Below are 57,671 nucleotides of genomic sequence, written 5' to 3'. Positions count from 1 at the left end.
GAGCACAACAGGCACAGAAGACACCTCCGGCCTCACCACCCTCTCGGTGGGGATCATGCCGATCGTTGATACTGCCCCCATCTGGCTGGGCAGGGAGCAGGGATTCTTTGAGGCCGAAGGGCTGGACCTGGACATCCAGACCACCACGGGCGGCGCTGCTGCCGTGCCGGGCGTGGTAAGCGGCGACTTCGACTTTGCCTTCGGCAACGTCGTTTCCGTGATGGTCGCCAATGACAAAGGGCTGGATATCGAGCTGGTCTCGAACGGCAATTCGACTACCGGAGACACGTCTTCGGATTTCGGCGCCGTAGTCGTTCCCGCCGGATCGGATATCCAGACCGCGGCAGACCTGGCCGGGAAGACAGTCTCCGTCAACAACCTTTCGAACATCGGTGACACCACTATCCGCAAGCTCGTGGAGAACGCCGGCGGGGACCATGAGAGCATCAAGTTCGTCGAGGTTGCTTTCCCCGACGCACCCGCCGCCGTCGAGTCAGGCCAGGTCGACGCCGCCTGGATCCTTGATCCCTTCCTGACCCAGACCGTTGAAGACGGTGCCCGGGTTATCGCCTACAACTTCGCCGAAACGCACCCGAGCCTGGACATCAGCGGCTACTTCACCACCTCCGCCTACATCGAGGAGAACCCCGAGACCGTCGAGAAGTTCACCCGGGCCATGAAGAAGTCACTGGAATATGCACAGGAAAACCCCGACGCTGTCCGGGACATCGTAGGTACCTACACGAAGATCGACGAAGAAATGCGCGCCAAGATGGTCCTGCCTGCCTTCCACGCAGATTTCGACCGTGAAGGCCTGGCGATCCTCGGTGAAGCAGCAGCCAGCTACGGCACGCTGTCCAAGGCTCCGGACCTGGACGCCATGCTTCCGGCACAGGACTAGCAGCGCGCCCCCTCCGTCCGGTTCGAGAAGAACGAGAGCATATGAAATCCGCTAAACGTCTCCCCACGGGGCCGTTGCTGGGGCTGGCTGGAATCCTCGGGTTCCTGCTGACCTGGGAACTGATTCCCCGGCTTGGAGTGGTCAATCCCCGATTCCTGCCTCCGGCCAGTGAGGTGCTGGGAGTCTTCATCAACAACCTGGGCCTGGGTGCGTTCTGGGCCGCCGTCGTGGACACCATGACGGGCTGGTTCCTCGGCCTCCTGATCGCCACCGTCGCGGCCGTGGTCCTGGGACTGGTTATCGGCTCCAGCAGCTTCCTGCGCAAGGCAACCAACTCCACCATCGAGTTCCTCCGCCCCATCCCGTCGGTGGCGCTGATTCCGCTGGCCGTCCTGCTGTTCGGCTTCCGCATTGAATCGACGCTCCTGCTGGTGGTCTACGCCTCCTTCTGGCAGGTCCTGATCCAGGTCCTCTACGGGGTAGCGGACGTGGACCCGGTGGCCAACAATACGGCCAAGAGTTTCGGCCTGGGCCGCCTGGCAAGAATCCGCTACGTCGTGTGGCCAACCACGCTTCCGTACCTGATGACCGGCGTGCGGCTTGCCGCTGCCGTGGCCCTCATCCTGGCAATCACCGCGAGCCTGATCATAGGTTCGCCCGGCCTGGGCAAGGAGATTGCGAACGCCCAGTCCGGCGGTGCCATCGCCCAGATGTACGCACTGGTGCTGACCACCGGTGTGCTGGGCATCCTGATCAATATGGGCATGCGCGTTGTTGAACGCCGCACCTTGTCCTGGCACAGCTCGGTCCGCGGGGAGGTAGTGGTATGAACACGCTCAAGAAAGCGGGCTACCTCGTAGGACTGCCGGCACTGCTGATCTTCATCTGGTGGATCAGCACCCAGGGCAGCACGAACTTCTTTGTCCCGAAGCCCGGCACCCTGGTGGAGAAGTTCGTGACGGTCTGGACCTGGGACCGCATCATGACGGACGTCATGCCCAGCCTCATCCGCCTCGTAACGGGCATCGCGCTGGCCATTGTGCTTGGCACCGCCCTGGGAATCCTGGTGGGTACCACCCGCTGGCTGCGGAGCCTGATGGAACCCGTGCTGGAATTCTTCCGGGCGATCCCGCCGCCGGTGCTCATTCCGGTCCTGATGCTGCTGATCGGCATCAATGACCAGATGAAGATCGCCGTCATTGTCTCCGGCTGCATCTGGCCGGTGCTCCTGAACACCATTGAAGGCGTCCGCGCCGTTGACGGTGTGCTCAGCGACTCCGCGCGGACGTTCCGCATCAGCGGGTTTGCCCGCCTGCGCTACCTGGTGCTTCCCAGCGCCAGCCCGCAGATCATGGCCGGCGTCCGCCAGTGCCTGTCAATCGGCCTGATCTTGATGGTCATCTCGGAAATGTTCGCGTCCTCCGAAGGCCTCGGTTTCACCATCGTCCAGTTCCAGCGCTCCTTCGCCATTCCCGAAATGTGGAGCGGCATCGTGGTCCTTGGCCTGATCGGCGTGGCCATGTCATTTTTGTTCCAGTGGTCCGAACGCCGCATCCTCGGCTGGTACCACGGTTTGAGAGAGGTAGAACATGCAGAGTAATCCCACGGAAGGTTCCGTCCAGCCGCTGCTGTCGGTCCGGGGCGTCCAGAAGATCTACAAGGTCGATGCCGGGGAGATCGAAGCTGTCCGCAACCTGACCTTCGACCTTCGCCCGGGTGAGCTCGTCTGCCTGGTTGGCCCTTCGGGCAGCGGCAAGACCACGCTGCTGAAGATCATCGCCGGCCTGATGGCTCCTACCTCCGGCGAGGTGGTCCTGGCGGGGAAGAAGGTCACCGAGCCGCCGAAGGACATGGCAGTCGTCTTCCAGGAATACGGGCGGAGCCTCTTCCCCTGGATGACGGTGCGCGGAAACGTAGAGCTTCCGCTTAAGAACGCGGGGATCGCCAAGGTCGAGCGCAACCAGCTGGTGGACAATGCCCTGGAAGCCGTGGGCCTGGCACACGTGCCCACCAGCTATCCGTGGCAGCTCTCCGGCGGCATGCAGCAGCGCGTGGCCATCGCGCGCGCCGTCGCGTACCAGCCCAAGGTGCTGCTCATGGATGAGCCGTTTGCCGCCGTCGATGCCCAGACCCGGGCGGACCTCGAAGACCTGGTGCGGAGCGTGTGGGAGAAGCTCGGCGTCACGATCCTGTTCGTCACCCACGACATCGACGAGTCCGTCTACCTGGGGGAGCGGGTCGTGGTCCTCTCCAGCTCGCCGACCGTAGTGCAGGAGGACATCGTGATCGACCTTCCGGAGAAACGGGACCAGCTCACCACCCGGTCGCTTCCCCGCTTCGTGGAGCTTCGCAACCATGTGTACGAGCAGATCCAGGTTGCCAAGCAGAACAAGGGCCAGTCCTCTTCCCTTGCTGCCGCGGCCCCGCGGACCACGGTCCCTCACGTTCCGGCAGCCACGCACGGAGTGCTGGCTGACGGAAGCGGTGCCGGAGACGGCTCCTAGCCTGCAGTCGAAGCGGCTGCAGGACAGGGCCGGTGGTTCCCTCCATGGGGGAGGAAATCACCGGCCCTGTCCTGTGCGCGGCCGGAGGCCTAGTATCGGAAGTCAGGCGCCTGCCTGCCGGTTTGGCGGGCAGGTCACCCAGGAGAGGAAAACATGACTGATGCAGGCAAGGGAATACCCGAGGAGCAGGACAAGAACGGCGGAGCAGGTCCGGAGGGCACCATCCCCGAGTCAGGTGACGGGGTAGCCGCGTCCAGCACTGATGAGGCATCCAGCTTCGAACCCGAAGAGGACGCAGACGCCGGTTCCTGATCCGGGCTGACCCGGTCTGGCTGGGCCGGAGGCCTAGCCCAGGCTCGGGGCGTGCGAGGGGGGCAGCGGGATATAGATGTTTCCCGTTGTCACTCCGCCCGTGCAGACTTCCTCGGCATCGGGTTCGTCAACGTCGGAATGCGGGACGGCTGTCTCCGGCTCCACGGCGAGGGCGCGAAGGGCCGACGCTGCTTCGTGCGCAGCCGGCCGGGCATCCGGGAGACGGTTGGTCATCGCGCGGAGCAGCTCCACCCACTCCGGACCGAGGGAATCGGGTATCTCCGGATCGCGCAGCAGCCGCGCGACGGCGGCTTCAACAATGGGACCGGGGAAGGCTTTCTCGCCGGTCAGGGACTCCAGCAGCACCAGGCCCAGTGAATAGATGTCGGTGGACGGCGCCACTGTACCGCCCTGTGCCTGTTCAGGGCTGAGGTAGTTGGCCGTACCGATCGTAGCTCCGTGCGCCGTTGCGACGGTGGCTTCGACGAGGCGCGCGATGCCAAAGTCGGTGAGCTTGGGGTACAGGCGGGAGTCGTGCTCCTGGGGATAGAGCAGGATATTCGCCGGCTTGACGTCCCGGTGGATCACGCCCTTGGAATGCACGTAGGCGAGGGCGTCAGCCAGGTCTGCTCCGAGCGAAGCCACCGAAACTGCCGGGAGCGGCCCGGACTTGAGGGTGCGGCGCAGGTCGGGCCCGTCCACCAGTTCCATGACCAGGTAGTTCAGGACCTGGCTGTCGTCCTCGTGATGCTGGCCCGCGTCCAGCAGCGTGACGAGCCCGGGATGGTTCAGTGTCGCCAGGAGCAGCGTTTCGGTGTGCTGGCGGCGGTAGTCGTCGTCTTCCTGGACCGAGGAGCGGAAGACCTTGACGGCTACTTCGCGGCCCAGGTTCTCATCCATCGCCCGGTGCACGGAAGCAGCGCCACCGGTGCCGATCAGGTCGGTGGTGCGGTAACGCTGCCCCAGGAATAAGTCCACGGGCGTCCTCACTTAGGGGTTGAACTGCGGGGATGGAACATGGATGGATGCTGCACCTAATGGTCGGGAGTAAATCGAAAGCACACTTAGTAATTCAATTTCAGTGTACTGACTATTCGATCCTATCCTGCGAAGACACCCTTACAGTTCCGTTTTGGACCGCTGTAACCAAGTCTTGACCTAAGTCAGGGGGCGGACGTTCAGGAATTCCACAGCCGCGTTCTTGAAAGCCCGCGATGTCACGGCGTTGGCGTGCCGGCGGCCGGGGAGCATGAGCAGGTCCGCGTGCCCGTTAAGTGCCGCGAGCTCGGGCGCCGTCACGGCCAGCTCGTCCTGTTCACCGGCTACCAGCAACAGCGGCATGGCAGGTACGGCTGATGCCGGGCGGAAAGGTTCTTCCTTGATTGCCTCGATGAGGGTTAAAAGGGCATCCAGGTTATTGCCGGGCACAAGCTGGGCCATCCGCAGCAGATCGGCGCTCACGGGATCCGCAAGCGGGGTCCCGTGGGCAAGGAACTGCCGTGCACCTTCCAGGTCGAAGTCCGCCAGCGGGTCCCCGGCTCCCGGTCCGCCCAGAACCATGCGGTGGACCAGCCCGGGAGCGGCTGCACCCAGTTCCCATGCCAGCCGCGAACCCAGCGAATATCCGACCACGTCCACGCCGGAGGAGGGGTCGTCTTCGGCGAGCGGGCGCACTCCAGCCTCTGCCAGCAGGTCCAGCAGGCGGGCCCGGATCCGGCTCGGACAATAGTGCTCCCGTTCCCGGGGCGCCTCGCTGCGCCCGTGTCCGGGCAGGTCAACGGTGATAACCCGCCGCCCGGCCCCGGTCAATGCGGCGATCCAGCCCGTGGACTCCCAGTTCAGCTCCGTCGAGGAGGCAAACCCGTGCAGCACCAGCACGGGACGCAGCGAATCACCGCCGCCGGGTTCGTGGACTTCGCTGTACAGGGCAGGAGCAGTTTCGACGCCCGTACCCACGCTTAGTCCTCGTCCAGGACGGCGGAGAGCCGGACCCGGCGCCGTGCCGGTGCTTCCTGCGGGACGGTGCCGACAATCCCGGCAGTGTCATCCGGGACCTCGAAGACCACCAGGGGCTCGCCCACGTTGATCTTCTCGCCGGCTTCTCCGTAGATCCGGGCAACGACGCCGGCCTGGGGGGACGGCAGCTCGACGGCGGACTTGGACGTTTCAACCTCCACCAGCGGCTGGTTGCGCTCCACCTGGTCGCCGGGGGCGACCAGCCACTCCAGGACGGTTGCTTCGATCAGGCCTTCGCCAAGGTCGGGCAGGGGAAATGAAATTTCAGCCACGCCGGTACTCCAATACTCGCTGGATCCCAAAGAGGATGCGGTCAATGTTCGGGATGTATTCGTCTTCCAGGTCACCCGAGGGATACGGTACGTCGAATCCGGTGACCCGTTCCACCGGAGCCTTGAGTGTGTCGAAACAGTGCTGGGTAATGAGCGCGGCAACTTCCGCGCCCAGCCCGGCAGTGAGCGGGGCCTCATGCACGACGACGGCGCGCCGGGTCTTGGAGACCGAGGCCGCCAGTCCTTCGGCGTCGACGGGCTTCAGCCAGCGCAGGTCCAGGACCTCGATGTCGATTCCGTCCTCGGCGGCGAGCTCGGCGACCTGCAGGCAGCGGGCAACCATGGCGCCCCAGGCCACCAGGGTCAGGTGCCTGCCCTCGCGAACCACGTGCGAACCGTGCAGGTTGCCGGGGGTGCCCGGGTCCACGGTGTCCTTCTGCCAGTAGCGGGACTTCGGTTCCATGAAGATGACGGGGTCCGGCTGCGCTGCGGCGTGCTTGAGCAGATGGTAGGCCTGGTGCGGGTTCGAGGGTGAGACTACCTTCAGCCCCGGAACGTGCGCGAAGAGCGCTTCGAGTGATTCGCCGTGATGTTCCGGTGCCCGGATTCCGCCAAAGCTCGGTACACGAAGGGTCACCGGCATCGGCATGGTGCCGCGGCTGCGGTAGTTCATCCGGGCCAGCTGGGTGATGATCTGGTTGACCGCCGGGTAGGCGAATCCGTCGAACTGGACCTCGGGGATGGGATGGAAGCCGGCCATGGCCAGGCCTACGGACATCCCCAGGATGCCGGATTCCGCGAGGGGCGTATCGAAGACCCGGTCAGCGCCGAAGCGCTTCTGCAGTCCGTCCGTAATACGGAACACCCCACCGAGCCGTCCGACGTCTTCCCCAAGCACGATGGCTTTGGGGTCATCGGCGAGGATCTCGGCCAGCGCCCGGTTCAGGGCAGCCTGCATGGACAGGGTTTCGGTGGAGTCCGAAGCGGAGCCGGAATCCATGGGGCGTACTTCTTCGGTCAGCTGGCTAGACATGTTCGGATTCCTCCCGCCAGGCGCGGGCCTGGGCCTTGAGTGCGTCAGTGGGTTCGGCAAAGACGAAGTCGAACATTTCCTGTCCTGGGCGCGGCTGGAGCGCCTGGATGCCATCCCGGACGGTGTCAGTGTGCGTCTTGGCCTCTGCGGCCGCGGCGTCCAGGAACGCCTGGTCGGCTGCGCCGGTTGCCAGCAGCAGGGCTGCCAGGCGGGCTACGGGATCCTCGCCGCCGTCGCGCCGCTCTTCGTCGAGCGTGCGATAGCGCCCCGGATCATCGCTGGTGGAATGCGGTCCGCGGCGGTAGGTCATTGCTTCGATGAGCACCGGCCCGTTTCCGGCCCGGGCATGTTCGAGGGCGGCGCGGGTGGCACGGACGACGGCGGGAGCATCGTTGCCGTCAACGGTAACCGAGGCCATGCCGTACCCGGCGGCGCGGGGTGCAACGGTGCCGCCGGCAACCTGCTCCTCGGTCGGCAGGGAGATGGCCCAGCCGTTGTTCTGGACGAAGAACACCACCGGAGCCTTGAGCACGCCGGCAAAGTTCATGGCTTCATGCACGTCGCCCTGTGAGCTGGCGCCGTCGCCGAAGTAGGTGATGGCGGCGGGCATCCCGCCCTCGGGACTGCCGGCGGCAAGCCGCTGGCCGTGGGCCCAGCCGACGGCGTGCAGTACCGAGCCGCCAACCACGGCCTGGATCGGCGCGAGCCGCGTGCTGACCGGGTTGTAGAGACCTCCGTGCCAGCTGGCCTTGTGAGTGGACATGTATTCGACCATGTCCACTCCCAGGGACAGGGCAACGCCCATCTCCCGGTATGTGGGGAAAGCGAAGTCTCGGGAGGCGTCGAGGGCGAAGGCACTGCCTACCTGGGCGGCTTCCTGCCCAAGCTCCGGGGCGTAGCCCGGGAGGATACCCTGGCGCTGCCAGGCCACGGCTGCCACGTCAAGGTCACGGGTTGCGATGAGCAGTTTGTACAGCTGGCGCAGTTCCTCGGCTGTGAGCTCCGGGATGCTCGTTGTGTCTAGGTCCATATGGAGAACGTAACCGGCATCACGTCACCATGCAAACAGCTATCAATGGTGTGTGCATACTGTACATATAGTGCACCTTGAGTGCTAAGTACCTATACAAAGTGTCCGTCCAAAACCCGCGATGCTCGGGCCGCACAGTTCCATCCGGCAGGGGATTCGGCCGCTTCCACCAAGCTGGCCGGCGGCCGGCCGCGCTACGTGCCCGTCCAGGACTGGCATTTATTTTATTACCGGGTATGGTCTGGATTGTCGGTTCTTCAGCAAATGCGAAAAACCGCAGTGGATAAAAGCAAGGCGGCACCGGATCATTCCGGAAAGTCGCTGGCCAGACGTCAAGGAGAACAAATTGTCCGGAAACGCCAAAAAGCCAGGTAAGTCCATCAAGGAGAAGCGCGCGGAGAAGCGCGCCAAGTCTGCGGGCGCCGAGCCGGCTCCGCGGAAGCGCAAGGGCCAGTAGTCGCAGCACCCGGTGCTGCCCTGCCGGCCGCCGGGCATCGGGCAGGACGGGAGCGCCGGCCGGTGGCCGGGGCTCCCGTTGCCGAAGCCGTCAGGTCCGGGTGCCGCTGGAATGTGCATTTATCTGCCCGTTTCCCGGGGAACCCGTTTCGCCGGGATTTTCGGGGTTTCGCGGAAAGCCTTCGGAAATTATAAAAGCGCCCAGCCGTGGTCTAACCCCGGGCAATTAATTTGCCTGGGGAAAATCCGTGGATTACGTTCTGGAAAGGCCTGCATTTTTCTGCCCTGCACCTCGAGGTTCAGGGGTGCGCCCTGACCTGCATGCGTGGCGCGGTGCGGTGCGGTACAGCGTCATCTGCCGCTAAAGTTCCCTGAGGGGCGGCACAGTACGCCCCTGTCCGGGCGGATGTCCGGTTCCGCCCGGATCTCCAGCAGGGAAAGGTCGCCATGGCAACAGATCAGCTCGACGCGCGGATTGTGTCCCTTTTTACGGACGATCCGCGGATGTCGGTCCTGGAGGCATCACGGACACTCAAGGTGGCCCGCGCTACTGTGCAGGCACGGTTGGACCGGATGCAGCGCAGCGGCGTCATAGCAGGATGGGGGCCAAGGCTCGACCCGGCGGCCCTCGGGTATGTTGTTACAGCCTATTGCTCACTGACGATCCGGCAGGACATGGGGCACGACGCCGTCGTTGCCGCCCTTGCCGAGATCCCGGAGGTCCAGGAGGCCCATACCGTGTCCGGGGAAAGTGACCTCATTGCCCGGGTGGCTGCCCGGTCCAACTCCGACCTGCAGCGCGTCATCGACTCCATGGTCGCTACCGGTGCGGTGCTGAGGTCATCGTCCGTGATTGTCCTCAACACCCACTTCGAGGGCCGTATGCTGCCCTTGCTGCATGCGGCTGCTGAATCGGGCGCCGGGGAACCGGAAAAGCGCGCGTAACGTGCCGGAGGAAGGCGCTTTCTGCCGCAGTTTCAGTTACAGTCAATATGACTCTTACTAATCACGCCGATCGCCGAGGGCCTTTGGCCGGAAAGGCAGACAAGGGATGAGCCCCAGGTACGCCAACGTCTCCGAACGGGAACAGGAGCCCCCGTCGCTGGCGATTTCAACGGTGATCTTTGCCCTGCGCCCGGACCCGGACACCGGAAACCTGACACTGTGGCTGCCGCTGGTGCGCCGGATCAGGCAGCCCTACCTGGACCTGTGGGCGCTGCCCGGCGGTCCGCTGCGTCCCAGCGAATCACTCCAGGACGCCGCTGCGCGGAACCTGCAGGAGACCACGGCGCTGACGCCGCGGTACCTCGAACAGCTCTACGCCTTTGGCGGCCCGGACCGGTCACCGACCCCCCGGGTAGTCTCGATCGTCTACTGGGCGCTGGTCCAGCCGGACGAGGCCGCGCTGGCCAGGCAGGATGAAAACGTCGCCTGGTTCCGGGCAGACAAGGTGGGGACCCTGGCCTTCGACCACAACCGGATCGTTGACTATGCACTCTGGCGGCTGCGCAACAAACTCGAGTACGGCACCGTGGCCTACGCCTTCCTCGGGTCCACCTTCACCCTTGCCCAGGTCCGCGAGGTCTACGAAGCCGTCCTGGGACGCGATCTGGACCCGGCAAACTTCCGCCGCCAGCTGCAGGCATCGGTGCACATCGAGCCCACCGAGCACTACCTTCAGGGCGGACGTCACCGGCCGCCCCGGCTGTACCGCTACAGCGGCCCGGATCCCCGTGACGAATCCTTTCCCAGTCCGCGACGAGCAGCAACGGAGCAACGACATGACTGACACTATTCCGGCGCCGGAGGGCAGCGTAGCCACCAGGATCGCGCTGCTGTCCGGGCCGAAAGAGGCGCAGGCCCTGGCAGCCGCCACCTGCACCCCGGGCCTCGCCGCCGACCCCTGGTCCTTCGACGGTGACCCGGGATACGGCCCCGGTGCGTCCCTTGCCGATGCTGTCCCTGCCGGAACACCCCGCCAGGGCGAACTTCCGGCTGAATACCGGGAAGCGGACGCAGCCGAGCTGGACGAACGGATCCACCGAGCCAAGGAAGCGCTGGGAAGCCGCGTTGTAATCCTCGGGCACTTCTACCAGCGGGACGAAGTGGTGCGGCATGCAGACTTTGTGGGGGACTCGTTCCAGCTCGCCCGTGCCGCCAAGAGCCGTCCGGAGGCTGAGGCGATCGTGTTCTGCGGCGTCCACTTCATGGCGGAAACAGCGGACCTGCTCTCCGCACCGAACCAGGCGGTTGTGCTGCCGAACCTCGCCGCAGGATGCTCCATGGCAGATATGGCCGACGCCGATTCGGTCGCCGAATGCTGGGAGCAGCTCACCGCACTTTACGGCCGGTCCCCGGCAACCGGCGGCATGCAGCCGGTCATCCCCGTGACCTACATGAACTCCTCCGCCGCGCTGAAAGCGTTCTGCGGGGAAAACGGCGGAATCGTCTGCACGTCCTCTAACGCCGCGTCCGTGCTGGAATGGGCATTCGAACGGGGCCAGCGGGTCCTTTTCTTCCCGGACCAGCACCTGGGCCGCAACACGGCCAAAGCCATGGGTATTCCCCTGGATGCCATGCCCATGTGGAACCCGCGCCTCCCGCTGGGCGGCAACTCCGCAGAGCGCCTGCTGGACGCGAAGGTCCTGCTCTGGAACGGCTTCTGCTCCGTGCATAAGCGCTTTACGGAAGGGCAGATAGAGCGGGCCCGGGCCGAATATCCGAATGTCCGGGTGATTGTGCATCCCGAATGCCCCATGCCGGTCGTGGACGCGGCGGATGAATCCGGGTCCACGACTACATTCGGAAAGCGGTTGCTGCTGCGCCCGCCGGGAGCACCTTCGCAATCGGTACCGAAATCAACATGGTGAACCGGCTTGCCGCGCAGCACCCGGAACACACCATCTTCTGCCTCGATCCGGTTATCTGTCCGTGCTCCACCATGTACCGTATCCACCCGGGCTACCTCGCCTGGGTGCTCGAGGGACTCGTGTCCGGAGAAGTCCGCAACCGGATCACCGTCCCGGCTGACACCGCGGCCGCGGCCCGCACCGCCCTGGAACGGATGCTGGCGGTCCGGCCTTGAGCATCGCCGTCGTCGGCAGCGGGATCGCAGGCCTGTACACCGCACTTTGCGCGGCAGCGCAGGGCACTGAGGTGCTGCTGGTGACCAAGTCAGTGCTGCAGCACAGCAACACCTGGCACGCGCAGGGCGGCATCGCGGCAGTAACGGAGTCTTCCGGCGCTGACTCCGCGGCATCCCACTGCGAGGACACCCTGGCAGCAGGGGCATGGACGGGAAACCGTGCCGCTGCGGAAGTGCTCTGCCGGGAAGCCGGCTCCCATATCCTGCGGCTGCAGGACCTGGGTGCCGTTTTCGATGCCAACCCTGACGGGTCCGTGGCGCTCGCGCGGGAAGCAGCCCACGCCGCCCGGCGGATCCTGCACATAGGCGGGGACGCAACCGGCGCCGGCATAGCCGCGGCATTGATTCGGGCCGCGCGCTCGCATCCCGGGATCACCGTCCTCGAGAACACGTTCGCGGTCCGCCTGGTCCTCACGGGCGGTGCCGTCTCGGGGCTTGATGTCCTGGCCGCCGGGCGGGAGCAGCGGATTGACGCGCATACTGTTCTCCTGGCCACGGGCGGTGCGGGCGAACTCTACCGGCACACTACCAACCCTTCCGGCGCCACCGGAGACGGCGTCGCCCTGGCAGCGCGGGCGGGCGCGGAAACCAGGGATGAGGAGTTCTTCCAGTTCCATCCCACGGCACTTGCGGTACCCGGCACACCGCTCATCTCCGAAGCCGTCCGCGGCGAAGGGGCGGTGCTCCGCGATGCCCGGGGCCGCAGGTTCATGCACCGGTACCATGACGACGCCGAACTGGCGCCGCGCGACGTCGTCTCCCGCTCGATCGTCCGGGACCTGGCGGCCACGGGGGAGGGAACCGTCTGGCTGGATGCCACCGGAATCGTGCGGCGCAGGGGCGCTGGATTCCTGGCCCGCCGGTTCCCTGGCCTGGCCGCCGTTACTGCCGCGCACGGGTTCGACTGGGAACGCGATCTGCTGCCGGTAGTGCCCGCCGCCCACTACTGGATGGGCGGCATTGCCACGGATCTGTCCGGGCGGACCTCGGTTCCCGGACTCTACGCGGCAGGAGAGGCCGCCTGCACCGGTGTCCATGGCGCCAACCGGCTTGCCTCGAACTCCCTGCTGGAAGGCCTGGTCTTCGGAGCCCGGGCTGCTGCTGCCTGCACCGCCGAGGATGCCGGACGGGCCTGGGAAACAGGGACACCCGCGGGGCTGTGGAAAGGAATCCGGCCCGGCCCGGAGGCACCCGGCGCCTCCTGTTCCGGGACGGCGTCCTTCCAGTCCTCCCGCGAAGACCCGACCAGAAGGCGGCCCTTCCAACGCGCCGCCCTGCAGTCCCTGATGTGGGAGCATGCGGGCGTGCTGCGCAGCGGCAGCGGCCTGCGTGAGGCCGCAGGGCTGCTCGACGGCGCCGCGGCCGCTCCGGTTCACTCCGAAAGAGAGCCGGTCAAGGCACTGGAAGACGCCAACCTGCTCACCTGCGCCCGGCTGGTCGTTGCAGCGGCGCTGCGCCGCAGTTCCCCGATCGGAGCGCACTTCCGCACCGATGACCCGCAGCGGGCGCCGGCCCCGCAGGCCGCCACGGCCGACCATTGCCCGGGCACGCTCCCGCTCACCGAACCTGTTTGACCCGAGAACGGAATACCCCATGACGAAGACCCCGCAAGCCGAAACCGGTTCCCCGAAACCGCTGCCCCGGGACGCCGGGGCGTTGCCGCTGCCCCTTCCCGGCCACGCAGTGGATCAGGTGGTCACCGCCGCGCTCGCGGAGGACTCACCGTGGGGAGACCTCACCTCCCAGGCCCTGATCCCGGCGGAAACCGCAGCGACCGCGTTCCTGACTGCCCGGGAAGAGGGCGTCTTCTGCGGCGAGCAGGTTCTTGAGGCGGCCTTTCGGCTCGCCGGACCCGGCGCGGCGGTGATCGGCCTGGTTCGCGACGGAGAGCGGTTCGACGCCGGCGGGATCCTCGCCGAAATCACCGGGCCCGCGAGGACCATCCTTGCCGCCGAACGGGTGGCCCTGAACCTTGCGCAGCGGCTCTCCGGGATCGCCACCCTCACCGCCCGGTTCGTTGCCGAAGCCGAGGGGACCCGGGCACGCATCGCCGATACCCGCAAGACCACCCCCGGGCTGCGGGCGCTCGAACGCTACGCCGTGCGGTGCGGAGGCGGGTCCAACCACCGCCATTCCCTCTCCGACGCGGTCATGGCCAAGGACAATCACCTGGCAATCCTTGCCTCAATGGGTGCCGACCTTGCGTCGGCGCTCCGCCAGGCCAGGGACAGGCTCTCCCACACCGTGCATTTCGAGGTGGAAGTGGATTCCCTGGACCAGATTGAAGCCGTGCTGGCCGGAGGAGCGGACACCGTGCTGCTGGACAACTTCAGCGTCGAAGACCTGCGCCGCGGAGTGGAAACCATCAACGGACGGGCCTTGACGGAGGCCAGCGGCAATGTCCGGCTGGACACCGTGGCCGCCATTGCGGCCACGGGAGTGGACATCATCTCTGCCGGTGCCCTGACGCACAGCGTCCGCGCGTTGGACCTCGGCCTGGACATCCGCGCATGATCTACTTCGATGCCGCTGCCACCACCCCGGTCCGGCCCGAAGTCCTGGCTGCGCTGGCACCCCTGTATACCAGCGATTTCGGGAACCCCTCCAGCACACACTCGGCGGGTGAGGCGGCAGCCCGTGCCCTGGACTATGCCCGGCGCACTGCCGCGGAGGTGCTCGGCTGCCGGCCAGGGGACATTGTCTTCACCTCCGGCGGCACCGAAGCGGACAACCTCGCCGTCAAGGGCCTGGCCCTCGCCTCACCGCAGGGACGCCACATCGTCTCCACCGCCGTCGAACATCCGGCGGTGCTGGAGTCCCTGGCTTACCTGCAGCGCCTCCACGGCTTCCGCATCACCCTGGTTCCTGTGGACGGGACAGGGCGGGTGGATGCAGCCGCAGTTGAAGCTGCGCTGACACACGACACCACCCTCTGCACCGTCATGACGGCCAACAACGAGGTGGGAACCCTCCAGCCGGTCGCGGAGATCGCCGATGCGTGCCGAACCCGCGGGATACCGTTCCATACCGACGCGGTGCAGGCCGCCGGCTGGCTGCCGGTGTCCGTAACGGGTACGGGAATCGACGCCATGAGCCTCTCCGGCCACAAACTCGGCGCACCGAAGGGCTGCGGCCTGCTCTACGTCCGCGGGGTCCTGCCCCTCGAACCGCTTCTTCACGGCGGCGGCCAGGAACGAGGCCGCCGGTCAGGAACCGAAAATGTTGCCGGTGCTGTGGCCATGGCCACAGCGCTGGAACTCGCAGACCGGGAACGCCAGGCTGCAGCACCCCGTGCCGTGAAACTGCGCGACTACCTGATTGAGACCGTCCTGCAGTCGGTGCCTGGTGCCCTGCTGACCGGACACCGGACGGAAAGGCTGCCCGGCCACGCCTCGTTCTGCTTCCCCGGAACCAGCGGCGAGTCGGTCCTGCTGGAAGCCGAACGGACAGGGGTGCTGTGCTCCTCCGGCTCGGCGTGCGCAGCAGGCTCGGACGAGCCGTCCGCAGTGCTGACCGCCATGGGGATGGACAGGGAAACTGCCCAGACCGCCGTCCGGCTCACTTTCCCCCCGTCAGTGCGGGAGAACGAGGTTGCATTGGCGGCACGCGCCCTCACCGGTGCCGTGGAACGCGTTCGGGGGTTGGCGGGCTCCGCCGGGCCGCGTTCATAAGCCCGGGCCTGCGGGACGGCCGGCACGTAGCATCGCGTCGTAAAACCCGCCGGTAACATAGCGGCCCTACACTGCTTCCATGTCTACGAGCACACCGGCAGAAGCACTGCCCCGGGACAGGGGAGAGACCGCGGCCCCTAAGCTGGCCCGGCTCATTACCTGCCGCACCGTTTCCTCCCGCGTTCCCGAGGAGGTGGACGACGCCGAGTTCGCCCGTTTCCAGGATGAGCTCGCCGTCCTCTTTCCGCTGGTCCACGAGCACCTGGCCCGCGAGGAAGTCGGCGGCGGGCTCCTGTTCCGCTGGCAGGGCACGGAAGCCGGGCTCGAACCGGTGGTACTGATGGCGCACTATGACGTGGTGCCGGTCCAGGACGAGGCGGCCTGGGAACACCCGCCCTTTGCCGGTGTCCTGGCGGATGGCTGCATCCACGGACGCGGAGCCCTCGATGACAAGGGGTCGCTGGCAGCCATCCTGGAAGCCGTCGAAACCCTGCTCGAAGAAGGGTTCGCTCCTTCCCGCACCGTCTGGCTGTCCTTTGGAGACAACGAGGAAACCGCCGGTGACACGGCGGCCCGGGCTGCTGCCCTGCTGCAGGACCGCGGCGTGCGGCCCTGGCTGGTGCTGGATGAAGGCGGGGCAGTCGCCGGCCAGGCATTTCCGTTCGTCAACGCACCGGTCGCCGTCATCGGTGTCTCGGAAAAGGGCATCCTGGATGTCGAGCTGTCGGTGGAAGATCCCGGAGGCCATGCCTCCACGCCCAACCGCCTCGGTGCCGCTGCCCGGCTGGCTCGCGCCGTCGTGCGCCTGGACCGCAGGCCCTTCCCGGCGTCCCTGCACCCGGTCACCATTGAAATGCTGGGCCGGCTGGCTGCCGGGGCTTCCCCGCTGCCGGCGGCACTGTTTGCCCGTGCCGGTTCGCTGCGTCTACCGCTGACGAGGATCTTTGGTGCCCTGGGCGGAGAGCCCAATGCCCTGACCCGAACCACTGTCGCCCTCACGCAGCTGGCCGGATCCAAGGCCTCCAACGTCCTGCCCACCCGGGCAACCGCCAACGCAAATGTCCGAATCGCACCGGGGGAGAGCATCGAATCCGTGCTGACGCGGATGCGCCGCACGGTTCGGGACCGGAAAGTCTCCCTGCGGGTCGTGGAAGGCAGCGAACCATCGCCGGTTTCCCCGACGTCGAACGCCCAGTTCGCCGCGCTGGAGGCGGCGATCCGTGAAGTGTTCCCGGATGCCATCGCCGCGCCGTACATCATGCTCGGCGGCACGGACTCGCGCCGTTTCACCGCGATCAGCGACGCCGTCTACCGTTTCGCCCCATTCCGGATGGACAAGGCAGCACGGGCATCGATCCATGCGGACAACGAGAAGCTTTCGGTTCGCACCTTCGGCGAGGGCATTGCGTTCTACCGCCGCCTGCTGCAGAACCTGGTGCCCTGATGCGTGCCCTGGGCCCGGTGGTGCTCTTCCTGGTGCTTGTCGAGATCACCAGCGGGATCCTACAGGGGTACTACACACCGATCCTCACCGACATTGCCCGCAACCTGGGAATTGCCGACGGCGACGTGAACTGGTTCGAGGCGGCACAGCTGATGTTCAGTGCCCTGGCCGTGCCCGTCCTTGCCCGGCTGGGGGACATGTACGGGCATAAACGCATCCTGCTGGTCTCTACCGTGCTCACGGCGGCCGCCTCCTGGGGCGTGGCGTTCGCACCCGACTTCTGGACCTTCCTCGTGGCCTGGTCACTCCAGGGGTTCTACGTGGTGTGGCTGCCCCTGGAGGTCGCCCTCATCTTCGCGCGGGCGGCGTCGGCCCCGAACCGGGCAGCGCTGACCCGCAAGGCAGCCGGCGTGCTGGTGGGCGGCCTGCAGTTCGGCGTCATTGCCGGGGCGCTCGCCGCCGGAGCACTCGTGGACGTCTTCGGAGGGGACCTGAGGCTGACCCTGATGGTGCCTGCGGCGGCGGCCACCCTGTGCATCCTCGCCATTTGGTTCGGGGTGCCGGAGTCCGGGCTCAGGGCGCGCGGCACCCTGGACGTGCGGGGATTCGCGATGCTGGCCGTTGGACTGGTGCTGCTGACGTCCGGACTGACCTTCCTGCGCATCAACGGACCCGGAACCTGGTGGGTCTGGGCCGTCCTGGCCGCGGGCCTGGCGGCCTTCGTTCCCTTCGTGCGCTGCCAGCTGCGCCTCGATGAGCCCCTGGTGGATATCCGCATGCTGTGTGCGCCAACCATGTGGCCGGTCCAGCTGACCGCCGGCCTGTTCGGCATCTCGGTGCTGGGTGCCCAGGCGCCCATGTCCACCTTCGCCCGGACAGACCGGGAAGTACACGGTTACGGACTGGGGCTGGAAGCCGGCTCCGTATCACTGATCATCGGAGCGTATATCCTGTCCGTCCTGGCGGGTGCGCTGCTGTTCCCGCTGGCTGCGAGGCTGAGCACCCCGCGGATCACCCTGTCCGGGGCAGCGGCGGTGGTAGGCATCGGGTACGGACTGTTCCTGCCGTTCCACGATTCCCTGACCCAGACGCTGACCAACATGGTGATCGCCGGCCTGGGCTCGGGTGCGCTGGTTGCAGCGCTGCCTTCGGCCGCGGCCGCTGCTGCTCCGCTGAACCGGACGGGCATGGCGACGGGGCTCACCAACACCACCAAGACCATTGGCGGGTCCTTCGCCTCGGCTGTGTTCGGGATAGCGCTGCTCAGCGCGGCGGGCCAGTCCCTGGGGGACGTTGCAGGGGCGGCGACGGCGGCACCGCTGTCCGGCTACCTGACGGTGTGGGCTGTCTGCTCCGTCACAGCGTTTGCTGCGTCGGCTGCGCTGCTGCTGGTTCCCCGCCTGGCCTTCGCCGACCCGCCGATTCTTCCGGAGAGCGGCATAAGCGGAAACAGCGATACCGGGGCCGGGGACACCGCTGCAAGGTAGCCCGGGCTGAAGCCGGGGCTACTGGTCAGCGGAGGCCTTCCGTGTCCGCCGCCCGGACGGCGGTGCTGCCCGGACCCTCGGAGTTCAGGCCGATGAGGAGCTTGTCCATTAGTTCCTTGACCTGGGCCAGCTCCTGGCCGGTCAGTGCCGGAGCCAGCAGGTCATGGATGCCGCGGACATGGATCCGGCCGAGGCGCTTCTGCACCGCCCGCCCTTCTGCCGTCAGGGACAGCTCAACACCACGCTGGTCATTCTGTGCGGGCCGGCGCTGGACCAGGCCCTTGTTCTCCAGCCGCTCCACCATCCGGGAGAGGCTGGGCTGGCTGATCAGCAGGTGTTCATTGAGCTCATTGAGGCGGGTCCAGCCGGTGGGGCAGCGGCTGAGGTTGAAGAGCACGTCATACTCGCGCATGGTGAGTTCCTTGAACTCCGGGTCGCGCTGCAGCCGGCGCATGACGCCCACCTGCGCCCGGAACAGCGATTCCCACGCCTCGGCGGTCTCTTTGACGGTGGTGGAGTGGCTGGTCTCGGAACTCATGCCATTAGCCTACTGAAGTTACCGGGGCGGAAGCGGACACCGACGCCTCGCGAGCCGCTGCGCGTCGGGCGTGGGTGGGACCGTCCGGCACGTGTGCCGGACGGCGGGAGTCCAGTTCCCTGCGGAGCTCCGGCAGCACGTACTCGCCGAAGAGATCCAGCTGCTCAAGCACGGTCTTCAGCGGCAGGCCGGCATGGTCGATGAGGAAGAGCTGGCGCTGGTAGTCCCCGAAGTACTCCTGGAATGTGAGCGTTTTCTCCAGGACTTCCTGCGGGCTTCCCACCGTGAGCGGGGTCTGCGCCGTGAAGTCCTCCATCGAGGGGCCGTGGCCGTAGACCGGAGCGTTGTCGAAGTACGGACGGAATTCGTTGACGGCGTCCTGCGAGTTCTTCCGCATGAAGAACTGGCCGCCCAGGCCCACGATCGCCTGGTCTGCGGAGCCGTGGCCGTAGTGCTCGTAGCGCTCGCGGTACAGGCCGATCAGCTGCATGTAGTGCTCCTTGGGCCAGAAGATGTTGTTGGCGAAGAAGCCGTCGCCGAAGTAGGCGGCGATTTCCGCGACCTGCGGCGTGCGGATCGAACCGTGCCAGACGAAGGGGGCGACGCCGTCGAGCGGCCGGGGAGTGGAGGTGAAGTTCTGCAGCGGGGTGCGGAACTTGCCCTGCCAGTTGACGGTTTCGTTGTCCCACAGCTGGCGCAGCAGGTTGTAGTTCTCCACCGTAAGATCAACTGAATCCTGTGGATTCTTGCCGAACCAGGGATAGACGGGAGCTGTGTTGCCCCGGCCCAGCACCAGATCGGTGCGGCCGCCGGAGAGGTGTTGAAGCATCGCGAAGTCTTCGGCGATCTTTACCGGGTCATTGGTGGTGATCAGCGTGGTGGCGGTGGAGAGGATGATCCTCTCGGTCTGGGCGGCGATGTAGCCGAGAAGGGTAGTGGGGGAGGAAGCGTAGAACGGCGGGTTGTGGTGCTCGCCGGTGGCGTAGACATCCATGCCGATCTCTTCGACCTTGCGGGCAATGGCAACCGCCGCCTTGATGCGCTCACCTTCTGTTGGCATCCGGCCGGTAACCGGGTCCCGGGTGATGTCGCTGACGCTGAATACGCCGATCTGCATGGTGTCCTCCTGTTGCAGCGCTTTCCCTGCGGCAGCCGCCGCCCGAAAGGTAGATGCATTTGCATCTACTGTGAGTCTACAACAGGCAGCCGCCGCATTTCATTCCCTCCGGCTCCGTCGGCTTAACGCTGCAGTGCCGGCGCCTGGCGGGGCCGGCACTGCAGCGTCTTCCACGCTGAGGGATCAGCCCGCAGATTCCGCCTGGCGCCGTTCGCGCTCGGCTTCCTCCCGTGCCAGGGCCCGTCGTTCCCGGGGGCCTTCGACCAGCTGGTACAGCACGGGCACCAGAACCAGGGTGAGCGCCGTGGAGGAGATCAGGCCTCCAATGACGACGATCGCCAGCGGCCGGGAAATAAATCCGCCTTCGCCGGTAACGCCCAGTGCCATCGGCGTTAGCGCCAGGATGGTGGCCAGGGCAGTCATGAGGATGGGACGCAGGCGCTGCCGGGCACCGCGGACGATCGCCTCCCGCACGTTCATGCCGGGTTCGCGCCCATGCGGCCTGCGGTACTGGTTGATGAGGTCCATCAGCACAATCGCGTTGGTCACCACAATGCCCACCAGCATGAGGAGGCCAACGAGGGACGGCAGGCCCAGCGGAACGTCGGCAATGAGAAGGGCGATGATGGCGCCGGTGGCAGCGAAGGGCACCGAGACCAGCAGGATCAGCGGCTGGATGAGGGACTTGAACGTGGCGACCATAATGACGTACACAATCGCGATAGCTGCCAGCAGTGCCAGGCCCAGCTGGGTGAAGGACTCATTTTGCTGGGTGGCAGCGCCGCTGAGCGTCGCGGTCACCGACGTGGGCAGCTCCACGTTGTCCAGCTCGGCCTGGACCTCGGCAATTGCACCGCCAAGGTTTTCGCCGGACGGAGTTACCGAAACGACTGCCGTGCGTTCGCCGCCGGAGGAGGAGACCGACGTCGGTACCTCCACTTCTTCGACGACAGCCAGGTCGCTCAGCGGCACGGGTCCTCCCGCGGTCGGCACCACAATCCCGAAGAGCTGGTCCAGGGTGGTTACTTCGGTCCCTTCGCCGATGAGCACGGGAAAATCGTCCGTCCCAAGCTGGACGGTTCCCGCCGGAAGCGGACTGAGCGTGGAGGCCAGGATTCCGGCAACCTGCTGTTCGTCCAGTCCCGCCGCCACGGCCTTGGCGCGGTCGATGGTCACCTGGACTACCGGTTCGGCGCTGGAGAGGTTGGACGTGGCCTCTGCTACGCCGGGCAGGGCGGACATGGCCGCAACCAGGGCGTCCGAGGCGGGCTGGAGTTCGGCGGGGTCCCCGGCAGAGACCTCGATGTCCACGGTGTTGGAGGTGCCGAAGCCGCCGCCCTGGGTTCCGAGGGAAACGGTGCCGGCATCCTCGCCCAGGCCCTCGAACTCCCGCCGGACCGTCTCACGCAGCTCCACCTGCTCCACGTCCTGTTCCGTGATGACCGTGAAGTTGGCTACCGAAGCGCCTCCGGCAGTGAACGCGGCGATCCCCGACGTCGAGGTTCCCATGGTGACCTGGACATCCTTGACGCCTTCAGTGCCGGAGAGCACCTCCTCCACCGTCTCGGCGGCTGCGGACGTCGTCTGGAGCGAGCTGCCGGCCGGCAGTTCCTGGCGTACGCTGAACGTGTTCTGGCCGGTATCGCCCAGCAGGTTGGTCTGCAGGAGCGGGGTCAGCGCTGCCGTTCCGCCCAGGATCAGGACGCCGGCAAGGAGCGTGAAGACGGGGCGCCGCTGCGTGCCGCGGAGGATCGGCAGGTATCCGCGCTGCAGGAACGTCTTCTGTTCCCGTGCTTCGACCCCTGCCCGGTATGCTTCCGGATCGCGAACCGGCTTGGAGGACTTCAGGAACCAGTAGGCCAGCACCGGGACAATCGTCAGCGACACCAGCAGCGAGGCGAGCAGGGCCAGGGACGTGGTGACGGCAAACGGACGGAACAGTTCGCCGGCAAGCCCGCCCACAAAGACGATGGGGGCGAACACGGCGACGGTGGTCAGGGTGGAGGCGGTGACGGCTCCGGCTACTTCGCGGATGGCGGTGAGGATGGCGGTGCGCTTCTCTTCGCCGTAGCCCAGGTGCCGCTTGATGTTTTCAATGACCACAATCGAGTCGTCCACCACCCGGCCGATCGCGATGGTCAGAGCACCGAGCGTCAGGATGTTCAGCGAGTAACCGAACGCCAGCAGGCCAATGAAGGTCACCAGCAGTGAGAGGGGAATCGAAACCGCGGTCACCAGCGTGGAACGGACGGACAGCAGGAAGACCAGGATCACCAGGACAGCAAAGCCCAGGCCCAGCAGGCCTTCGGTGGTGAGGTCGGAGATCGACTTCTCGATGAACGGAGCCTGGTCGAAGATCACGGTGAACTTCGCTCCGTTGCCCAGCTCATCCTGCAGGGAGGGAATGAGATCCAGGACTTCGTGGGAGATGCCCACGGTGTCTCCGGCCGGGGTCTTGGTAATCGAGATCGCCAGAGTGGCTTCGCCGTTGGTGCGCGTGATGGAAGTCTGCTCGTCATCGATGATTTCGACCGTCGCGACGTCCCCGATTGTTGGCGGGGCGGAACCCGGGGATGCGCCCTCGGTTTCAATGGGCAGCGCTGAAATCTTCTCGAGCGAATCCAGGGGGCTGCCCACCTGGATGGAGAGCGAGCGGCTTTCCTCCTGGACCGTGCCGGCGGGGATCAGGGCACCGCTGTTCTCCAGTGCCGCGGCAATGGCCGACGGCGATGCCCCCAGCGCAGCGAGGGCCGCCTGGTCCGGGGTAATCGCGACGTGCCGCTGGGAACCGCCGGTCACCTCCGCCGTACGGACGCCCTCGATTTTCTGCAGCCGGGGAACCGTTAGGCGCTGCAGCTCGGAATTCAGCTCGCTGAGCGATGAGTCGCTGGAGACGGCCAGGTACACGATGGGGAAGTCGCTGATGCTGCCGGCCAGGGACTGCGGGTTGGCGTCTTCCGGGAGTGACTGCCGCGCGTTGGAAATGGCCCGGTCAACCTGGCCGCGGGCACGGTCAAGGTCGGTGCCGTAGGCGAACGTGAGGTTGATGGCGGAGATTGATGACCGCGACGTCGCGGACGATGATTCCAGCCCTTCGACAGCAGTGAGAGCGGCCTCGAGCGGCTCGCTGATCTGTGCGTCCACGACTTCGGGAGAAGCGCCCGGCAGGGCGGTAATCACGGTGATCTGGGGGAATTCAAGTGCGGGGATGAGCTCCTGCTTGAGGGAATTCAGCGAGATCACGCCGAAGACCGCTACAAAGACTGTGATGAGTGCAATGAGCGCCCGGTTGGAGAGCGAGAGTTTGGCCAGACGATCCATGAACCTGCCTTTATTCGTAGACGGATTCATCATACGTGCGCAGCTGCGTCTTCCCGTCCGCCCGCGTGCGGCCCGAGACGCCGCCAGGTTTGCCGGACCGGCTTAAAAGACGGGTGTCCCGGACTGCATCGGCAGTCCGGGACACCCGTGGAGTGCTGCGGCGCCTAGGCCAGCTTCAGCACGCGGTTGGTTTCGGCAATGATCTCGTCGGCCAGGGACTCATTCTCGTTGAGCTTGACGCCGTAGCCGGGAATCATTTCCTTGATCTTGGCTTCCCAGCCCGGGAACTCCGCCGGGAAGCAGCGCTTCATCAGGTTAATCATGATGGGCGGGGCGGTGGAAGCTCCGGGGGAGGCACCCAGCAGTGCGCCAACGGTGCCGTCTGCCGAGGTAATGAGTTCGGTGCCGAACTGCAGCACGCCTCCGCTCTTCGGATCTTTCTTGATGACCTGGACACGCTGGCCGGCCGTAATGAGGTCCCAGCCCTCGGTGGCGGCATCGGGGAAGAACTCGCGCAACGCCTTGGTCTTGCCTTCGCGGGACTTCAGTACCTCCGTGACGAGGTACTTCACCAGGGACATGTTGTCCTTGGCCACGGCGAGCATGGGCACGAGGTTGTGCGGGCGCACGGAGAACGGTAGGTCCGTAAGTGAGCCGTTTTTGAGGAACTTAGGGGAGAATCCCCCGTAGGGGCCGAACAGCAGGGATTTTTTCCCGTCCACGAACCGGGTATCGAGGTGCGGAACGGACATGGGCGGCGCGCCCACCGATGCCTGGCCGTAGACCTTGGCGTTGTGCGCGGAGATGATCGACTCGTCGGTGGAGCGCAGGAACTGGCCCGAGACGGGGAAACCGCCGAAGCCCTTGCCCTCGGGGATGCCGGAGCGCTGCAGCAGGTGCAGGGCGCCGCCGCCACCGCCGATGAAGACGAAGCGGGCCGAGACAGTCTTGGAAGCCTTGGTGGCGCGGTTGCGGACCGTTACGTCCCAGCCGCCGCCCGAATTGCGGGTGAGGTTGGTGACTTCGTGGCCAAAGTTGAGGTCAGCGCCGTTGGCGCCGAGGAAGTTCACCAGTTCGCGGGTGAGGGCGCCGAAGTCAACGTCGGTGCCGCCGGCGACGCGGGACGCAGCCACGCGCTGGCCGGAGTCGCGGCCCTGCATCAGCAGGGGAGCCCACTCGGCAATCTTGCCGTGGTCTTCCGAGAATTCCATCGTCTTGAACAGCGGCTGGGCGCTGAGGGACTCGTAGCGCTTGCGCAGGTACTCCGAGTGCGCGTTCCCCCAAACAAAGCTCATGTGGGGCAGCGGGTTGATGAAGCTGCCGGAGATGTGCCCCTTCTCCACCAGGTGGGACCAGAACTGGCGGGAGACCTGGAACTGCTCGTTGATGCCGATCGCCTTCGCCGGGTCAACGGTGCCGTCCGGGCCGGCCGGGCTGTAATTCAGCTCGCACAGTGCCGCGTGGCCGGTGCCGGCGTTGTTCCAGGGATCTGAGCTCTCGGTCCCGGCACGATCCATCCGCTCATAGAGGGAAATGTCCCAGTCCGGTGCCAGCTGCTTCAGGAACGCCCCGAGGGTCGCGCTCATGATGCCGCCGCCGATCAGCAGTACATCAGTTCTGTTTGCGGACTTCTCCGCCGGGCTCTCAGCAGTCAACTTCATATCTCCAAGTCACGTGGACGCTAGCCTAAGAAGACTATCCCTCCCGGTGGCGCTTACTAAAATTCCCGCCGTGATGTCCCCTGGGACTTCTCCCCGGGACTTCCACGCTAGTCCGTGAGGCGGATGTTGTTGAAGACCTCATTGAGCAAAGGGGATGTCGGGTACTGGGAGACCCGGGGCGAGACGGTCAGCGTTGAGATGGGGAACGCCAGCGGAACTGCGGGTACCCGGGTGGAAATCCGGTCCGAAATCGAACGGTAGGCATCGGCGCGTTCATCGGAGTCGGCCAGCGTGCGGGCACGGTCAACCTTCGTAAAGAGCTGGGCGTCGTCGTACCCGAATTCCTCCGTGTAGGAACCGAAGAGCGTGCCGACGAAGTTATCCGCATCCATGTAGCTGCCCGAGAGGCCGGACAGGTGCAGCGCCCGGTCGCCGTTCCTGGAGACTGTTTCCAGGTATCCCTCAGACCATTCCATCGGCACCGGGCGGATATTGAACCCAGCTGCCGTCAGCTGCCGGCTAAGTTCCGCGTAGACCTTCTCCGGGTTGGGCAGGTAGGCGCGGGTAACGCGGCGGGGGTAGTAGAAGGGCAGTTCTTCGCCGCCATAACCGGCCTCGTCGAGTAGCTCTTTGGCACGCTCCGGGTTGTGGCCGTAGTTGGTCACGTTCTCCGAGCGCAGTCCGAGCTTTTCGGGAAGGAACTGGTTAGCAGACTTGGTGCCGTTCAGGAACAGGCCGTCCAGCAGGGCAGGCTTGTCGATGGCGTGGGCAATAGCCTGGCGCATTTTCGGTTCGTCCAGCCCGGGGAAGTTCTGGTTGATGCCCAGGTACAGGATCGAATACGGGTCCCGCTGCAGGATCTGCATGCCTGCACGCGCCAGCTCGCCGACGTCGGAGACTGTCACCAGGTCGTAGCCGTCCACCTCGCCGTTCTTCAGGGCACGGAGCCGCGACTCGGGGCTGGTGATCGTGCGGAATACGAGGTCGCTGATCTGGCCATGATCTCCCCAGTAGCCGGGATAGGACACGAGGGCGAGCTCGTCCTCTTCCCAGCTGGAGAACATGAAGGGGCCGGTGCCCACCGGGTGCTGGGCGTAGGCAGAGAGCCGCGTTCCGTTGCGCTCTTCGCTGAGCTCGTCGGCGGTCCCTTCGGCCAGGGCCTTTGGGGAGGAGATGGCGAATTCGGGGGATGCCAAGGCGGCGATGAGGCCGGGCAGGCGGGTATTGAGTTCCAGCCGGACGGTGAATTCGCCGGAAGGGACACATGATTTGTAGGCCGAAAGATCCGGCGTGTCGGCAAATCCCTTAAAGACGGAGCTGAACATCAGCGCCTCCGGCCCCCGTGCGGAGGCAGGCAGGTTGTACCAGCGGTCAAAGTTCGCGCACACCGCCTCGGCGTTGAACGCGGTGCCGTCATGGAAGGTGACGCCGCGGCGCAGCGTGAACTCGTAGGTGCGCCCGTCATCGGATTCGTCCCATTCCTCGGCGAGTGCAGGCACCGGCGCGGAGGTCAGGGAGTCCACACCAACCAGCGTTTCAAGGATCTGCCTGGTCACCCGGTGGGATTCAGTATCCACTGCCAGGAACGGATCCAGCCCGGACGGACGTGCGGCAGTGGCGAACGCGAAGGCGGCAGCAGGGCCGCCCGTCGCAGAGGCAGAAGGTGAACTGCTCGGGGAGTCTTCCTCCGGCCGCGCAGCGGTGCACCCGGTCAGGGCAAGGGCTGCGGCAACGGCTGAAGCTTTGATCACGGAGCGCCGCGTGGCGGATTTAGTCACAGCTGCTGGGTTCTCCTCGAGGCAGGCACCATCCCGGCCTGGGCGGTGGATTTCTTAGTCTAAATGATAAAAAACCGGTAAAGCCGGGTGAGAGTTGCCTCACAACCGGGCTTTGGTAAGGCAGGATATGGAAATGACTCAAACCAGCCCTGAATCTCCGCTGCTCGAAGTGACCGATCTCGCTGTTGGCTTCCAAACCATGGATGGCCCGGTGCAGGCGGTCCGCAACGCCGGATTCAGCCTCGCTGCCGGGAAAACCCTGGCGATCGTGGGCGAATCCGGGTCCGGCAAGTCCACGACGGCGATGGCGGTGATTGGACTGCTGCCGGGCAACGGCAAGGTCTCCTCCGGCAGTATCCGGTTTGACGGGCAGGAACTGGTGGGATTGTCAGAGTCCAAGATGCGTGCCATCCGCGGCCGGTCGATTGGCCTGGTGCCCCAGGACCCCATGTCCAACCTCAACCCGGTGACCAAGATCGGCACACAGGTTGCCGAGACGCTCCTCGTGCATGGTATGGCGACGTCCAGGGACGTTGACCGCAAGGTTATCGAGGTGCTGACCGCGGCCGGACTGCCCGACGCCGCGGAGCGGGCCAAGCAGTACCCCCATGAATTCTCGGGCGGCATGCGCCAGCGGGCACTGATTGCCATTGGCCTCGCGTGCCGCCCCCGCCTGCTGATCGCCGATGAACCCACCAGCGCACTGGACGTCACGGTGCAGCGCACCATCCTGGACCAGATTGGCCGGATGACGGATGAGCTTGGCACATCCGTGCTGCTCATCACGCACGACCTTGGGCTGGCTGCCGAACGCGCATCGGACCTGGTGGTGATGCACCGCGGCGAGGTGGTCGAAACAGGCCCGGCGCGTCAGCTCCTTGAAGATCCCCAGCACCCGTACACCAAGTCGCTGGTCAGCGCCGCCCCCAGCGTCGCCGCCGTCCGACTGCGTCCCGGAGCGTTCGCGGCTCCCGCCGAGGAACGCCTCGCAGTTGTGGAGGAGCCGCCGGCGCCGCATGACGGGGCGCCGGAAGCTGAAGCGGCTCCGGACAACATCGTTGAAATCCGGGACCTCAGCAAGGTCTACAAGACCCGCGGCTCATCCGGGGACTTTCACGCGGTCAAGAACGTAAGCCTGGAGATTCCGCGCGGAAGCACCGTGGCGATCGTCGGCGAGTCCGGCTCAGGCAAAACCACCACGGCCCGGATGCTGCTCAAGCTGATCGAACCGACCAGCGGTTCAATGACGTTCGACGGCGTGGACATCGCGTCCCTGGCGAAGGGCAAGCTGAGCGACTTCCGCCAGCGGGTCCAGCCGATCTTCCAGGACCCGTATTCCTCCCTGGACCCTATGTTCACCATCGAACGGATCCTCGACGAGCCGCTGAGGACGTACAAGCGCGGCAACCGCCAGGAACGCGCCGCACGGGTCCGCGAGCTCATGGAACAGGTTGCGCTCCCGGTCTCCATGCTGCGCCGCTACCCGGCTGAACTTTCGGGCGGGCAGCGTCAGCGTGTGGCGATTGCCCGTGCGCTGGCCTTGAACCCGGAACTGATTGTCTGTGACGAGCCAGTCTCTGCCTTGGACGTGCTGGTGCAGGCCCAGATCCTCAAACTGCTCGGAGACCTGCAGCGGGACCTGGGACTGAGCTACCTCTTCATCAGCCACGACCTGGCTGTGGTGCGGCTGATCTCGGATTACGTGTGCGTGATGAAGGACGGTGAACTCGTGGAGGCGGCGACGTCGGAGGAAGTCTTCCAGAATCCGCGCCACCCCTATACACGCAAGCTGCTCGCCTCCATTCCGGGCAACGAACTGAACATCCAGGACGAAATGGCGTCCTAACCGCCGGCGAAAGGGCCCGCATCCTCAGGCAGAGGATGCGGGCCCTTCGGTGTTCCCGGGTTGTTCGAAGACCAGGCTTATTTGCGCCGGGTCTTCGGGTCCAGGGCTTCCCGCAGGGACTCGCCCAGCAGGGTGAAGCCAAGGGCCGTGACGGCGATGCAGATGCCGGGCAGGAACGCGAGCTGCGGTGCTACGGCCAGTTCATTCTGCGCATAGGTGAGCATGCGGCCCCACTCCGCGCTTTCCGGACGGCCGCCGCCGAGGCCCAGGAAGGACAGTGCAGCGGCGTCGATAACGGCGGTGGCGAGCGTCAGGGTCGCCTGGACAATCACCGGGCCCACGCTGTTGGGCAGCAGATGGCTCATGGTGATGGTCCGGGTGCTCAGGCCCAGTGCCTGCGCGGAGAGGATATAGTCTGCCCCGCGCTGGCTGATCATTGAGGAGCGCAGGAGCCTGGCGAATATGGGCACCTGGGAAACCCCGATGGCGATCATCACCGCCGTCGGCGTCTGGCCGAGGACCGCCGCGATGCTCACGGCCAGCAGCAGGTTCGGAACGGAGAGCAGGATATCCACGAACCGCATAATCACGTTGTCCACCCAGCCGCCGAAGCCGCCGGCAATGACGCCGAGCAGCATTCCGCCGGCCAGGCCGAGTGCAGTCGATATGACGCCGATCAGCAGCGACGCCCGGGCACCCCAGATGAGCTTGGAGAGCACATCTCCGCCGAAGCGGTCCAGGCCCAGCGGAAATCCGTCGATGTCGCCGGGACCGGGGATCGACGTCGGAGTGATCTCGGTGCGGCCGGGCAGATCCTCGCCGCCGTACGGTGCAAGGATCGGGGCGAAGATGGCCACGAGCAGGAACAGGCCCACAATGACGGCACCGGCGATGGCTGCCGGGTTGCGGCGGAGCCTGCGGAAGGCATCGCGCCACATGCCGCTGCCGCGGGTATCGGGGGCGGCTGGTTCGTCGGGCCGGACGGCTCCGCCGGCCGGCGGTGGAAGAACTGTACTCATTGCACCCTCACCCTCGGGTCGATGAAGCCGTACGAAACGTCAACCAGCAGGTTGATCAGGGAGTACGCAACGGCAATAAAGATGATGAATCCCTGCAGCACCGGATAGTCAAGGTTGAAGATTGCATCGCGCAGGAACCTGCCGACGCCGCTGAACGCAAAGACTGTCTCTGTCAGCACGGCGCCGGAAATCAGCAGGCCCGTCTGCAGGCCGACTGTCGTCGTCACCGGGAGCATGGCGTTGCGCAGGACGAAACGGTTCCGGATAGTGCGCTCCATGAGGCCCTTGGCCCGGGCCGTCCGGACGTAGTCGGCGCCCTGGACCTCCAGGACGGAGGCACGGGTGATCCGCACAATGATGGCCAGCGGAATGGTGCCCAGCGCAATGCCGGGGAGCACCAGGTGCATCAGGGCATCCCACGAGGCGTCCCATTCCCTGGTCAGCAAGCCGTCCAGGACGTAGAAGTCCGTGACATGCGTGGCGTTGATCCGTGGATCCTGCCGCCCGTCCGTGGGGAAGAGGGGAATCTGGATGGCGAACATCCATTTGAGGATGAAGGCCAGGAAGAAGACCGGCACGGTGATGCCTAGCAGTGACAGCACCACTGAGGAGTGGTCCCAGAATCGGCCGTAGTGCCGCGCGGCGAGGTAGCCGAGGGGAATGCCGATGCCGATCGCGAAAATGAGGGCGACCGCGGCAAGCTCCAGGGTGGCAGGGAAACGCGTGGCGAACTCTTCGAGCACCGGACGTCCGGTGACGGTCGACACGCCGAAGTCGCCCTGGAGGAGCTTTCCAACGTAGGTGAAGTACTGCTCGAGGAGCGGACGGTCGAAGCCGTAGGCCTCATTGATCCGGGCTATGGCTTCGGGTGTGGCCTTGTCTCCCAGAAGGGCGGTCGCAGGACCGCCGGGGAGGCTGCGGACCCAGATGAACAGAAGGATGGACAAGCCGATCAGGGTCGGGATCAGCATTAACAGGCGCTTGCCTATAACTCGCAGCACGAGTGTCCTTTCTCAGCCGGTTGTGCGGCTGCGGAAAAGGTAAGGACAGAACGGACCGGGACCCAGCGCCAGCTGGATCCCGGTCCGTTTCGCCGCTACTTGTTGAGCTTGATCTGGTTGAACACTTCGTCGTTCACGGGGGAGGCGGGGTATGAATCCACGCGGTCCGAGAAAGCGAGCGACGGCGCCGGGTGTGCCAGCGGAACAGCCGGGACAAACTTGGCGATGTCGTCGTTGATCTTCTCGTACATCGGGGTCTGCTCCTCCAGGCTGCTTACCTGCCGGGCGGCCTCGAGCTGGTCGAAGATCTCCTGGTTGGTGAAGCCGAATTCAGGCTTCTCCTGGCCGAAGAACACGCCTACGAAGTTGTCCGTGTCGTTGTAGTCGCCGGTCCAGCCGAGCAGGTGGATGCCGTGGTCTTCAGTGGCCTGGACGCGGTCGAGGTAGTCCGGGGACCACTTGCTCGGCTGCGGGTTGACCTTGATGCCCACTTCCTCCAGCTGTGCGGAGATGTTGGAGAAGACCTGCTCAGGGGTTGGCATGTACGGGCGCGAGACGCCGGTGGGGTAGTTGAAGTCCACGGTGAAGCCGTCCGGGTAGCCGGCTTCCGCCAGCAGTTCCTTGGCCTTCTCCGGATCGTACTCGTACTCGGTGACGTCTTCGTTGTAGCCGTTGACGACGTCGGGGATGAACTGCGTGGCAACCTTGGTGCCCTCGGGCAGGGTCTGGCTGACCAGTGCCTCCTTGTCGATCGCGTGTGCGATCGCCTGGCGCACCAGCGGATCGGCAAGCTGCTCGACCTTCTGGTTCATGCCCAGGTACAGGATGGTGAAGGGGTCGCGCGGAATGACCTTGAACCCGGCGTCGGCCAGGGCCTGGGTGTCGGCCGGAGCCACCAGGTCATAGCCGTCAATGTCGCCGGACTGCAGGGACTGGCGGCGGGAGTTCGGATCATCAATGACACGGAAGATGATGTCCGTGACTTGGCCCTGGTCGCCCCAGTAGTCCCCGTAGGCGGAAAGCGTGATCTGGTTGCCGACCTCCCAGCCTTCGAACTTGAACGGGCCGGTTCCGGTGGGGTGTTCCTTGGCGTAGCTGGTCAGGGTGGGAGCCTCGGCCGTCCCGGAAGCTTCGTTGGCTGCGTATTCGTCCATCGCCGTCGGGCTCTGCATGGAGAACGCGGGCAGGGAGAGTGCGGCGATGAACCCGGCGAAGGGCTTGGCCAGCGTAATGACGGCCTGGTTTTCGGCCGGAGCCTCACAGGACTCGTAGGTGGCGCTCTCCGGGGTGTCGGCGAAGCCCTTGAAGAGCTTGCTGTAGTAGTAGGCCTGGCTTTCGGCCTGCTGGATACCCGTGAAGTTGTACCACCGGTCGAAGTTGGCGCATACGGCTTCGGCGTTGAACGGAGTTCCGTCGTGGAAGGTGACGCCTTCCTCGAGGTCGAAGGTATAGGTCAGGGCATCCTCGGAAGTCTCCCAGGACTTGGCCAGCAGCGGTGCGGGATCGGCCGTGCCGGGCTCCACGCCCACGAGGCCTTCGAAGATCTGGCGGCTTACCCTGAAGGACTCGCCGTCCGAGGCGAAGGCAGGGTCCAGTGTCTTGGGATCGGAGGAAGCGGCGAAGACGAAGGTGCCGTCAACCTCGGAGGCTGTCGCGCCGTCGTCCGCTGCGTCCCGGTTGCTTTCGGCGCAGCCGGAGAGCACCAGGGCGCTCATTGCCAGCCCGGCAGTCAGGGCGGCAGCCCGTCGCCGGGCCTGCCGGCTGAGAGTGAATCTGCCAGCAAGGGTCATTTTTCTATCTCCTCTGGGCGTGAGGTGCGTTCCTGCCGGTTGGCCGGACGCATCGCTGTGTTGTGGAACACATGTGTAGTCCCAGAGCCTAGCGGCACCGGCGGGATGGTTTGGGACGCTAAGCGTGTTGAGCGCGGTCACAATTCGGTTACACACCCGTCGCGGGATTTGCCGGCATTGTGTGGACAGCCGCGCGGGCCGGCCGTAGCGTCGAAGCGTGGGCACCTCTTCCGCGGGAATCGGACGGTCCGGACTGGCAGCGCTCGCAGCCGGAGCCGTGCTTGGGCTGGCAGCTGCCGCAGCGGGAGCGCTCCTGGAGCGGCTGCGCAGGATTCCTCTTCAGCCTGAACGTTCCGCGCCAGCCCCCGGCCCTGCCACAGCGGGGTCCGTTCCCATCAGTGCCCGCAAGGACCCGAACCTGCCGGACTGGAGGCAGGGCATGCCGGGCACGCCGGAGACCGTGACCGTTGAAGTTGGATCGCTGGAAGCGGGACCCGGCAGCCCGCGCCGTACCTGGGTTGTCCACAACGGCCCGGAATGGCAGTCCCGACCGGGGGAGCTCATGGTGCAGCCGGAGCGCGCCGGGGAGCAGCACGGCACTTCGTTGTGAATCAGCTCTCACTTGGCGGATTCGGTTTTCGCCCCGCATAAAGTGCTGGTAGAGTTTCATGTCGTTGCCGAGCAGGAACAGCTGGTTTGACCAGCCGAAACAAGCACGGCATCTGCCACGCACCTCTAGCTCAATTGGCAGAGCAATTGACTCTTAATCAATGGGTTCCGGGTTCAAGTCCCGGGGGGTGCACAGGATAAATCCGCCGCTTCGGTCACCGGGGCGGCGGATTTTTTTGTGCCGGCGCCGCCGCCCGCCTAGGAGGGATGTGCCGCCGACCGCGGCCGCGGGGCCGTCCGGACGGCCGTTTAGGCAGGACGCGGAAAGGATGGTAGAGTATCTTCCCGGTGCTGATCGCCGGGGAAGTATATTCCGCAGGATCACCGCCACGCACCTCTAGCTCAATTGGCAGAGCAATTGACTCTTAATCAATGGGTTCCGGGTTCAAGTCCCGGGGGGTGCACAGTTGAGGAAAGCCCCGCAGGTTCCGGCAGCAGCCGGGACCTGCGGGGCTTTTCGTTTGTCCGGTCCCGGCGCTGCCCCGCTCCGGGAGCCTTTCGGCGGCAGAGCTGTCTCCCGCGGCATCCGGAACGGATCTTGCGTCGGAGGAAAATGTCGAATTCCACCTGCACCGTCACGGCGGCTACCATCTGCCGGCGAGCATGCATGTTCGGTGTCGGGGCGGACCGGAATGGGTGGACGTGCCCGTCGCCGGCAGCTGACGGCGAAGGCTTAAATGCCGGAAGGGCGCACCTTTGCGGTGCGCCCTTCCGGCATCTAAGCCCTTTGCCCGGCTGCTAGGCGGTCCGGGAAGCCGTATCCATCGGGACGTCCAGCGGTGCGTCCAGGGGCACCGGGAGGCCCGGGACATCCACGGCCATGTGCCAGCGTGGATTGCCCAGTTCGCGGATGACGGTGCGCAGCTGGCTGCGGAGGTCTTCGGAAAGCAGCTCTCCGCCGTCGAGCAGCGTGCGCTCGATGTCCTGCGCCTCATGCAGGGCCTCGACGCCTGCGGGAGTGATGGACACCATGTGGCTGCGCTTATCCAGGTCATTGCGGACGCGCGTAACGTGACCGTGTGCTTCGAGGCGCGCCAGGGTCTTTCCCATTGTCTGTGCCTGTACGCGGACCAGCTGGGCGAGGTGCGCCTGGGTCATGGGGCCCTGTGAATCCAGGACTCCAAGGGCGATGACGCCCGCGTGGGTCACCCCTATGCGTACAAGCCGCTCATTCCAGGCATGTTCAACCAGGCGGGCGGCTGTCGACAAGAGGCGACCGGTGGGCCAATGCTCCATATCCGGCATAAAACTGAACTCTTCCTTTCGAGTGCGGATTCACGCGGCCTGATCGGATAGCCTACAAATCCAGTGTCTAGGATAGCCAACCGCAAGCCTGCTGTCCTCCTGTGACACAGCCTTTGCCTAATTGATACCTAAGGAGCCCAGTCTCTCATGTCGAAACTCACCCCCGGTGACCAGGCGCCCGACTTCGCCCTGACGGCGTCGGACTCCTCCGTTGTATCCCTGGCGGACCTGCGCGGCCGCAGTGTCATTGTCTACTTTTACCCGGCAGCTGCAACGCCCGGCTGCACCAAGGAAGCGTGCGACTTCCGGGACAACCTGAACTCGCTGGCTGCTTCGGGATACGCCGTCCTCGGGGTCTCGCCGGACAAGGTGGAGAAACTGGCGAAATTCGCCGCGGACGAGTCCCTCAATTTCCCGCTGCTCTCCGACCCGGACCACGCCGTAGCCGAGGCCTGGGGTGCCTGGGGCGAGAAGAAGAACTACGGAAAGACCTACGAAGGGCTCATCCGGTCCACAGTAGTCGTCGATCCCGAGGGCAGGGTCTCCCTCGCCCAGTACAACGTCCGCGCTACCGGCCATGTTGCCAAGCTGCGCCGTGATCTCGGTCTCGACTGAACCTCGGGTACACTGGAGGCTGGCTTTGGCAGGGAAACCGGCCTGGCCGGCGCGCGAGTGGCGAAATTGGCAGACGCGCTGGATTTAGGTTCCAGTGTCTTCGGACGTGTGGGTTCAAGTCCCTCCTCGCGCACCACGGCAAAACACCCCGGTCACTTGGCCGGGGTGTTTTTCTATGCCCGCGGAAGAGCGCGGCTAGGCTATGGAAGCATGTCAGCCGAACCCAAAGTGCGCACCATTACCGTGCCCACCCGCCAGCTCCTTGCTTCGCTCTTACCGCTTCCGGACGGGATGCGCGCAGCGCTCTGGGATTTCGATTCAGACCCGGAAGGCGTCGGCTACGCGGAGATCGACGCCGTCGTCGCACCGTATGCGGGCGGGGACGGATGGCAGCAGGGCCTGCAGCGGGTGCCGAACCTGCTGCTCCTCCAGGCGCAGACCACCGGCTATGACGGGCTGCCCGAGGTTGCGGGCGAGGCGGCCGTGGCCAGCGCCGCCGGAGTCCATGCCGCTGCCACCGCGGAGCTTGCGGTCGGCCTGATGCTCGCCTCGCTGCGGGGCATCGATGCGGCCGTCCGGGACCAGCGCGACGGGCACTGGAACCCGCACCGGTACCCCGGTCTGGCAGACCGGCATGTCACGCTGGTGGGAGTCGGCGGAATCGGCCGGGAAATCGCCGCCCGCCTGGCACCGTTCGACGTCCGGCTCACCCGGGTGGGGAGCACTGCACGGAACGACGACGGCGGCCGCGTCCACGGCACGGATGAACTGGTGCACCTGGCCGCGGACACCGAGGTCCTCGTTGTCATTACGCCGCTGAACGAGACGACCCGCGGCCTCGTCGGGGAACAGGTCCTGGCCGCGCTGCCGGACGGGGCGCTGGTGGTCAACGTTGCCCGCGGTCCCGTGGTCGATACGGACGCCCTCACCCGCGAGGTGGTATCCGGCAGGCTGCGAGCGGCCCTCGACGTGGTGGACCCGGAGCCGCTGCCGGCCGGCCATCCGCTCTGGAGCTGCACCAACGCGATCATCACCCCGCACGTCGGCGGCAACTCCGATGCGTTTACCCCGCGGATCGAGGGCTTCCTGCGCCGGCAGGTACAACGGCTGGCGGCCGGCGAAGAGCCGCTGAACCTGGTCCGGTCCGGACCCTGGAAGCAGGGCTGAGCCTAGGCCAGGTCCAGGAAGACATCCAGGAAAGAGTTGAAGTCGGACCGGTCTCCGTCCTGGCGGAGGATCCGGCGGGCGCCGCCCGCAGCGTCGGGCAGTGCTGCCTCGGCTTCAACGCCGAAGCGGAACACCCGTCCGGTGCTGGTGCCTACCTCATAGCTTCCAGGTGCCAGCTCATCGGCATGGGACAGGTTGGTGGTGTTGACTGCGGTGGGCGGTTCCAGGCCCTGCAGCGAGCCGGTTTCGAACGGCGCAAACACCAGCTCAGGCGGGCTCCAGCGGTAGCCGAGGACAAAGTAGCCCGCTGAATCCGGCAGGGGAGTGGCGCAGACAAGGTTGTAGTCGCCGTAGTTCGGCATCTGCGAGTCGAAGACGCTGCGGAGGGCGGACTTGAGTTCATCGCTGGCCTGGCTGTCTTCCGGTCCTGTTTCCGCACTCATGCTCCCCAGTGTATGGACACCCACCCCCATCCGGGGAAGGCCGCCGCGGCAGCGGGCAAAGTTCATTCAGCTGTGCAGTGTGCGTAACCCGGACGTAACACGGCCCCCGGGGCTGCTGCCGGATGCGCCGGCCCGGACACGAAAGGAATAGGATTTTGCTATGACCACGGAGAGCACCCCTGACATCAAACCCCGCAGCCGAGTCGTAACCGACGGGATCCATGCAGCGCCTGCACGCGGCATGTTCCGTGCAGTCGGCATGGGCGATGACGATTTCGCCAAGCCCCAGATCGGCATTGCCAGTTCCTGGAACGAAATTACTCCCTGCAACCTCTCCCTGAACCGGCTGGCCCAGGGCGCCAAGGAAGGCGTACACGCCGGCGGCGGGTTCCCCATGCAGTTCGGCACCATTTCCGTTTCCGACGGTATTTCAATGGGCCACGAAGGCATGCACTTCTCCCTGGTGTCCCGCGAAGTCATTGCCGACTCCGTTGAGACCGTGATGATGGCAGAGCGCCTCGACGGCTCCGTCCTGCTGGCCGGCTGCGACAAGTCCCTGCCGGGCATGCTGATGGCAGCCGCGCGCCTGGACCTTTCCAGCGTGTTCCTCTACGCCGGCTCGATCATGCCCGGCTTCGCCAAGCTTGAAGACGGAACCGAGAAGGAAGTCACCCTGATCGACGCCTTCGAAGCCGTCGGTGCCTGCGCCGCCGGCAAGATGAGCCTCAAGGACCTGGACACCATCGAACGTGCCATCTGTCCCGGCGAAGGTGCCTGCGGCGGCATGTACACCGCCAACACCATGGCCTGCATCGGCGAGGCACTGGGCATGTCCCTGCCGGGCTCGGCAGCACCGCCCTCGGCTGACCGCCGCCGCGACGAATTCGCCCGCAAGTCCGGCGAGGCCGTGGTGAACCTGCTGCGCAAGGGCATCACTGCCCGTGACATCATGACCAAGAAGGCGTTCGAGAACGCGATTGCCGTGACCATGGCTTTCGGCGGTTCCACCAACGCCGTCCTGCACCTGCTGGCCATCGCCCGCGAAGCCGAAGTGGACCTCACGCTCGAGGACTTCAACCGCATCGGCGACAAGATCCCGCACCTGGGTGACCTCAAGCCGTTCGGCCGCTACGTCATGTACGACGTCGACAAGATTGGCGGCGTGCCCGTCATCATGCGTGCGCTGCTCGACGCCGGCCTGCTGCACGGCGACTGCCTCACCGTCACGGGCAAGACCGTCGCCGAGAACCTGGAAGCCATCAACCCGCCGGATCCCGACGGCAAGGTGCTGCGCGCCATCGACAACCCGATCCACAAGACCGGCGGTATCACCATCCTGAAGGGCTCGCTGGCACCGGAGGGCGCCGTCGTGAAGTCCGCGGGCTTCGACGCGGACGTCTTCGAAGGCACCGCCCGGGTCTTCGAACGCGAACAGGGTGCCCTGGACGCGCTCGACGCCGGCCAGATCCATGCCGGCGACGTGGTGGTCATCCGCTACGAAGGACCCAAGGGCGGCCCGGGCATGCGCGAGATGCTCGCCATCACCGGAGCGATCAAGGGCGCGGGCCTGGGCAAGGACGTGCTCCTGCTGACAGACGGCCGCTTCTCCGGCGGCACCACGGGCCTGTGCATCGGCCATGTGGCACCGGAAGCCGTCGACGGCGGGCCCATCGCCTTTGTCCAGGACGGCGACCGCATCCGCGTGGACATTGCCGCCCGCACGTTCGACCTGCTGGTGGAACCGGAAGAGCTCGAAGCGCGCAAGGTCGGCTGGGAGCCGCTGCCTGCCAAGTTCACCAAGGGTGTCCTGTCCAAGTACGCCAAGATGGTCAACTCGGCTTCCACCGGGGCTTACTGCGGTTGAAACCCTTCCCCAGCCGCAAGGCGCTGAGCGCCTTGCGGCTGGGGCCCCTAAAGGGTTTCAACCTTATTAAGCCCTGCCGCCTTTTGCGGGCGGGTTCTGTAGACCCGCTGGCGCGGGAAGTAAACCCAGACGTCCAGAGCCAGCACGCGGGCCTTAAACCCGTGTCCGGAGAGTGGGACGGAAATGTCCATATAATGAGACGGATGAACCTCCGGTTGACACCGTTGCCGGAGGAGGGGAACACTGATCTTTATGCAGATCGTAACCGTCGTCCTTAGCAAGCGCGTGGCGTAACAGCCCGACTTGAAAAAGACGTCACGCGCGGACCCCTACGGAGCCAACAGGCACGAGGGGTTTTTTTATTGGCTTCAGAAAGCACAGAGACCGCTCCGGGCTTACCTTCCGGGCGGTACGCCGCATCAGAACAAATGGATATGTATCCGCAAAGGAAGTTTCCGATGAGTAAGGGATCGCCAGCCAGCCCGTCGCTGATGGCACAAAAGACCGGCCCGGCACGCCCGGCGCCGGCCAAGCACAAAGATGCAGCTTTTTCTGTCAATCCTGCTGAAGCAGTGGACACGCGAGTCCAGGGACCCAACAACGTAGTGCCGCCCACCGAGATGACCGGTTCGGAGGCCATCGTCCGTGCGCTGGAAGAACTCGGAGTCGATGACGTCTTCGGTCTGCCCGGCGGCGCGATCCTGCCGACCTATGACCCGCTGATGGACTCCACCAGGCTGCGGCACATCCTGGTCCGCCACGAACAGGGAGCCGGCCACGCTGCCGAAGGCTACGCCATGGTGACCGGCCGCGCCGGTGTCTGCATTGCGACATCGGGCCCCGGTGCCACCAACCTGGTGACTGCCATCGCCGATGCACACATGGACTCGGTGCCCATGGTTGCCATCACGGGCCAGGTCAACAGCGCCGTGATCGGTTCCGACGCGTTCCAGGAAGCGGACATCGTCGGCATCACCATGCCGATCACCAAGCACTCCTTCCTGGTGACCAGGGCCGATGACATTCCGCGGGTACTCGCCGAAGCGTTCCACATCGCCACCAGCGGACGTCCCGGGCCTGTCCTGGTGGACATCACCAAGGACGCACAGCAGGCGACGACAACCTTCTCCTGGCCGCCGAAGATCGACCTGCCCGGCTACCGCACCGTGGTGCGCGGCCACTCCAAGCAGGTCCGTGAGGCCGCCCGGCTGATCGCTGCGTCCCAGCGGCCGGTCTTCTACGTTGGCGGCGGCGTGCTGAAGGCGGATGCCTCGGCTGAACTGCTGGAACTGGCCGAAACGGTGGGTGCCCCTGTGGTGACCACCCTGATGGCCCGCGGCGTGTTCCCCGACTCCCACAAGCAGCATGTGGGCATGCCCGGCATGCACGGCTCCGTCTCGGCCGTGACCGCCCTGCAGCAGTCTGACCTGCTGATCACCCTGGGCGCCCGGTTCGATGACCGCGTTACCGGCGTGCTGTCCTCCTTCGCGCCCGGAGCCAAGGTCATCCACGCGGACATTGATCCGGCGGAAATCTCGAAGAACCGCACCGCGGACGTGCCGATCGTGGGTTCGGTCAAGGAGATCATCCCCGAACTTACCGAAGCGGTCCGCGGCCAGTTCGAAGCCTCCGGAGCCCCGGACATCACCGCCTGGTGGGCGGTCCTGAACCGGATCCGGGAAACCTATCCCACGGGCTGGACCGAACCCGAAGACGGCCACGTTGCCCCGCAGCAGGTCATCAAGCGAATCGGTGAGCTGACGGGTCCGGAGGGCGTCTACGTGGCCGGCGTGGGACAGCACCAAATGTGGTCTGCCCAGTTCATCAACTACGAGCGTCCCCGCGCGTGGCTGAACTCGGGCGGCCTGGGCACCATGGGCTATTCCGTCCCGGCAGCCATGGGTGCCAAGGTCGGCGACCCGGACCGCGTGGTCTGGGCAATCGACGGCGACGGCTGCTTCCAGATGACCAACCAGGAACTGGCCACCTGCCTGATCAACAACATCCCGATCAAGGTTGCCATCATCAACAACTCCTCCCTGGGCATGGTCCGCCAGTGGCAGACCCTGTTCTACGAGTCCCGCTACTCCAACACGGACCTGAACACCGGACACGACACCGTGCGGGTTCCTGACTTCGTGAAGCTCGCGGATGCCTACGGCTGCGTGGGCCTGCGCTGCGAACGCGAAGAGGACATCGACGCGACGATCGAGAAGGCACTGTCCATCAACGACCGTCCAGTAGTCATCGACTTCGTGGTCAGCCGCGACGCCATGGTCTGGCCGATGGTTCCCTCCGGAGTCAGCAACGACCTCATCCAGATTGCCCGCAACATGACGCCCACCTGGGAAGAGGAGGAGTAGGGGACATGGCACGCCACACCCTTTCCGTGCTCGTAGAAGACGTACCCGGTGTCCTGACCCGTGTTGCGTCCCTGTTCGCCCGCCGGGCGTTCAACATCAATTCTTTGGCCGTGGGCCCGTCGGAAGTTGCGGGCCTGTCCCGCATCACCGTCGTCGTCGAGGCCGAAGGTGACCTGCTGGAGCAGGTCACCAAGCAACTGAACAAGCTCGTCAACGTCATCAAGATTGTCGAACTTGTTCCCGATTCTTCCGTGCAACGCGACCACATCTTGGTCAAGGTTCGCGCGGATGCCGCAACCCGGCTGCAGGTAACCCAGGCAGCCGAGCTGTTCCGTGCTTCAGTGGTAGATGTGTCTACAGACTCCCTGATCGTTGAGGCAACTGGCACCGCCGAAAAGCTCAACGCACTGCTCTCAGTGCTGGAGCCCTTTGGCATCCGCGAAATTGTTCAATCCGGAACCCTGGCAGTTGGCCGCGGTGCGAAGTCGATGTCCGACCGCGCGCTGCGCAGCGCCTAGTTCCACCCACAAACCTTCATCCAAGAACCCAAACAGGAGATATTTCAGTGACTGACATGTATTACGACGACGACGCAGACCTGTCGATCATCCAGGGACGCAAAGTCGCCGTCATCGGCTACGGCAGCCAGGGCCACGCACACGCCCTGAGCCTGCGCGATTCCGGTGTCGATGTCCGCGTTGGCCTCAAGGAAGGCTCCAAGTCCCGAGCCAAGGCCGAAGCAGAAGGCCTGAAGGTCCTCAGCGTTGCCGACGCCGTTGCCGAAGCAGACCTGATCATGGTCCTTACCCCGGACCAGGTCCAGCGCTTCGTCTACGCCGAGGAAATCGCCCCGAACCTGAAGTCCGGCGACGCCCTGTTCTTCGGCCACGGCTTCAACATCCGCTACGGCTACATCCAGCCGCCGGCCGACGTCGACGTCGCACTGGTTGCCCCGAAGGGCCCGGGCCACATTGTCCGCCGCGAATTCGAAGCGGGCCGCGGTGTTCCGGACCTGATCGCCGTCGAGCAGGATGCCTCGGGCAAGGCCAAGGACCTGGCGCTTTCCTATGCCAAGGCCATTGGCGGCACCCGCGCGGGCGTCATCGAGACCACCTTCACCGAAGAGACCGAAACCGACCTCTTCGGCGAGCAGGCTGTGCTCTGCGGCGGGGCTTCCCAGCTGATCCAGTACGGTTTCGAGACCCTGACCGAGGCCGGCTACAAGCCGGAGGTCGCCTACTTCGAGGTGCTGCACGAGCTCAAGCTGATCGTTGACCTGATGGTTGAGGGCGGCATCGCGAAGCAGCGCTGGAGCGTCTCCGACACCGCTGAGTACGGCGACTACGTCTCCGGCCCGCGCGTCATCACCCCCGAGGTGAAGGAAAACATGAAGGCCGTCCTCGCGGACATCCAGAACGGTGCCTTCGCCAAGCGCTTCATCGATGACCAGGACGCCGGCGCTCCGGAGTTCAAGGAACTGCGCCAGAAGGGTGAGGACCACCCGATCGAGGCCACCGGCCGCGAACTGCGCAAGCTGTTCTCCTGGATCAAGTCCGACGACGATTACACCGAAGGCTCCGTCGCCCGCTAATTCCGCCAGTAACAATGGCACGGATTCTCCGTGTCCGTTACCGCGGCGCTACGCTTGAAAAGCAAGCCGTTTCGGTAAGGAGGCCGGGCCCTGCACGGGGTCCGGCCTTCGGCGTGAAATATCCAAAACCACATCGACACACAGCTAAAGAGGTCATCGGTGACTGCCACCAAACCAGTAGTACTTCTCGCGGAGGAACTCTCCCCGGCCACGGTTGAGGCCCTGGGCCCCGACTTTGAGATCCGCCAGACCGACGGCGCAGACCGTTCCCAGCTGCTCTCCGCCATCGCGGATGTCGACGCGATCCTGGTGCGTTCAGCCACCCAGGTTGATGCCGAAGCCATCGCTGCCGCCAAGAACCTCAAGGTCATCGCCCGCGCCGGAGTGGGCCTGGACAACGTGGACATCCGTTCCGCCACGCAGGCCGGCGTCATGGTGGTCAACGCCCCGACGTCGAACATCATCTCCGCTGCCGAACTGACGGTCGGCCACATCCTCTCCCTGGCCCGCCACATCCCGCAGGCGTCGAGCGCTCTCAAGGGCGGCGAGTGGAAGCGCTCCAAGTACACCGGCACCGAATTGTTCGAAAAGAAGGTCGGCATCATCGGCCTGGGCCGCATCGGCGCCCTCGTGGCAGCCCGTGTCCAGGGCTTCGGCACCGAGGTCCTGGCCTATGACCCGTACATCACCTCTGCCCGTGCCGCCCAGCTGAACGTCAAGCTGGTCACGCTGGAGGAGCTGCTGGAACAGTCGGACTTCGTGACCATCCACATGCCCAAGACCCCCGAGACCCTGGGCATGCTCGGCGCCGAAGCGTTCGAGAAGATGAAGGACACCGCCTACGTGGTGAACGTGGCCCGCGGCGGCCTGGTGGACGAAGACGCGCTCTACACCGCCCTCACCGAAGGCAAGATCGCAGGTGCCGGCGTCGACGTCTTCGTGAAGGAGCCCAGCACCGACCTGCCCTTCTTCGGCCTGGACAACGTCATTGTCACCCCGCACCTGGGCGCCTCCACCGACGAAGCGCAGGAAAAGGCCGGCATCTCCGTTGCCAAGTCCGTGCGCCTGGCCCTGGCCGGTGAACTGGTGCCCGACGCCGTGAACGTCGCCGGCGGCGTCATCGCCGAGGACGTCCGCCCGGGCATCCCGCTGATCGAGAAGCTGGGCCGGATCTTCACCGCGCTGGCCCACGATTCAATGACCGCCATCGACATCGAGGTGGCCGGGGAGATCGCGTCCCTGGACGTGAAGGCACTTGAACTGGCCGCACTGAAGGGCATCTTCACCGACATCGTCTCGGAGCAGGTCTCCTACGTGAACGCTCCGGTGCTGGCTGAGCAGCGCGGCATCGCCGTCCGCCTCCTCACCACCCCGGACGTGGATGACTACCGCAACCTGCTCACCATCCGCGGCGCACTGTCCGACGGTACGCAGCTTGAGGTGGCCGGCACGCTGACTGGCCCGAAGCAGATCCAGAAGCTGGTGGGCGTCAACGGCTACGACCTCGAGATCCCCATCAGCGAACACCTGCTGGTGCTGATCTACCAGGACCGCCCCGGCGTCATCGGCGCCTTGGGCCGCATCCTGGGTGAAGCGGAGATCAACATCGCCGGCATGCAGGTTGCCCGCAACTCCGAGGGCGGCCAGGCCCTGTCCCTGCTCACGGTGGATTCCTCCGTGCCGCAGGAGGTCCTTGAAACCGTCCGCGAAGCCATCGGCGCAACCGTGGCCCGCGAGGTGGACCTGCAGGACTAATCCGCCCCGGTCCAGAAAAGGCCGGCTCCCGCGCCCAGCAGTTTCATGGACGCGGGGCCGGCCTTTGCTGCGTCCGGGGGAGCAGCACCGCGGCCTCGGCCTCCACCCGCAGTACGACGCCGGCTGCCGCCTGGTTCAGGCCGCAAGCCGATGTGCGTCCGGGGCCCGCCGGGACAGGATGGATCCATGAGTGAATCCCTGCCCGGCGCGCCCCTGCTTGCAGCCGCCAACCTGACCAAGTCCTACGGAAACTCGACAGCACTGGCCGGTGTCAGCCTGCAGGTGCGGGCCGGAGAAGCTACCGCCGTCATGGGTGCCTCCGGTTCGGGCAAGACCACCCTGCTCCACTGCCTGGCCGGCATTGTGCTTCCGGACGCCGGAAGCGTTCGGTACTCCGGAGCCGCGCCGGTGGATGTCACTTCCCTGCAGGATGAGGCACGGTCTGCGCTGCGCCGCACCGAGTTCGGCTTCGTGTTCCAGCAGGGCCTGCTGATCCCCGAGCTGACCGCCGGAGAAAACGTGGCGCTGGCGCTGATGCTCAACGGAACTCCGCGCGCGGCAGCCGAACAGCAGGCAGCCGCTGCCCTCGCAGCGCTGGGCCTGGCCGGAATGGAAGGGCGCAGGATCGGTGAACTTTCCGGCGGGCAGGCGCAGCGGGTGGCCATCGCCCGGGCCCAGGTGAACGGGGCCCGGGTGCTGTTCGCGGATGAGCCCACCGGAGCTCTGGACTCACGGACCTCGGCGGAGGTGATGGCGCTGCTGCTGCAGTCCGTGGCGGGAACGGGACGCGCCCTGGTGGTGGTCACCCACGATCCCGAGGTTGCCCGCTGGTGCAGCCGGGTGGTCACCCTGGCCGACGGACAAATTGTCGCCGATACGGCAGGGGCAGCCCGATGAGTGCATCCGCCGTTGCGGCACGGGCGGTGGATTCCTCCCCGTGGGCGGTTCCGCTGCGGCTGACGTGGCTGCTGAACCGGCCCGGCACCTCCGGATCCGCTGCCGCGCTGCTGCCCGCGGCGTCCTTCGCCGTCGTCACCACGCTGCTGCTGACCGTGCTCGCCGGTGCCCTGTCCTTCACCCAGTGGGGAGATGACGAGGGAAACCTGTACCTGGTGCTGGCAGCCTTCGCCCTCATTCTGCTGGTCCTTCCGCTGCTCACCCTGGGCGGATCCGCGGCCCGCCTGTCCGCTCGGCGCCGCGATGAGCACCTTTCCACGCTGCGGCTGCTCGGTGCCACTGCCCGGACGGTCCGGCAGGTCACCGTCCTGGAAGCCGCCGCCCAGGCCCTCGCCGGGGCACTCGCCGGTGTACTGGGATACGTCCTGCTCGCACCGTTCGTCCAGCTGATCCATTTCCGCGGTGCTGCGCTGGGAAGTGCCTACTGGCTGCATCCGGCCGCTGCCGCAGCCGGGGTTGCCGCCGTCGTAGTTCTTGCTGCCTTGAGCTCCGTGATCAGCCTGCGCCGGGTGGTGGTCTCCCCGCTGGGCGTGCGCACCCGCGCCGATGCACAGAAGGTCCACTGGTCACGCGCCGGGATCGCCGTGCTCATCGTCGGACTCTGCGTAGCGGGGCTGCTGACTCCGGTTGGCGCTGCGGCGCTTGCACTGGCCATTATCTTCGGCGCCTTCGCCGGCGGCCTCGCCGTGCTCAACCTGGTGGGCCCGTGGATCGTGGCACTCTCGGCCAAGCGGCGCCTGCGCCGGGCCGCCACCCCGCAGGCACTGCTCGCCGCCCGGATTGTGCTGGATGCGCCCAAGGCGGCCTGGCGGCAGGTCAGCGCCCTGGCAATGGTCTGTTTTACCGCCGTCGTTGCCGGTTCCGGGACTGCCCTGCTGCAGACTGCGCAGTCCGAGGGGCCGGACGACTTCCTGATCCAGGACATGATGACCGGCGTCTTCATCACCGTCATCGCCGGCTTCCTGATGGTGGCCTGCTCCGCCGGCATCAACCAGGCAGCAACCGTCTTGGACCGCGCCGAGCTGTACCGCAGCCTGCATCGGATGGGGATGCCGCGGAAGGTCATCGACGCGGCACGCACCGGTGCGGTCATGCAGCCGGTGGTGCTGGTCAGCACTGCATCCGCAGCCGTCTCCGGCGCGCTGCTCTTCCCGGTTGTCGGTGCCGCCTTCATCTTCAACCCGGTGGCCATGGGGTTCCTGGCAGTCTCCGTGACGGTGGGAATCCTGCTGGTGCGTGCCGGTCTCGCGGCCACCTCCCCGGTGCTCACCTCGGTCCTTGAGGCCGGCACGCACTGACACGCGCTGCTTCGGGCTGGGCCGTGCCTGCACCGAAGCGACAAGCCGCGCCGAAACAGGGTAATTTTCTAGTGTGACTTCAACCGACGCCAAGACTCCGTTCTACATCACCACAGCCATCTCCTATCCCAACGGCCAGCCGCACATCGGCCACGCGTACGAGCACATCGCCACTGACGCGATGGCACGTTTCAAGCGGCTGGACGGCTACGACGTGTTCTTCATGACGGGGACGGACGAGCACGGGCTGAAGATGCAGCAGTCCGCGGACAAAGAGGGCATTCCTGCCAAGGAATTGGCAGACCGCAACTCCGCTGCCTTCCAGCAGATGGAAACTGACATGGGCACTTCCTATGACCGGTTCATCCGCACCACGGACGCGGACCACTACGCCGCTGCCCAGGCCATCTGGAAGCGGATGGAGGAGAACGGGGACATCTATCTGTCCAAGTACTCCGGCTGGTATTCCGTCCGTGACGAGGCGTACTACAGCGAAGACGAAACCGAAGTCCGCGAAGACGGGGTGCGCTACTCCAAGGAAACCGACACCGAAGTGACCTGGACGGAAGAGGAGAGCTACTTCTTCCGGCTCTCCGCCTACCAGGACAAGCTGCTGGCGCTGTATGAATCCCAGCCGGACTTCGCCGCGCCGCGCTCCCGCTTCAACGAGGTCATCAGCTTCGTCAAGGGCGGACTGGAGGACCTGTCGATCTCCCGCACCACCTTTGACTGGGGCGTTCCGGTTCCCGGCAACCCGGACCATGTGATGTACGTATGGGTGGACGCGCTGACCAACTACCTCACCGGCGTCGGCTTCCCCGATACCGAAAGCGAAGCGTTCAAGAAGTACTGGCCGGCTGATGTTCACGTGATTGGCAAGGACATCTCCCGCTTCCACGCAATCTTCTGGCCCGCGTTCCTGATGTCCGCAAAGCTGGACCTGCCAAAGCGGATCATGATCCACGGCTTCCTGCACAACAAGGGCGTCAAGATGTCCAAGTCGCTGGGCAACGTGGTGGCACCCAAGGACTGGGCGGACCAGTACGGGCTGGATTCGGTGCGCTTCTTCCTGCTGCGCGAAGTGCCCTTCGGTGCAGACGGCTCCTACAACCATGAAGCCGTGGTGGGCCGGATGAACTCCGACCTAGCCAACAACCTGGGCAACCTGGCCCAGCGTTCGCTCTCCATGGTGGCCAAGAACTGCGCTGGCGCCGTTCCGCAGCACGGGAAGTTCACGGAGGAGGACAAAGCACTGCTCGAAGCCGCCGGAAAACTGCTCCAGGTTTCCCGCGAGGCGTACGACGTCCAGGATTTCCACGGCGCGCTCGAAGCCACCTGGAAGGTCCTCGGTGACACCAACGCCTATTTCGCCGAGCAGGCCCCGTGGGTGCTGCGGAAGACCGACGTCGAACGCATGAACACCGTGCTGTACGTGACGCTGGAAGTGCTGCGGGTCGTAGCGATCCTCATCCAGCCGGTCATGCCTGTGAGCGCCGGCAAGCTGCTGGACGTGCTGGGCCAGCCCGACGGCGAGGCCCGCGCCTTCGCGGCGCTGGACACCCCGCTGGTTCCCGGCACCGAACTGCCCGCCCCGGCGCCGATCTTCCCGAAGTTCGAGGAACCGTAACCCCAAACGAGATGACAGAAACTGCACGTACCAGCGCTGGTACGTGCAGTTTCTGTTATCTCGGTGAAAGGGGGGCTAGGTGAGGAAGCGGGCGGGAACGGTTTCCTCCATGACCTTGGCCACGGCATCCTGCTGGTCCTGGGCGAGCTCAAGCAGCTCGCGGATGCGCGGGGCATGGAACCGGTGGTCGTGGGCGGAAAGCACCAGCAGGGTCCGGTAAAGGCACTCCTTTGCCCGGACTATCGACTGCAGCGTTTCCAGTTCCAGCTGGCCGGTGGTTCCCTTCCCGGTGCTCAGCGGGTTAATGGGGCCAAGCCGACCGCCTGCAGCGCCCACCAGCGCCAGTGCCTTCTTGAAGCTGCTGCGCTGGTAACCCAGCGCCAGGATGAGGGTTTCCAGCTCATCGCGCTCGTCGGATATCTGCTGGACCAGGTCCGCGAAGACGCTCTCATGCTCGGTGCCCCGCCAGGTTTCCCGGGCTGCCTTGAAGAGCCGCACTCCGGTCTCCGCACCCAGCAGGTGGTCGTCCAGGTAGGCAGCCAGCGACTCGTGGCGGGGCGTGCGGCCGGTTTCTTTCTGCGGCATGGCGGCTCCTTTTCTGTTCCTTGCACGGCTAACAGCACCGGCTCCGGTTATCAGTCTGCTTCGTATCTTCGCAGATCAGGGTCACAAAGCGCGAGGCGGCACCCGACGGGTGCCGCCTCGCGCCTGCTCCGCAGCAGCTAGTCCGCAGCCAGCCCGGCAACGGGGGAGAGGCGCGCTGCCCGGCGGGCCGGGAGCAGGGATGCCCCGAGTCCGGCCACCAAAGCGACGGCCAGGACTCCGCCCAGCTGGACCCAGGGCAGCGCCGGTGCCACGTCGGCGAAGGCGCCCAGTGCGGACTGCGCGCCAAGCCAGCCGTACACCGCTCCGAGCCCCAGCCCAAGGAAGGCGGCAACTCCGGCAATCAGCACCGCTTCCAGCGCCAGCATGCCGCGCAGCTGGCCCTTGGTCAGACCCAGGGCCCGCAGCAGTGAAGACTCACGGGTCCGTTCCAGGACGGAAAGGGAAAGCGTGTTCGCCACACCCACCAGGGCAATGACGACGGCGACTCCCAGCAGTCCGGTGACCACCATCAGGAGCACATTGATCACCTGTTCGAACGCAGCGCGTTCGATGGCCGCGCCGGCAATCTGGTAGTCCTGGACGCTCAGTGCTTCCGCCAGGGCCGTCTGGAGTTCAAGAATGGTGGACGTGTTCAGGCCGTCGGCGATGGCGATCCACAGCAGCGGCTGGGCCCGGAACTGTTCCGGCGTCTGCTCCTGGGGCACTCCGCCCAGCAGACGTGCGGTCTCAGCGCTAACCAGGGGAGAGAAGGAACGGCTTTCGGAAGTCACGACCTTCAGTTCCACGTCCCCTCCGGCACCGTGCACGGTGAGGGTTTCTCCCTTGGTGCCCTGCGGCATGGTGATGGTGCCTGCCTCGGGGACCATGGAAGCGTCCTGCAGGACCGGACCGTCAGAAGGCTCCAGGGCGTAGACCGGAATTTCTTCTTCGTCCTTGATGATCAGGCCGGCGACCGGAAGGAACGCTGCCCGGTCCACGTTTTCGACGGCTGCCGCGGCCGTGGCATCCTTCGCGGTGAAGGGTGCTTCAACCGGGATGGCCCCGCGGACGGTGACGTCCACCGGGAACTCGCCGGCGAGAGTGTCGTTGAACGCGCTCCTGGCAGTGGCAGCGCCCGTCATCATCATGACCACGAGGGTGACACCGATGAGCAGGGCAGAGGAGGTGGCGGATGTCCGCTGCGGGTTGCGTACGGCGTTGACCGCAGCCAGTTTGCCGGGAACGCCGAGCGGGGAGGCGAGGAAGCCAACTGCACGGACCAGCGGGGGGATGAAGAGCGTGGAGCACATCAGGATGCCCACGAAGCTCAGAATTCCACCCGGCAGTGCCACGAGCAGGTCACTCCGAAAAGCACCGTAACCGAGCAGGGCGGCACCGGCGGCGGTAAGCGCCAGTCCCGACACCAGGCGGACCCGGCCCTTCCGGGTGCCGGTGCGGACTTCATCAGCGGGACGGAGGGCGGCGAGCGGTGCGACGGCAGTCGCCGCGCGCGCAGGTACCAGGGCCGCGAGGACAGTGAGGATCACGCCTGCGGCGATGCCCGCTGCAACGGCCAGCGGAGGAACGTCCAGGGTGGCGAATCCGCTTTCCGGCAGGGTCCGCAGGTAGGCGACGATTCCACCCACCAGGCCCACTGCTCCCAGCACGCCGATGATGGAAGAGGCGATTCCGACCAGCAGGGCCTCCACGAGGACGGAACGGCGGATCTGTGAGCGGCCGGCGCCGATGCAGCGCAGCAGGGCCAGCTCGCGGGTGCGCTGGGCCACCAGCACGGAGAAGGTGTTGGATACCACGAGTGCGCAGACCAGGAGCGCGACGGCGGCGAAGGCAAGCAGGATGACAGTCAGGCTGTCCTGACCTCCGGTGAATCCGGCCATGAGTTCGGTGGTCTCTTCCTCCACCGTGCGCACCGTGACGGCCTTGATGCCGGCGTCGCTGAGTGCCTGCGTCAGGGCCGCCTGGACGGCTGTCACCGAAGCATTGTCCGCCAACGCGAGCTGGATGGATTCGTAGCCGAGCTCCGCGTTGGCGAAGGGGGCGACCGTTGCAGCGGTTGCGTAGAGCTGGGTGGCGCCCATCGAGCGCGGATCGGAGGAGGCCTCAACCAGGGCCGTCACCGTAAGGGGAGTTTCAGCACCCTCCAGGTTCTCCGCCGACACCACGGGCAGTACCGAGCCGACTGTTATTCCCCGGCGCTCTGCGGTCTGCTCATCAATCGCTGTTTCGCCGGCTGCTGCCGGCAGGCTGCCCTTCACTACGTCCACGGGCAGCAGGGAAGCGTCGTCCGGAAGATTGGCCAGGATCGCGTAGGAGCTTCCGCGGCCGTCCCGAACCGCCACTGAGGAAGAGAGCACCGTGTAGGTGTCTTCCACGCCGTCGGTGCTGCGGGCCAGGCCGGCAGTCTGCTCGTCGAGGACGGCCCAGTCGCCGGCAGCGTCGTCGTAGCCGGCGGAAAGCACCAGATCTGCATTACGGAAGCTTTCTCCGACGCTCTGGGTCAGGGAGGCCTTCGAGGAGGCATTGATGATCAGGGTGGCGGTGAGGAAGCCGACGGCGATCATCACCGCCACGCCGACGGCGATGAAACGGCGGGCATTGAGGCGCACCTGCGCCAGGGCTACCTGCAGCACTGTTATGCCCCCAGCTTCGTCAGCGCTGCCAGCACGCTCTCCGGCGTGGGATCGTTCAGCTCGCCCACGAGCGCGCCGTCGTTCATCAGCACGACGCGGTCCGCGTAGGAGGCAGCCACCGGATCATGGGTGACCATGATGATGCTCTGGCCCATTTCGCGTGAAGAACGCCGAAGTAGGGAGAGCACTTCGGCACCCGAACGTGAATCGAGGTTGCCGGTGGGTTCGTCGCCAAAAATGACGTGCGGGCGGGTGAGCAGTGCGCGGGCTACCGCAACGCGCTGCTGCTGGCCTCCCGACAGCTCGTGGGGGCGGTGCTTGAGCCGGCCTTCGAGCCCGAGGGTGCGCGTGATCTCGGCAAGCCAGGCCGCATCGACCTTGCCGTTGGCCAGGGACACCGGCAGGGTGATGTTCTGCTCGGCGGTCAGCGTCGGCACCAGGTTGAAGGACTGGAACACGAAGCCCACGCTGTCGCGGCGCAGGCGGGTGATGTCGGCGTCCTTGAGCGACGTGATTTCGGTTCCGCCGATCCAGATGTGGCCGGAATCGGCGCTGTCCAGGCCGGCGAGGCAGTGCATCAGCGTGGATTTGCCGGATCCGGAAGGGCCCATGATGGCGGTGAAGGTTCCGGTTTCGAAGCGGACGTCGACGTCACGCAGGGCGTGGACGGCCGTGTCGCCTTTTCCGTAGGTCTTGTTCAGGGCCTGTGCGGCGGCGGCAGCCGTGGAGCTGCCGGGGCCGGGCACGGAGGAGTGCTCAGTAAGGGTTGTCATGCCTTCAACGCTATTCGGGTCACCTACCCCGGCACATCGGAGGACGGACGGGTTGTTTCGGGCCCCTTCTCATCCCGTGGGTGGAATCGGGCCGGAGCGCTGGTACGAGTCCGGCAGCAGTCTGGAGCGGACATCCTCGGCGAATGCCGACGAAGACCACGGTCAGCTCCGGGGATTTACGGCGTGACGATACCTGTCTCGTAGGCGATGACGACAGCCTGTACGCGGTCCCGCGCCCCGAGCTTGGCCAGGATGTGCCCCACGTGGGTCTTGACCGTGGCCTCGGAGAGGAAGAGCTTCGCGGCGATTTCCGGGTTGGAGAGTCCGCCGGCGATGAGGGCAAAGACCTCGCGCTCGCGGGGAGTGAGGGTCTCCACGCTGGCAGCATGCCGGCTGACTTCCGGGGTGGGTTCGCGCAGCATGGGGGCCACGTGGTCCAGCAGCCGGCGGGTGGTCGACGGCGCGATCACCGCATCGCCGCGGTGCACGGTGCGGATCGCCTCGAGCAGTTCCTCCGGCGGCGCGTCCTTGAGCAGGAAACCGCTGGCCCCGGCACGGATGGCGGACAGTGCGTACTCGTCAAGGTCGAAGGTTGTCAGCACCACAACCTTGACCCCGGCTCCCCGGGAGCCGGCCTGCTCGAGGATCCGTGCGGTGGCCTCGATGCCGTCCATGCCCGGCATCCGGACGTCCATCAGCACGACGTCGGCGGTCGCCTGGGAGAGTACCCGCACGGCTTCGGCACCGTTGCCGGCCTCGGCCGTCACCGTCAGGTCCGGCTGCGAGTTGATCAGCATTTTGAAACCGCCGCGGACCAGCTGCTGGTCATCGACGAGGGCCACCCGGATGGGCGCGGGCGTATCTGTCTCCCCGGGAACTCCGGGGGAGGGGGTGGTCATGCGTTAGGCCTCCGTGTAGGGAATGAAAGCGGCGACGCGGAATCCGCCGCCGGGGGCGGGTGCGGCTTCCAGGGTTCCATCGTAGAGCGCCACGCGTTCGGTCATACCGACAATGCCCTGCCCGGCGCCGGGGGCGTGGGAAGCGCCGTCGGCCGTGCTGTTCCGGTCCTGCGCCGGATCCGCCCCGGCGCCGCGCCCGTCGTCGACCACTGTGATGCCCAGCCCGCGCGCAGTCCATTCCAGATCCACCTTTGCACGCGCCTGCGGGCCGGCGTGCTTGAGCACGTTGGTCAGTGCCTCCTGCACCACGCGGTAGGCCGTGAGCTCGGCCCCTGCGGGCAGGGCCCGGCGCATGGCGCCGGCAGTAATAACCTGGGCGTCCAGTCCTGCACGCTTGACGCCGTCGACCAGGTCCCCGATGTCCGCCAGTGAAGGCAGCGGACGGGTGGACGCGCCGTCGTCACCGCGCAGCACACCAAGCAGGCGCCGCATCTCCCGCAGCGATCCGCGGCCGGTTTCGGCGATAGTGCCCAGTGTCGCCGCAGCGATTTCCGGGTCCTGGGCGCTCGCATACCTGGCGCCGTCGGCCTGCGTGATGATCACCGAGAGGGAGTGCGCCACGATGTCATGCATTTCGCGGGCGATGTGGGTGCGTTCATCCGCGGCCGCCAGGTCCCGCTCCTGCTGGCGTTCAACTTCGAGACGGCGGGCCCGGTCACGGAGGGATTCCATGGCCAGGCGCCGCGTACGGGCGAGGTCGCCGAAGGTCCAGGACACCAGGACCATCGCTTCGACTGCCACGAGCGCTATGAACCAGAAGGCGATCATTCCGGTGGTGGGGCCGGAGACCATGCCGGGCTCCGCGGTGAAGGACATGGAAGGACGTGCAAGGTACTGGAAGATCAACAGGATGCCGCCGGTCAGCGCGAGTGCCAGCCCGCCCAGACTGGCCCAGCGCGGGGCATAGGCGGCGAGGGCGTGCACCATGACGAGAACAAAGACATCTGCCGGCAGACCGGTCTCCGGAACCGTCGGGAGCTGGATCAGGCAGGCAGTGGCCATCACGGCCGCGGCCGGAACCGGATTGGTACGGCGCCAGGCCAGCGGCAGGCAGATGGCTGCTGATAGGGCGAACTCAAGGACGCCGGTGCGGGCTCCCCCCAGCAGCAGCGGCAGTGCGAAAAGGGCAGTCGCGAGCAGGGCGCCGGCCAGGTCAACCTTGAAAGGATTGGCCTGGGTCCAGGCATAGAGGCGTTGGTGCAGCAGCATGGATAACAACTTTAGGCGCGACGGCGGTGCTGCGCCTCATGCCCAGGTCTGAGCCTTGTGCGTCTCATTATATGAAACACATTGACCGCCATCTGGACACGGTTCCTAGAATTGAAGCATGAGCGAAGAAGCGTCAAAGGTCATTTCACTGGCAGTTATTCCCGGAGACGGAATCGGCCCGGAAGTCACGGCGGAGGCCGTCAAAGTGCTCAAAGCAGTCACCGCATCCGGTCCTGCGCAGTTCGACCTCACCGAATACCAGCTGGGTGCCGAGCACTGGCTGCGCACCGGGGAAACGCTCCCGGATGCGACGCTCGATGCGCTCAAGAAGCACGACGCGATCCTGTTCGGCGCCGTAGGTGCCGCGCCGGGGGACACCCAGATGCCTTCGGGCCTGATCGAGCGAGAGATGCTGCTGAAGCTGCGTTTCAGCCTGGATCACTTCGTCAACCTGCGTCCGTCGAAGCTGTACCCGGGCGTCGCGAGCCCGCTGGCCAACCCCGGAGAGATCGATTTCATCGTGGTCCGGGAAGGAACCGAGGGCCCCTACGTCGGCAACGGCGGTTCGCTGCGCACCGGAACGCCGCACGAAATCGCGACCGAGGTTTCGCTCAATACCGCCCACGGGGTCGAGCGCGTGGTCCGCGACGCCTTCCGCCGCGCCAGCGAACGGCCCCGCCGGAAACTGACCCTGGTCCACAAGCACAACGTCCTGGTCTACGCCGGCAGCCTCTGGAAGCGTACCGTCGAGGCCGTGGCTGCCGAGTTCCCCGAGGTGCAGGTCGACTACCTGCACGTGGACGCCGCCACGATCTTCCTCACCACGGACCCTTCACGCTTTGACGTCATTGTCACGGACAACCTGTTTGGGGACATCATCACCGACCTCGCGGCGGCCATCACCGGCGGCATCGGCCTGGCAGCCTCCGGCAACATCAACATGGAGGGAACGTTCCCGTCCATGTTCGAGCCGGTGCACGGTTCCGCCCCGGACATCGCGGGCCAGCAGAAGGCCGATCCCACCGCAGCGATCCTCTCCGCAGCCCTGCTGCTGGCACACCTCGGTTTTACCGGTGAGGCCGCGCGCGTGGAGCGCGCTGTGGAAGCCGACGTCGCTTCCCGCGCAGGAAACACGCGCACCACCGCGGAAATCGGCGATGCGATCGCCGCGGCTGTGTCATAAGCTCAACAGTGACCCGATAAATAGGAAGACGAACGACGGCCGCGCCGTTCACCGTGGAGGAACAATGTCTGTCAGCGCTCTGGAGTTCACCCAGAAGCTATCCGCCCAGCCGAAGTCGCGGCAGGAACGCGCCGCGATCCTGGCCGACCCGGGCTTTGGAAACCACTTCACGGACCACACCGCCGTCATTGACTACCGCGTTGGGGAATCCGGCGAAGGTGCATGGGAAAACGCGCGCATTGAACCCTACGGGCCGATTGCCATGGATCCCGCTGCCTCCGTGCTGCACTACGGCCAGGAAATCTTCGAAGGGCTGAAGGCCTACCGGCACGGGGACGGTTCCGTCTGGACCTTCCGCCCCGAAGCCAACGCCGCGCGCCTGAACGCTTCGGCGCGCCGCCTCGCGCTGCCCGAGCTGCCCGAGGAACTGTTCCTCGAATCGCTGAGCCGGCTCGTCGCCGTCGACCGCGACTGGGTGCCTTCCGGTGACGGGGAATCCCTGTACCTGCGTCCGTTCATGATCGCCACCGAGGCGTTCCTGGGCGTGCGGCCCGCCCGGGAGGTTTCGTACCGCGTCATCGCCTCACCTGCCGGCAATTACTTTGGCGGGGAACTCAAGCCGGTTTCGATCTGGCTTTCCACCAAATACGCCCGCGCAGGCCGCGGCGGCACGGGCGAAGCCAAGTGCGGCGGCAACTACGCCGCTTCCCTGATCGCGCAGATGGAAGGCGAGGCGCACGGCTGCAAGCAGGTCCTGTTCCTGGATGAGTTCAATGACAACGCGGTTGAAGAGCTCGGCGGCATGAACGTTTTCTTCGTCTTCAAGGACGGACGCCTCGTCACCCCCGCACTCTCCGGCACCATCCTGCACGGGATTACACGGGACTCGGTGCTCCAGCTTGGCCGGGACCGCGGCCTCGCAGTCGAAGAACGCAAGATCACCCTGGACGAATGGCGCGACGGCGTTGCCTCCGGGGACATCACCGAGGTCTTCGCCTGCGGTACCGCAGCCGTGATCACTCCGGTGGGCGAGCTGAAGTCCGAGACCGAGACCATCGGTTCCCCGGAAGCTGCTGCAGGTGAAATCACCATGTCCATCCGGCGTGAACTGCTGGGCATCCAGACCGGCGCCGTGGAGGATACCCGCGGCTGGCTGACCCGTCTGGCCTAGGGGAGAGCATGAGTGCATCGGCGCAGCCGGCACCGGGCCGGATAGTCAGCAGTACACCGCTGGCCCGGTACCGGCTGGCCGATAATCCCGGGCCCATGAGCCTGGACGGCACCAAGAGCTACATCCTTGCGGCCGAGCCCGGTGGACCGTGTGCCATCGTGGACCCGGGCCCGGCTGATGAAGGTCACCTTGCTGCCCTGGCTGCCGCGGGGAAAGTGGAACTCGTGCTGATAACGCACCGGCATCCTGACCACACCGAAGGCGCGGAGCGCTTCCACGAGATCACCGGCGCCCCCGTCCGGGCAGCGGATCCCGCGTTTTGCTTTGGCGGTTCACCCCTGCAGGACGGGGAGACCATTTCCGCCGGGGGAGTGGAGATCCAGGTGCTGGCCACTCCGGGACACACCTCCGATTCGATATGTTTTTTCCTTCCGGCGGACGGACCCACCGGGTCGGTCCTTACGGGGGACACCATCCTGGGCCGGGGAACTACCGTCCTCGATTACCCGGACGGAACACTGCAGGACTTCCTGGCAAGCCTGGAGAAACTTGGACGGCTGGGGCCGGCCACTGTGCTGCCGGCCCACGGACCGGATCTTGAGAACCTTGAATCCGTTGTACTGACCTACCGGGACCACCGGGATGAGCGGCTGGCGCAGATCCGGGGAGTGCTTAGCCTGCTGGGCGGGGACGCCACGGTTGATCAGGTCGCCAATGCCGTCTATGCCGATGTCCCGGAGTCCGTCCGGGCTGCTGCCGAACTCTCCGTGGCCGCGCAGCTGGAGTACCTTAGGGTCCGTGGGTAACGTCCGAACCATGTGAGCACTCCCACCCGGTGCGGACTTGCGCAGGGGTAGGCTGAGTTCCCTAAAATTGAATCGCGCTGATGCACGGGGACGGTACGCCGGAACCGGAAAAAGGCGCAGCGCCGGGGCCCGCAAATCCGTGCAGGAGGTCACACACCTGCCGAGTTGCGCAGGGCTCACCGGATGTGTAAAGTAGAACGAGTTGCCGCGGTGCCGATGAGGCCGGACGGCAACAAAACCCACACAAACCAACCGGGTAAATCCGGACAGTTATCGTGGGTCCGGAAAGGCTGGAATAGCCGGTTTGGATCGAATTCCCTGGAATTCACCGAATTGCTAAAATGGCCCGGATGGAATATGCTGGTAGAACACCACAGCGGTGCGAAAAGAAAAGAAAG

Annotated in this window: 47 protein-coding genes, 3 tRNA genes and 1 pseudogene (1 of these 51 running past the window's edge); 31 read left to right on the top strand and 20 right to left on the bottom strand. The window is 65.7% G+C overall.

Annotated elements, in window-relative coordinates; translation table 11 throughout:
• The 5 genes from ITX31_RS05350 to ITX31_RS05330 form a co-directional block, all read left to right on the top strand.
• A protein-coding gene (locus tag ITX31_RS05350) for an ABC transporter substrate-binding protein (RefSeq protein ID WP_194782465.1) crosses the window boundary here: on the top strand, positions 1-901 show its 3' portion. The gene continues 86 nt to the left of window position 1, outside the view; the window shows 901 of its 987 coding nt (coding positions 87-987); its start codon lies off the left edge, out of view; it ends in the stop codon at positions 899-901.
• A 41-nt stretch (positions 902-942) separates the two neighbouring features.
• The gene (locus tag ITX31_RS05345) at positions 943-1,731 is read left to right on the top strand and encodes an ABC transporter permease (RefSeq protein WP_194782464.1); all 789 of its coding nucleotides are present in this window, start codon (positions 943-945) and stop codon (positions 1,729-1,731) included.
• Positions 1,728-2,501, top strand: a complete 774-nt coding sequence (locus ITX31_RS05340) for an ABC transporter permease (RefSeq protein WP_194782463.1) — start codon at positions 1,728-1,730, stop codon at positions 2,499-2,501. Before ITX31_RS05345 ends, ITX31_RS05340 begins: the two co-directional genes overlap by 4 nt.
• Positions 2,491-3,405, top strand: coding sequence for an ABC transporter ATP-binding protein (locus tag ITX31_RS05335; protein WP_194782462.1), 915 nt, complete (start codon positions 2,491-2,493; stop codon positions 3,403-3,405). Before ITX31_RS05340 ends, ITX31_RS05335 begins: the two co-directional genes overlap by 11 nt.
• A 153-nt stretch (positions 3,406-3,558) precedes the next feature.
• A complete protein-coding gene (locus ITX31_RS05330) occupies positions 3,559-3,717 on the top strand; it encodes a hypothetical protein (protein ID WP_194782461.1) in 159 nt (52 codons plus the stop codon).
• Positions 3,718-3,750: 33 nt separating this feature from the next.
• Here the strand turns inward: ITX31_RS05330 and ITX31_RS05325 are convergent, their stop codons facing one another.
• The 5 genes from ITX31_RS05325 to ITX31_RS05305 form a co-directional block, all read right to left on the bottom strand.
• Positions 3,751-4,695: a serine/threonine-protein kinase gene (locus tag ITX31_RS05325; RefSeq protein WP_194782460.1), complete on the bottom strand. Its 945-nt coding sequence runs from the start codon at positions 4,693-4,695 to the stop codon at positions 3,751-3,753.
• 180 nt (positions 4,696-4,875) lie between these two features.
• Positions 4,876-5,673, bottom strand: coding sequence for an alpha/beta fold hydrolase (locus tag ITX31_RS05320; RefSeq protein WP_194782459.1), 798 nt, complete (start codon positions 5,671-5,673; stop codon positions 4,876-4,878).
• A 2-nt stretch (positions 5,674-5,675) separates the two neighbouring features.
• On the bottom strand, positions 5,676-6,005 hold the full coding sequence (locus tag ITX31_RS05315; RefSeq protein WP_091603573.1) for a biotin/lipoyl-containing protein: 330 nt from the start codon (positions 6,003-6,005) through the stop codon (positions 5,676-5,678).
• Positions 5,998-7,038 carry an alpha-ketoacid dehydrogenase subunit beta gene (locus ITX31_RS05310; protein WP_194782458.1) on the bottom strand — a complete coding sequence of 347 codons (1,041 nt, stop codon included), beginning with the start codon at positions 7,036-7,038 and terminating at the stop codon, positions 5,998-6,000. The genes ITX31_RS05315 and ITX31_RS05310 overlap by 8 nt, the downstream gene beginning before the upstream one ends.
• Complete coding sequence (locus tag ITX31_RS05305) at positions 7,031-8,068, bottom strand: thiamine pyrophosphate-dependent enzyme (RefSeq protein ID WP_194782457.1); 1,038 nt, start codon at positions 8,066-8,068, stop codon at positions 7,031-7,033. Before ITX31_RS05305 ends, ITX31_RS05310 begins: the two co-directional genes overlap by 8 nt.
• Before the next feature lie 903 nt (positions 8,069-8,971).
• Between ITX31_RS05305 and ITX31_RS05300 the strand changes: the two genes are divergently transcribed.
• The 8 genes and pseudogenes from ITX31_RS05300 to ITX31_RS05265 all read left to right on the top strand — a co-directional run bounded on the left by ITX31_RS05300 (position 8,972) and on the right by ITX31_RS05265 (position 18,271).
• Positions 8,972-9,469 carry an Lrp/AsnC family transcriptional regulator gene (locus ITX31_RS05300; RefSeq protein WP_194782456.1) on the top strand — a complete coding sequence of 166 codons (498 nt, stop codon included), beginning with the start codon at positions 8,972-8,974 and terminating at the stop codon, positions 9,467-9,469.
• Between the two features lie 106 nt (positions 9,470-9,575).
• On the top strand, positions 9,576-10,313 hold the full coding sequence (locus ITX31_RS05295; RefSeq protein WP_194782455.1) for an NUDIX hydrolase: 738 nt from the start codon (positions 9,576-9,578) through the stop codon (positions 10,311-10,313).
• Positions 10,306-11,609 (top strand): annotated as a pseudogene (nadA, locus tag ITX31_RS05290) (quinolinate synthase NadA). Before ITX31_RS05295 ends, nadA begins: the two are co-directional and overlap by 8 nt.
• Positions 11,606-13,243: an L-aspartate oxidase gene (locus ITX31_RS05285; RefSeq protein ID WP_194782454.1), complete on the top strand. Its 1,638-nt coding sequence runs from the start codon at positions 11,606-11,608 to the stop codon at positions 13,241-13,243. Before nadA ends, ITX31_RS05285 begins: the two are co-directional and overlap by 4 nt.
• A 19-nt stretch (positions 13,244-13,262) precedes the next feature.
• On the top strand, positions 13,263-14,183 hold the full coding sequence (gene nadC, locus ITX31_RS05280) for a carboxylating nicotinate-nucleotide diphosphorylase (RefSeq protein ID WP_194782453.1): 921 nt from the start codon (positions 13,263-13,265) through the stop codon (positions 14,181-14,183).
• Positions 14,180-15,340, top strand: a complete 1,161-nt coding sequence (locus ITX31_RS05275) for a cysteine desulfurase family protein (protein WP_194782452.1) — start codon at positions 14,180-14,182, stop codon at positions 15,338-15,340. Before nadC ends, ITX31_RS05275 begins: the two co-directional genes overlap by 4 nt.
• A 79-nt stretch (positions 15,341-15,419) precedes the next feature.
• Positions 15,420-16,784, top strand: coding sequence for a M20/M25/M40 family metallo-hydrolase (locus ITX31_RS05270; protein ID WP_194782451.1), 1,365 nt, complete (start codon positions 15,420-15,422; stop codon positions 16,782-16,784).
• Positions 16,784-18,271 (top strand): MFS transporter, encoded by a 1,488-nt coding sequence (locus ITX31_RS05265; protein ID WP_194782450.1) that lies wholly within the window; start codon positions 16,784-16,786, stop codon positions 18,269-18,271. The genes ITX31_RS05270 and ITX31_RS05265 overlap by 1 nt, the downstream gene beginning before the upstream one ends.
• Positions 18,272-18,296: 25 nt before the next feature.
• Here the strand turns inward: ITX31_RS05265 and ITX31_RS05260 are convergent, their stop codons facing one another.
• From ITX31_RS05260 to ITX31_RS05240, 5 genes are all read right to left on the bottom strand, one after another.
• Positions 18,297-18,809 carry a MarR family winged helix-turn-helix transcriptional regulator gene (locus ITX31_RS05260; RefSeq protein ID WP_194782449.1) on the bottom strand — a complete coding sequence of 171 codons (513 nt, stop codon included), beginning with the start codon at positions 18,807-18,809 and terminating at the stop codon, positions 18,297-18,299.
• Between the two features lie 4 nt (positions 18,810-18,813).
• Positions 18,814-19,926: an LLM class flavin-dependent oxidoreductase gene (locus ITX31_RS05255; protein ID WP_194782448.1), complete on the bottom strand. Its 1,113-nt coding sequence runs from the start codon at positions 19,924-19,926 to the stop codon at positions 18,814-18,816.
• A 183-nt stretch (positions 19,927-20,109) separates the two neighbouring features.
• The gene (locus tag ITX31_RS05250; protein ID WP_194782447.1) at positions 20,110-23,247 is read right to left on the bottom strand and encodes an efflux RND transporter permease subunit; all 3,138 of its coding nucleotides are present in this window, start codon (positions 23,245-23,247) and stop codon (positions 20,110-20,112) included.
• Between the two features lie 164 nt (positions 23,248-23,411).
• Positions 23,412-24,908, bottom strand: a complete 1,497-nt coding sequence (locus tag ITX31_RS05245) for a malate:quinone oxidoreductase (protein WP_194782446.1) — start codon at positions 24,906-24,908, stop codon at positions 23,412-23,414.
• Positions 24,909-25,015: 107 nt separating this feature from the next.
• Positions 25,016-26,686, bottom strand: coding sequence for an ABC transporter substrate-binding protein (locus ITX31_RS05240; RefSeq protein WP_194782445.1), 1,671 nt, complete (start codon positions 26,684-26,686; stop codon positions 25,016-25,018).
• 133 nt (positions 26,687-26,819) lie between these two features.
• Here ITX31_RS05240 and ITX31_RS05235 point away from each other — a divergent pair, with 133 nt between their 5' ends.
• Positions 26,820-28,532 carry an ABC transporter ATP-binding protein gene (locus tag ITX31_RS05235; protein ID WP_194782444.1) on the top strand — a complete coding sequence of 571 codons (1,713 nt, stop codon included), beginning with the start codon at positions 26,820-26,822 and terminating at the stop codon, positions 28,530-28,532.
• 77 nt (positions 28,533-28,609) lie between these two features.
• Here the strand turns inward: ITX31_RS05235 and ITX31_RS05230 are convergent, their stop codons facing one another.
• The 3 genes from ITX31_RS05230 to ITX31_RS05220 form a co-directional block, all read right to left on the bottom strand.
• Positions 28,610-29,551, bottom strand: a complete 942-nt coding sequence (locus tag ITX31_RS05230; RefSeq protein ID WP_194782443.1) for an ABC transporter permease — start codon at positions 29,549-29,551, stop codon at positions 28,610-28,612.
• Positions 29,548-30,552, bottom strand: a complete 1,005-nt coding sequence (locus ITX31_RS05225; RefSeq protein ID WP_194782442.1) for an ABC transporter permease — start codon at positions 30,550-30,552, stop codon at positions 29,548-29,550. Before ITX31_RS05225 ends, ITX31_RS05230 begins: the two co-directional genes overlap by 4 nt.
• 95 nt (positions 30,553-30,647) lie before the next feature.
• On the bottom strand, positions 30,648-32,342 hold the full coding sequence (locus ITX31_RS05220) for an ABC transporter substrate-binding protein (protein WP_194782441.1): 1,695 nt from the start codon (positions 32,340-32,342) through the stop codon (positions 30,648-30,650).
• A 217-nt stretch (positions 32,343-32,559) separates the two neighbouring features.
• Between ITX31_RS05220 and ITX31_RS05215 the strand changes: the two genes are divergently transcribed.
• From ITX31_RS05215 to ITX31_RS05205, 3 genes are all read left to right on the top strand, one after another.
• Positions 32,560-32,952, top strand: a complete 393-nt coding sequence (locus ITX31_RS05215) for a hypothetical protein (protein ID WP_194782440.1) — start codon at positions 32,560-32,562, stop codon at positions 32,950-32,952.
• Positions 32,953-33,071: 119 nt separating this feature from the next.
• Positions 33,072-33,144, top strand: a tRNA-Lys gene (locus tag ITX31_RS05210).
• Between the two features lie 198 nt (positions 33,145-33,342).
• Positions 33,343-33,415, top strand: a tRNA-Lys gene (locus ITX31_RS05205).
• A 334-nt stretch (positions 33,416-33,749) separates the two neighbouring features.
• Here the strand turns inward: ITX31_RS05205 and ITX31_RS05200 are convergent.
• Positions 33,750-34,256, bottom strand: coding sequence for a MarR family winged helix-turn-helix transcriptional regulator (locus ITX31_RS05200; RefSeq protein WP_194782439.1), 507 nt, complete (start codon positions 34,254-34,256; stop codon positions 33,750-33,752).
• A gap of 147 nt (positions 34,257-34,403) precedes the next feature.
• Between ITX31_RS05200 and bcp the strand changes: the two genes are divergently transcribed.
• The 3 genes from bcp to ITX31_RS05185 all read left to right on the top strand — a co-directional run bounded on the left by bcp (position 34,404) and on the right by ITX31_RS05185 (position 36,038).
• Positions 34,404-34,871 (top strand): thioredoxin-dependent thiol peroxidase, encoded by a 468-nt coding sequence (gene bcp / locus ITX31_RS05195; protein WP_194782438.1) that lies wholly within the window; start codon positions 34,404-34,406, stop codon positions 34,869-34,871.
• 51 nt (positions 34,872-34,922) lie between these two features.
• Positions 34,923-35,007, top strand: a tRNA-Leu gene (locus ITX31_RS05190).
• Positions 35,008-35,081: 74 nt separating this feature from the next.
• On the top strand, positions 35,082-36,038 hold the full coding sequence (locus ITX31_RS05185) for a 2-hydroxyacid dehydrogenase (RefSeq protein WP_194782437.1): 957 nt from the start codon (positions 35,082-35,084) through the stop codon (positions 36,036-36,038).
• A gap of 2 nt (positions 36,039-36,040) precedes the next feature.
• Here the strand turns inward: ITX31_RS05185 and ITX31_RS05180 are convergent, their stop codons facing one another.
• Entirely contained in the window at positions 36,041-36,481 is a 441-nt protein-coding gene (locus ITX31_RS05180) for a hypothetical protein (protein ID WP_194782436.1), read from the bottom strand.
• 160 nt (positions 36,482-36,641) lie between these two features.
• On the opposite strand from ITX31_RS05180, the gene ilvD reads away from it, so the two are divergent.
• The 8 genes from ilvD (at position 36,642) to metG (ending at position 47,936) form a co-directional block, all read left to right on the top strand.
• Entirely contained in the window at positions 36,642-38,345 is a 1,704-nt protein-coding gene (gene ilvD / locus ITX31_RS05175; RefSeq protein ID WP_194782435.1) for a dihydroxy-acid dehydratase, read from the top strand.
• A 458-nt stretch (positions 38,346-38,803) separates the two neighbouring features.
• On the top strand, positions 38,804-40,708 hold the full coding sequence (locus tag ITX31_RS05170) for an acetolactate synthase large subunit (protein ID WP_194782434.1): 1,905 nt from the start codon (positions 38,804-38,806) through the stop codon (positions 40,706-40,708).
• Between the two features lie 5 nt (positions 40,709-40,713).
• On the top strand, positions 40,714-41,226 hold the full coding sequence (gene ilvN, locus ITX31_RS05165) for an acetolactate synthase small subunit (protein ID WP_194782433.1): 513 nt from the start codon (positions 40,714-40,716) through the stop codon (positions 41,224-41,226).
• A gap of 47 nt (positions 41,227-41,273) precedes the next feature.
• Positions 41,274-42,299, top strand: a complete 1,026-nt coding sequence (gene ilvC / locus ITX31_RS05160; protein ID WP_194782432.1) for a ketol-acid reductoisomerase — start codon at positions 41,274-41,276, stop codon at positions 42,297-42,299.
• 159 nt (positions 42,300-42,458) lie between these two features.
• Positions 42,459-44,054, top strand: coding sequence for a phosphoglycerate dehydrogenase (serA, locus tag ITX31_RS05155; protein ID WP_194782431.1), 1,596 nt, complete (start codon positions 42,459-42,461; stop codon positions 44,052-44,054).
• Between the two features lie 186 nt (positions 44,055-44,240).
• Complete coding sequence (locus tag ITX31_RS05150) at positions 44,241-44,951, top strand: ABC transporter ATP-binding protein (protein WP_194782430.1); 711 nt, start codon at positions 44,241-44,243, stop codon at positions 44,949-44,951.
• The gene (locus ITX31_RS05145; protein WP_194782429.1) at positions 44,948-46,309 is read left to right on the top strand and encodes an FtsX-like permease family protein; all 1,362 of its coding nucleotides are present in this window, start codon (positions 44,948-44,950) and stop codon (positions 46,307-46,309) included. Before ITX31_RS05150 ends, ITX31_RS05145 begins: the two co-directional genes overlap by 4 nt.
• A gap of 73 nt (positions 46,310-46,382) precedes the next feature.
• Positions 46,383-47,936 (top strand): methionine--tRNA ligase, encoded by a 1,554-nt coding sequence (gene metG / locus ITX31_RS05140; RefSeq protein ID WP_194782428.1) that lies wholly within the window; start codon positions 46,383-46,385, stop codon positions 47,934-47,936.
• 75 nt (positions 47,937-48,011) lie between these two features.
• Here metG and ITX31_RS05135 read toward each other — a convergent pair whose 3' ends face one another.
• From ITX31_RS05135 to ITX31_RS05115, 5 genes are all read right to left on the bottom strand, one after another.
• On the bottom strand, positions 48,012-48,521 hold the full coding sequence (locus ITX31_RS05135) for a hypothetical protein (RefSeq protein ID WP_194782427.1): 510 nt from the start codon (positions 48,519-48,521) through the stop codon (positions 48,012-48,014).
• A 137-nt stretch (positions 48,522-48,658) separates the two neighbouring features.
• On the bottom strand, positions 48,659-51,172 hold the full coding sequence (locus ITX31_RS05130) for an ABC transporter permease (RefSeq protein WP_194782426.1): 2,514 nt from the start codon (positions 51,170-51,172) through the stop codon (positions 48,659-48,661).
• A 2-nt stretch (positions 51,173-51,174) separates the two neighbouring features.
• A complete protein-coding gene (locus tag ITX31_RS05125) occupies positions 51,175-51,945 on the bottom strand; it encodes an ABC transporter ATP-binding protein (protein ID WP_194782425.1) in 771 nt (256 codons plus the stop codon).
• 176 nt (positions 51,946-52,121) lie between these two features.
• Positions 52,122-52,844 carry a response regulator gene (locus tag ITX31_RS05120; protein WP_194782424.1) on the bottom strand — a complete coding sequence of 241 codons (723 nt, stop codon included), beginning with the start codon at positions 52,842-52,844 and terminating at the stop codon, positions 52,122-52,124.
• Positions 52,845-52,847: 3 nt separating this feature from the next.
• A complete protein-coding gene (locus ITX31_RS05115) occupies positions 52,848-54,113 on the bottom strand; it encodes a sensor histidine kinase (RefSeq protein WP_194782423.1) in 1,266 nt (421 codons plus the stop codon).
• A gap of 118 nt (positions 54,114-54,231) precedes the next feature.
• Here ITX31_RS05115 and ITX31_RS05110 point away from each other — a divergent pair, with 118 nt between their 5' ends.
• The 3 genes from ITX31_RS05110 to ITX31_RS05100 all read left to right on the top strand — a co-directional run bounded on the left by ITX31_RS05110 (position 54,232) and on the right by ITX31_RS05100 (position 57,273).
• Positions 54,232-55,296 carry a 3-isopropylmalate dehydrogenase gene (locus ITX31_RS05110; protein WP_194782422.1) on the top strand — a complete coding sequence of 355 codons (1,065 nt, stop codon included), beginning with the start codon at positions 54,232-54,234 and terminating at the stop codon, positions 55,294-55,296.
• A gap of 64 nt (positions 55,297-55,360) precedes the next feature.
• Positions 55,361-56,467, top strand: coding sequence for a branched-chain amino acid aminotransferase (locus tag ITX31_RS05105; protein ID WP_194782421.1), 1,107 nt, complete (start codon positions 55,361-55,363; stop codon positions 56,465-56,467).
• Between the two features lie 8 nt (positions 56,468-56,475).
• Positions 56,476-57,273 (top strand): MBL fold metallo-hydrolase, encoded by a 798-nt coding sequence (locus ITX31_RS05100; protein WP_194782420.1) that lies wholly within the window; start codon positions 56,476-56,478, stop codon positions 57,271-57,273.
• The last annotated feature ends 398 nt before the right edge of the window (positions 57,274-57,671 follow it).

It is taken from the genome of Arthrobacter gandavensis (genome assembly GCF_015355785.1).
GTDB lineage: Bacteria > Actinomycetota > Actinomycetes > Actinomycetales > Micrococcaceae > Arthrobacter_B > Arthrobacter_B gandavensis_A.
This window is presented reverse-complemented; position numbering and strand designations above follow the sequence as displayed.

What these genes read in the sequence shown, in the direction of transcription:
- ITX31_RS05345 (WP_194782464.1), top strand. Translation starts at nt 943, where the DNA reads ATGAAATCCGCTAAACGTCTCCCCACGGGGCCGTTGCTGGGGCTGGCT.
- ITX31_RS05340 (WP_194782463.1), top strand. Translation starts at nt 1,728, where the DNA reads ATGAACACGCTCAAGAAAGCGGGCTACCTCGTAGGACTGCCGGCACTG.
- ITX31_RS05335 (WP_194782462.1), top strand. Translation starts at nt 2,491, where the DNA reads ATGCAGAGTAATCCCACGGAAGGTTCCGTCCAGCCGCTGCTGTCGGTC.
- ITX31_RS05330 (WP_194782461.1), top strand. Translation starts at nt 3,559, where the DNA reads ATGACTGATGCAGGCAAGGGAATACCCGAGGAGCAGGACAAGAACGGC.
- ITX31_RS05310 (WP_194782458.1), bottom strand. Translation starts at nt 7,038, where the DNA reads ATGTCTAGCCAGCTGACCGAAGAAGTACGCCCCATGGATTCCGGCTCC.
- ITX31_RS05305 (WP_194782457.1), bottom strand. Translation starts at nt 8,068, where the DNA reads ATGGACCTAGACACAACGAGCATCCCGGAGCTCACAGCCGAGGAACTG.
- ITX31_RS05300 (WP_194782456.1), top strand. Translation starts at nt 8,972, where the DNA reads ATGGCAACAGATCAGCTCGACGCGCGGATTGTGTCCCTTTTTACGGAC.
- ITX31_RS05295 (WP_194782455.1), top strand. Translation starts at nt 9,576, where the DNA reads ATGAGCCCCAGGTACGCCAACGTCTCCGAACGGGAACAGGAGCCCCCG.
- nadC (WP_194782453.1), top strand. Translation starts at nt 13,263, where the DNA reads ATGACGAAGACCCCGCAAGCCGAAACCGGTTCCCCGAAACCGCTGCCC.
- ITX31_RS05275 (WP_194782452.1), top strand. Translation starts at nt 14,180, where the DNA reads ATGATCTACTTCGATGCCGCTGCCACCACCCCGGTCCGGCCCGAAGTC.
- ITX31_RS05270 (WP_194782451.1), top strand. Translation starts at nt 15,420, where the DNA reads ATGTCTACGAGCACACCGGCAGAAGCACTGCCCCGGGACAGGGGAGAG.
- ITX31_RS05265 (WP_194782450.1), top strand. Translation starts at nt 16,784, where the DNA reads ATGCGTGCCCTGGGCCCGGTGGTGCTCTTCCTGGTGCTTGTCGAGATC.
- ITX31_RS05260 (WP_194782449.1), bottom strand. Translation starts at nt 18,809, where the DNA reads ATGAGTTCCGAGACCAGCCACTCCACCACCGTCAAAGAGACCGCCGAG.
- ITX31_RS05255 (WP_194782448.1), bottom strand. Translation starts at nt 19,926, where the DNA reads ATGCAGATCGGCGTATTCAGCGTCAGCGACATCACCCGGGACCCGGTT.
- ITX31_RS05250 (WP_194782447.1), bottom strand. Translation starts at nt 23,247, where the DNA reads ATGGATCGTCTGGCCAAACTCTCGCTCTCCAACCGGGCGCTCATTGCA.
- ITX31_RS05245 (WP_194782446.1), bottom strand. Translation starts at nt 24,908, where the DNA reads ATGAAGTTGACTGCTGAGAGCCCGGCGGAGAAGTCCGCAAACAGAACT.
- ITX31_RS05235 (WP_194782444.1), top strand. Translation starts at nt 26,820, where the DNA reads ATGACTCAAACCAGCCCTGAATCTCCGCTGCTCGAAGTGACCGATCTC.
- ITX31_RS05230 (WP_194782443.1), bottom strand. Translation starts at nt 29,551, where the DNA reads ATGAGTACAGTTCTTCCACCGCCGGCCGGCGGAGCCGTCCGGCCCGAC.
- ITX31_RS05220 (WP_194782441.1), bottom strand. Translation starts at nt 32,342, where the DNA reads ATGACCCTTGCTGGCAGATTCACTCTCAGCCGGCAGGCCCGGCGACGG.
- ITX31_RS05200 (WP_194782439.1), bottom strand. Translation starts at nt 34,256, where the DNA reads ATGCCGGATATGGAGCATTGGCCCACCGGTCGCCTCTTGTCGACAGCC.
- bcp (WP_194782438.1), top strand. Translation starts at nt 34,404, where the DNA reads ATGTCGAAACTCACCCCCGGTGACCAGGCGCCCGACTTCGCCCTGACG.
- ITX31_RS05185 (WP_194782437.1), top strand. Translation starts at nt 35,082, where the DNA reads ATGTCAGCCGAACCCAAAGTGCGCACCATTACCGTGCCCACCCGCCAG.
- ITX31_RS05180 (WP_194782436.1), bottom strand. Translation starts at nt 36,481, where the DNA reads ATGAGTGCGGAAACAGGACCGGAAGACAGCCAGGCCAGCGATGAACTC.
- ilvD (WP_194782435.1), top strand. Translation starts at nt 36,642, where the DNA reads ATGACCACGGAGAGCACCCCTGACATCAAACCCCGCAGCCGAGTCGTA.
- ITX31_RS05170 (WP_194782434.1), top strand. Translation starts at nt 38,804, where the DNA reads ATGAGTAAGGGATCGCCAGCCAGCCCGTCGCTGATGGCACAAAAGACC.
- ilvN (WP_194782433.1), top strand. Translation starts at nt 40,714, where the DNA reads ATGGCACGCCACACCCTTTCCGTGCTCGTAGAAGACGTACCCGGTGTC.
- ITX31_RS05150 (WP_194782430.1), top strand. Translation starts at nt 44,241, where the DNA reads ATGAGTGAATCCCTGCCCGGCGCGCCCCTGCTTGCAGCCGCCAACCTG.
- ITX31_RS05145 (WP_194782429.1), top strand. Translation starts at nt 44,948, where the DNA reads ATGAGTGCATCCGCCGTTGCGGCACGGGCGGTGGATTCCTCCCCGTGG.
- ITX31_RS05135 (WP_194782427.1), bottom strand. Translation starts at nt 48,521, where the DNA reads ATGCCGCAGAAAGAAACCGGCCGCACGCCCCGCCACGAGTCGCTGGCT.
- ITX31_RS05125 (WP_194782425.1), bottom strand. Translation starts at nt 51,945, where the DNA reads ATGACAACCCTTACTGAGCACTCCTCCGTGCCCGGCCCCGGCAGCTCC.
- ITX31_RS05120 (WP_194782424.1), bottom strand. Translation starts at nt 52,844, where the DNA reads ATGACCACCCCCTCCCCCGGAGTTCCCGGGGAGACAGATACGCCCGCG.
- ITX31_RS05115 (WP_194782423.1), bottom strand. Translation starts at nt 54,113, where the DNA reads ATGCTGCTGCACCAACGCCTCTATGCCTGGACCCAGGCCAATCCTTTC.
- ITX31_RS05110 (WP_194782422.1), top strand. Translation starts at nt 54,232, where the DNA reads ATGAGCGAAGAAGCGTCAAAGGTCATTTCACTGGCAGTTATTCCCGGA.
- ITX31_RS05105 (WP_194782421.1), top strand. Translation starts at nt 55,361, where the DNA reads ATGTCTGTCAGCGCTCTGGAGTTCACCCAGAAGCTATCCGCCCAGCCG.
- ITX31_RS05100 (WP_194782420.1), top strand. Translation starts at nt 56,476, where the DNA reads ATGAGTGCATCGGCGCAGCCGGCACCGGGCCGGATAGTCAGCAGTACA.